Genomic DNA, 53,242 nt, shown 5'->3' with positions numbered 1-53,242 from the left:
CGGTGATGTCGGGGTTGCCCGCCTTGCCGATGGCACAGATGCGGCCGTCCCGCAGGCCGATATCGGCCTTGACGATGCCCCACCAGTCGAGGATCAGGGCATTGGTGATCACCGTGTCCACGGCCCCCTCAGCCCGGGAGGTCTGGGCCTGGCCCATGCCGTCCCGGATCACCTTGCCGCCGCCGAACTTCACCTCATCGCCGTAGGTGGTGCAGTCGCTCTCCACCTCCAGGATCAGGTCCGTGTCCGCCAGCCGCAGTCGGTCACCGGTGGTGGGGCCGTAGGTCTCGGCGTAGGCGCGGCGGTCGATGCGGTACGGCATGGCCGGAGGTGAGGGGAGGGGGCGAAGGAGGGGGCGGGGGCGGGCCTAGTCGAGGGGGCCGTTCACCAGACCGTTGAAACCGAAGACGCGACGGTCGCCGACGTAGGGCACCAGATCCACCTGGCGGGTGTCGCCGGGCTCGAAGCGGATGGCGGTGCCCGCCGGGATATCCAACCGCAGTCCCCGGGCGGCCTCGCGGTCGAAGTGGAGGGCGTCGTTGGCCTCGTGGAAATGGAAGTGGGAGCCCACCTGCACGGGGCGGTCGCCGCTGTTGGACACCGAGAGGGTGGTGACGGGGCGGCCGGCGTTGAGCACGAGGGTTCCCGGTTCAGGGATCAGCTCGCCGGGGATCAGGGGGGCCATGGCTGTGGTGGGGTGGGGGTCAGCGGATCGGTTCGTGAAGGGTGACGAGCTTGGTGCCGTCAGGGAACATCGCCTCGATCTGCACGTCGGGGATCAGCTCGGGCACCCCCTCCATCACCTGGTCCCGGCGCAGCCAGGTGCTGCCCTCCCGCATCAGCTCCGCCACGCTGCGGCCATCGCGGGCCCCTTCGATCACCTGGAAACTCAGCCAGGCCACGGCTTCAGGGTGGTTGAGCTTGAGGCCCCGGCCGAGCCGCCGTTCCGCCAGGAGAGCGGCGGTGACGATCAACAGCTTGTCTTTCTCCTGGGGGGTGAGGTTCATGCAGGCGGCGCTGGCCGGAGCCACTCTCGCAGCGGTCCGGCACCGGGTCAGGTTCACAAGGAACGTTCGGTGCCTGGATCAACGCCGCTGGAGCACCCCCTGGCCGTTGAGGTTGAGGTTGTCGATCCGCACCGCCGTGGCCCGGCCGTCAGGGCCGACCGTGAAGCTGACGGCGCTGGGGCCGTAGGCGTTCTCGCCGGGGGGCTGGTAGCGGAAGGTGTCGCCGCTCACCGGGAGGAGGGGGAAGGAGGTGAGGCGGGGCCCCAGCTGCAGCTCGAGCCCGTCCCCGCGACGCACCACCGCAATTGGGCCCACGTAGGCATTGGCGTAGCTGCCGATGTAGGCGTCGGCGGGGCGGGCCGGCAGGGGCCGGGCCGGGGTGACCACCATGGGGTAGTCCTGCTGCTCCATGCCCTGGAACAGGGGGCGAATGGCGGTGAGGTAGTCGCGCTTCACCGCTCCGGTGGTGGCCAGGTCGAGGAAGCTGAGGCTCAGGGCCTCCGGCACCCCCAGCGGCTGGCTGTTGGAGAGCACGACGATGCCGAGGGATTCCGCCGGCAGCAGGTAGACGGCCGTGGCGGCGCCGAGGTCGAAGGCGCCCGAATGGCCCAGCAGCACCGTGCCCCGGTCGGTGTAACTCACGTTCCAGCCCAGCCCGTAGAAGCCGGCCCGGTCGGCGGAAGGATCGCGGGGCTGCTGGCTGACGATCTGGGGCCGGTGGGTCTCCGCCAGGGCAGCGGTGTCCACCACCGCACGGCCATCCAGGCGGCCGCCGGCCAGCTGCAGACGCAGCCACTGGCCCAGATCCCGGACGCTGGAGCTCACCCCGCCGGCGGGGGCCTGGGCATCGGCATCCCGCTGGTATCGGGCCACCCAGCGGCCCCCCTCCGGCACGTGCAGGGACGCGTGGTTGGTGGCGGCCACGACATCAGCGTGGCGGGAGCTGGTGCGGGTCATGCCCAGGGGCTTGTAGAGCCGTTCGCTGGATAGTTGCTCCCAGGGCAGGCCGACGGCGTTGGCGGCGGCCACGGCGCCGGCGGTGAAGCCGAAGTTGGTGTAGGCGTAGTCGGCGCGGAAGCGGTTGCCGGTGGGCAGCAACCGCAGCCGCTCCAGGATCGTGGCCCGATCGAAGCCCAGGTCCTCGAGGTGATCGCCGGCGTGGTCGGGCAGGCCGCTGCGGTGGGCCAGCAGATCGCGGATGGTCACAGCGGCGGCGATGGCCGGCGGACCGATCCGGGCCTGGGGAAGGGTGCGCAGCACCGGGTCGTCCCAGCCCACGCGCCCGTCGCCCACCAGTCCGGCCACCAGCGTGGAGGCGATCGGTTTCGAGAGCGACGCCAGCTGGAAGAGGGTGTCGGCATCCACCGCGCCGGGCTCACCCACCCGCCGCACCCCGTAGCCCTTGAGGAACACCAACCGGTCGGCGTGCACCACCACGATGGCCAGACCCGGGACACCGGTGCGGCCGAGCATCTCCGTGGCCAGGGCATCGAGTCGGGGCAGGGCCGCGGCCAGGCCCTCCGCCGTGACCTGGCGCGGCGGTGGCGGGGGCCCCGACGGTGCCTCGGCGCTGCGTGCGGCACCCGGGGGCCGGAGCGCCAGGGCCAGGCCCAGAACCAGGGCGGCCGCCCCAGGGCGGCGCTGGACGCTTGGGGCCACGGCAACGCCGGCAACTCGGAGAAAGCTAGGCCTGGTGCTGCAGCGCCTGTTCGGGGTCACCAGCTTCGCGCTGGGGTCGCCAGCGGCGGTTCCTGGTCGAGGGGCTGTTCCTGGAACGGCCACACCCGTGGCAACACTGGAGCCGCCAGCCCCCGTTCGGCCCGGATCCGGGCCCAGATCCGCGTGAACCAGAAGCGGGCGGCCTGGGTGGAGCGACCCCGGTAGCGGGCCACGAGCCCCCGCTCCAGCCGGCCGCAGGCCATCTCCCCCTCCAACCCGTGCCGCTCGGCCCGGCAGGCCTCCAGCAGGGGCTCGCCCACCGGCCCGGGGGCGGCCCACACCAGGCTGGCGAACACCGGCTGCCCCCCCAGGCCGTGGGGGCTCTCCAGGCTCTCACCGCCCAGCTCAAGCCGGTCCACCAGCTCCCACTGCCCCTCCCGCCGGATCTCCAGCAACGAGCGCCAGCGGCCGGAGCCGAGCGTCTCGCCATCGGCGCTACGCCCCAGCCGCACCACCTCCGCCCCCAGCCAGCTGGCCCCTTCGGCCAGCTCCACCCGGCAGATCTGCTGGAACAGGCCGTCCCTGAAGACCACCAGTTCCTGGGGAAGCCATTCCAGATCGGCCGCCGCGGCGAGACGGAAGTCGAGCGTCTGATGGGTCCAGCTGCCGGCGGGGACCCGCCGGGAGCGGCCCACGGTCCCGTAGACCTTCTGGGCCGCCACGCTGGTGATCAGGGCCCGGCTGCCGACGCCGAGGTCGGCGTCGATGGCCAGTTCATCCCCCCCCACCAGGCCCCCGCCGGTGTGCAGCAGGGGCAGTTCGCAGCGGCCATCGGCGGCGGCGAAGGACCGCTGGATCTTCAGCGGCGCTGTTGCTCCGCCCTGATGCCGGGTGGAACCGTCCGCGCCGTCGCTGGTCTGGAAACGAAGCCGGGCCTGGGCTCTCCAGGGAGCAGGAGCAGTGAGCTGCATGGCGGTGATGCTGGGGCCCTGAGGGCCTGGATTCGGTAGCGGTCAACACAGGGCCGCCCGCCAGCGGCTGGCCAGGGTGGACGGCCCACCGTCGCCCGCTGGCCTGGTCCATGCCCGCCCCCACTGTTTCCGATGCCACGGTTTCCGATGCCACCGTGCCCCTGGTGCTGGTGCGGCACCTGCGCCACGGGGAGGTCTCGGGGCCGGTCCCGCCGTTGCGGTTACCGCTCCGGGCCGACGAGCGCACCAGCCTGCGGGGCCATCGCCGCAGCGCCTGTGGACGGGACCTGCTGTTGCAGTTACCCCGGGGAGCGGGCCTCGAGCCCGGCGACCTGCTGGCACCGGAGAGCGGTGGGCCCCTGGTGGTGGTGGAGGCCGCCAGCGAGCCGCTGATGGTGGTGCGGGCCGCCAATCCCCTGGCCCTGCTGCAGGCGGCTTATCACCTGGGCAACCGCCACGTGGCCATGGAACTGCACAGCGACGAACTGCGCCTGGGCATCGACAACGTGCTCGAGGATCTGCTGCGGCAACGGGGTCTGGCCGTGGAGCGAATCATGGGGCCTTTTCTGCCGGAACCTGGGGCCTACGAACCGTCTGTCCACGCCCATGGCCACCGCCATGGCCAGCCATGAGCATCTCCCGGCTGCGCCTCTTCCAACTGGTCAGCCCCGCCCTGCCGGTGGGGGCCTTCAGCTATTCCGAGGGCCTGGAGGTGCTCGTGCAGGCGGGCCAACTGCAGGACGCCGCCAACGTGCGCCGCTGGCTGGAGGCGGAGCTGGACCGCGGGGCCCTGACGATCGAGGCCGCCAGCCTGGGCCGGCTGATGGACGCCCTGGCCACCTGGCGTGAGACACCGGACGGGCCTGCCTGGCAGGTGGTGCTGGAGCTGGACGGCTGGCTGCTGGCCCAGCGGGAGGCGGCCGAGATGAGGGCCCAGCAACGCCAGATGGGCCGCTCCCTGCTGCAGCTGCTGGCGGATCTGGGCCTGCCCCTGCCGGGGGGGCGCACGCCGCGGCTGGCGTGGCCAGCGGCCTGGGCCTGGGCAGGTCTGGCCCTCGAGATCCCCCCCCAGGAGGTGGTGGAGGCCTACCTCTATGGCTGGATTGCCACCCAGCTCAGCGCCGCCGTGCGGCTGGTGCCCCTGGGCCCCACCGAAGCCCAGCGGCTGCAGCTGGCCCTCGCGCCCACCATCGCCTCGCGGGCTGCGGTGCTGGTGGAAGCCGATCCCGAAGCCCTCTGGAACGGGGGGGTGGGGGCCGGCCTGGCCCAGCTGGGTCATGCTGAGCTCTACTCGCGGTTGTTCCGCAGCTGATGGTCATCGCGGGCAGGATCAGCCGGCGTGACTTCGCTGGAGCGTTTCGCCGGGCCGGCATGGCCACCAACCTGCCGCGCCATGAAGCTGAGGCAGACCGCCTTCCGCCTCCATCGGCGCTGGCGTCAGGATGGCATCCATCCTGGAATCGGGCGATGGGCAGCAAACTGAGGGTCGGGGTCGCAGGGCCGGTGGGCTCGGGGAAGACGGCCCTGGTGGATGCCCTCTGCCGCCGGCTGCGGGAACGGCTGCAGCTGGCGGTCGTCACCAACGACATCTACACCCAGGAGGATGCCCAGTTCCTGACCAGAGCGGGGTCCCTGGCGCCCGAGCGGATCCGCGGGGTCGAGACCGGAGGCTGCCCCCACACCGCCATCCGAGAGGACTGCTCGATCAACCGGGCCGCGGTGCAGGAGCTGGAGGAGGCCTTCCCGGACCTGGACCTGGTGCTGGTGGAAAGCGGCGGCGACAACCTGGCGGCCAGCTTCAGTCCGGAACTGGTGGATCTCTGCATCTACGTGATCGACGTGGCCGCCGGCGACAAGATCCCCCGCAAAGGAGGACCCGGCATCACCCGCTCCGATCTGCTGGTGATCAACAAGATCGACCTGGCACCCATGGTGGGTGCCAGCCTCACGGTGATGCAGGAAGACACCGAACGCATGCGCGGCGGTCGGCCCTGGTGCTTCACGAATCTGCGCAGCGGTGAGGGGCTGGATCGGGTCGAGAGCTTCCTGCTGCGGCAGCTGCCCGAGGGCGCCGTCGCCTGAAGACTGAAGCCATCGGATATTCCCCTCTCACCCGTTCATCACCAAAACCGTAGGTAATGCAACATATCGACAGGAAGGCGACGTGCAAATCCTCACCCCAGCAAGCCCTGGGTCGCTTTCTGTCTCATCGGATACCAGGAGTAACCACGTCCTTCCTTACCTTTCCTTTTGCCGTCGGTTACGGCGACTACAATTCATCTTGAACAGGCTTCAATGTCTCTGCATCTTTCAAGGCGACTGACAGCTGCTCTCGCCGTAACTGCTGTGAGCGTCACCCTCGTCTCCTGTGGGGGCGAGTCAGGATCAGGCGGCAATTTCGATGGTGAAGTGAAGGTTGGCATCCTTCATTCCCTCAGTGGCACGATGGCCATTTCCGAAACGACTTTGAAAGAAGTCGAGGAAATGGCGATCAAGGAAATCAATGATGCCGGCGGCGTCAAAGTTTCCGGCAAGTCTTACAAGATCGTCGCTGTTGCCGAAGACGGCGCCTCCGACTGGCCCACCTTCGCCGAGAAAGCCCAGAAGCTGATCGACTCCGACAAGGTGGCCGTGGTCTTTGGCGGCTGGACCTCCGCAAGCCGCAAGGCGATGCTGCCGGTCTTCGAGTCGAAGAACCATATGCTCTTCTACCCGATTCAATACGAGGGTCAGGAGTGCTCCAGGAACATCTTCTACACCGGGGCCGTTCCGAACCAGCAGGCTGAGCCTGCTGTCCAGTGGCTGATGGACAAGTTCTCCGGCAAACTCGGCAAGAAGGTCTACCTGGTTGGCTCGGACTACGTGTACCCACGTACCGCCAACACGATCATCAAAGAGCAGATGAAGGCTCTGGGTGGTGAAACGGTCGGCGAAGACTACATCCCCCTCGGCAACACCGAGGTGGCCCCGATCATCGCCAAGATCAAGAAGGCCTTCCCCGATGGCGGGATCATCATCAACACCCTGAACGGTGACTCCAACGTCGCCCTCTTCAAGCAGTTCAAGGCTTCGGGCATCGACCCCGCCAAGTACCCGATCATGTCCTTCTCCATCGCGGAAGAGGAGATTCGCCAGATCGGTCCTGAGTACACCACCGGCACCTATGCCGCCTGGAACTTCTTCATGAGCCTGGACACCCCGGCCTCCAAGAAGTTCACTGCCGACTTCCAGGCCATGTACGGCGCCGATCGGGTCACGGGTGACCCGGCCGAATCCGCCTACAACATGGTCTACCTCTGGAAGAACGCCGTCGAGAAGGCAGGAACCTTCGAAGATCTCGACAAGGTCCGCACCGACATGATCGGGATCACCTTCGCCGCTCCCCAGGGCGAAATCAAGATGTTCCCCAACCACCACACCTCCGAGCGGGTGCTCATCGGCGAGGCGGAGGCCAACGGCCAGTTCAAGATCCTGTCCGACAGCGTCAAGGCCATCCCTCCGATTCCCTGGAACCAGTTCGTTCCTGAGACCAAGGGCTTCACCTGCGACTGGACCCAGGATCGTCCGGACGCCGGCAAGTTCAAGATGTGATCACGGCACCAACCGTGAATCGATGAGCGGCGGGTGGTTCCTTCCGGAACCACCTCTTTCCCATTCGTCACACCACCACGTTCGACCCGATCCAGCGCTGGAAATCCAACGCTGGATCTAACGTTCAACACTCATTCCGTTGGAACTATTCTTTTCTCAGATCCTTGATGGTCTCAGCATCGGGTCAGTGCTGCTGCTGGCAGCCACGGGCCTGGCCATCGTCTTCGGATTGATGGGTGTCATCAATCTCGCCCACGGCGAGTTCATGATGCTTGGTGCCTATGTCACCTACGTGGTGCAATCGGCCTTCAAGCCGATGGGTGGTGTGATCTTTGAATTATACTTTCCGGTCTCGCTGGTTCTCGCCTTCATCGTGACAGGGCTCATCGGAGTGCTGCTGGAGAGAACCTTGATCCGGAAGCTCTACGGGCGGCCACTTGAAACGCTGCTGGCCACCTGGGGGGTCAGCCTGATTCTTATCCAGCTGATTCGCAGTGTTTCTACCGCGATGATGCTCGGCATCATTGTGGGTGTCGTGGTTGGATTTCTTCTATCCAAACTACTCGGTGCCAAGTTTTCCGAGAAGCCTTTCTTCACCTATCTCAATGGACTCGGGTGGGCGGTCGCTATCGGCATTGGCCTAGTGGCCGTCAACCTGTTCGATCAGGCCCGCCCGCTGTCGAAGGCCTGGTTCGGTCCCCGAAATATTGACGTGACGGCGCCCAAGTGGCTCCAGGGAAGTTGGGGGATGATCGGCACGATCGAGTTGCCGGGCCTGCGCATTTTCATCATCTTGCTGTCGGCGCTGCTATTGCTCGCCACCTTCTGGTTCCTCAATAAGAGTGTCTGGGGTCTGCGCATCCGTGCCGTGACCCAGAACCGCCAGATGAGTAACTGCCTCGGCATTCCCACCGATCGCGTTGACAGCATCACCTTCGGCATCGGATCCGGCCTGGCTGGTGTGGCCGGTTGTGCCATCACCCTGCTGGGGTCTGTGGGTCCGAACCTCGGTGCCGCCTATATCGTCTCCTGCTTCATGGTGATTGTCCTTGGCGGTGTGGGCAATCTGTTGGGCACCGTGCTGGCCTCGTTGCTGCTGGGCATCATCCAGTCGGTGATCGGTTCGGGCACCTTGCTGACCATTTTCCCGGACATGCCATTGGCAGCCAAAGGGGTGATCGAGTTCTTCGCCACCACCAGCATGTCCCTGGTGTTGGTGTTCATCTTCATCATCGTCTTCCTCCAGTTCCGCCCCAACGGCATGTTCCCCCAGAAGGGTCGCTCGGTCGATGCCTGACCCGATCATCTCAACCTTCTGCAGATTCCCGTTCCATCTCCCCACCAGGAGGCCCTACCTGTGAAAATTTTCCAACGACTCGTCCCCTGGATTCTGCTGGCGATCGCCCTGTTCATTCTCCCTGCGGCGCTCGACGACTTCCGCCTCAACCTGTTCGGCCGCTATTTCGCGCTGTCGATCACGGCTTTGGCGATTGACCTGATCTGGGGATTCACCGGTCTGTTGAGCCTGGGGCAGGGAATCTTCTTTGCATTGGGGGGCTATGCGGTAGCCATGAACCTGATGCTCAACACCAAGAGCCTGGCGGGTGGCAATGGAATTCCCAAGTTCTTCGAGAACTACGGAGTCGACCAGCTCCCCTTTTTCTGGCAACCCTTCTGGTCACCGGTGTTCACGCTGATTGCCATTTGGGTCATTCCTGCGGCGGTGGCTGGTCTGGTGGGTTGGCTGATCTTCAGAAACCGCATCAAGGGGGTGTATTTCTCGATCATCACCCAGGCCGCTCTGATGGTCTTTTTCCACTTCTTCAACGGCCAGCAGAAGCTGTTCGACGGCACGAACGGCCTCAAGACCAGCACCACCGAACTGTTCGGCCAATTGGTGGGTTCCCCCGACATGCAGGTGTGGTTTTACCGCCTGACTGTTCTGCTGCTGCCCCTGGCCTTTCTCGTCTGTCGGTACTTCACCAGCGGTCGCTTCGGTGATGCCCTGATCGCCATCCGCGACGACGAAAGCCGCCTGCGATTCGCCGGTTTCAACCCCGTTCCCTTCAAGACCATCGTCTTTCTGGTGGCTGGAGCCCTCTGCGGCATCTCCGGTGCCCTTTACACGATCCAGTCCGGGATCGTGTCGCCCCAATACATGTCGATCTCCTTTTCAATCGAAATGGTGATCTGGGTGGCCGTGGGCGGTCGGGGCACCTTGGTCGGTCCGATCATCGGAGCCACCGTGGTGAACTACCTACGCAGCCTGGTGAGCGAAGCGCTGCCTGAGGCCTGGCTGTTCGTGCAGGGGGCCCTGTTCATCTTCGTTGTGGTCCTGATGCCCGACGGCATCTACGGCTGGATCACCAAAGGTGGATTTCGCACCTTTCTGGCCGCCTTCGGCATCGCCAAGAAGGCCAAGACCTACCCGCAGCTGGACAAGGAGGCCATTCCGGTGGATTAGTCCTCCAAGGGACCCATCCTGGCTTATCTGCTGTGACTGCTTTTTCGATTTCGCACCCTTCCGATGTCCATGTCAGAACCTCTACTCGAGCTCAATGACGTCAGCGTGAGTTTCGATGGCTTTTATGCCCTCACGGACCTCAGCCTGAAGCTCTACAAGGGTGAGCTGAAGTCCATCATCGGACCCAACGGTGCTGGCAAAACCACCTTTCTGGATGTGATCACAGGCAAGGTGCGGCCCACGAAGGGGACGGTGACCTTCAAGGGCAAGTCCCTGCTTGGCGTCTCAGAGCAGCAGATCTCGCGCGATGGCATCGGCCGCAAGTTTCAGACACCACGGGTGTTCGAGAATCTCACGGTGCTGAGGAACCTGGAGCTCTCCGCCTCGCCCGAGAAGAACGCCTTCAGCCTGCTGGGCTCGGGCCTGCCCCAATCCTCGAAGGATGAGGTGCATCGGATCATGAACTATGTCGGCCTGACGCCGTTTGCGACCGTCAAAGCCGGCTCCCTCTCCCACGGTCAGAAGCAGTGGCTGGCGATTGCGTCCCTGGTGGCCCAGGCCCCCGAAGTTCTGCTGCTGGATGAGCCCGTCGCTGGCCTCACCGATGAGGAAACCCTGCGCACGGCCGAATTGATCAAGTCCCTTGCCGGCGACCACACCGTTGTGGTGATCGAGCACGACATGGAGTTCATCCGCGACCTCGGTTTTGACGTCACTGTTCTGCACCAGGGACAGGTGCTCACCGAGGGACCGCTGGACAAGGTCAAGTCCGACCCGCGGGTGATCGAGGTCTACCTGGGGCCGCCCGAACAGTAATTGCATCCCGACCATCACCCAAAGACCCCATGTCCCCCACCAGCGCCCAACCCCTGCTCCAGGTCTCCGACCTCAATGTGTATTACGGAGAAAGCCACATTCTCCGCAACGTTGACCTGACCATCCACGAAGGCAAGATGGTCTGCCTGATCGGCCGCAATGGCGTCGGCAAGACCACCTTCCTCAAGACCATCATCGGCCTGCTGCAGCAGCGATCCGGGACGATCAACTATCAGGACGGCCAGCTCACCACTCAACCGCCCTACAAGCGGGCCCGCTCGGGCATCGGCTACGTCTCCCAAGGCAGGGACATCATTCCACAGGTGTCGGTCAAGGAGAATCTGCTGCTCGGCATGGAAGCCCTGCCCGGGGGTCTCGAAAAGAACCGCCACATCGATCCACTGATCTTCGATCTGTTCCCGATCCTCGAGAAGTTCCTCAAGCGCAAAGGGGGCGACCTCAGCGGCGGCCAGCAACAACAGCTCGCCATCGCCCGCGCCCTGCTGGGTAAGCCCAAGCTGCTGCTCCTGGATGAACCTACGGAAGGAATTCAACCCTCCATCATCCTCGACATCGAGCATGCCGTGCAGCGGATCATGAAGGAAACCGGCATCAGCGTGTTGCTGGTGGAGCAGCACCTGCACTTCGTCCGCCAGTCGGACTTCTATTACGCCATGCAGCGTGGCGGCATTGTTTCCAGTGGCCAGACCGACCAGCTCTCCGATGACGTGATCAAGGAATTCCTCACGGTCTGAAGCCCTTTGATCTCCCAGTCCGCATCCTCTTCGGGCCGTGCGGACTGGGTTTTTTGTGTCTGCCGTCCTCGCTTGCGGAGAGGAGAATCTCAGCAGCCGCGGTTAAGCATCCAGGGACGGGTGCCACTCTCCTTGAGCCGCTGTTTTCCGACCACTTCCTTGGTTTCCTTGCGCACCAGGCGCGGTTCGGACTGCTCCTGCTTCAGCCTGAGGGGACCGCTGAGCGACATGACAGGGGTGAAGACGCGAAGGCCTTCCGCTGTACAGGTCGGGCAGTTGGTCTGCTTCTGGCGCTCATCGATGCTGCGCCAGACTTCATAGTTTTCGCAGCCATTGGTGCAGCTGTATTCGTAGACGGGCATCGCAATAAAGTGGGGAGAAGCGAGGGAGAATGCATGGCGAAAAGAAAAGGGGCCTGATGCTCAGGCCCCCCATTTCCCTTGGCTGATCAGCAGGGGAGGATGTCCTGATCGAAGATCGAGGTGGGAATGGCCAGGGTGCAGCAGGCGTTGGGGATGTCAACGATGCCGCTGATCCTGCCTTCCACCGGCGCACAACTCAGCAACAGGTAAGCCTGCTCGCCGGTGTAGCCAAACTTCTTCAGGTACTCAATGGCATTGAGGCAGGCACGCCGGTAGGCGATGTGCACGTCCATGTAGTACTGCTTACCCTCGAATTCATCAACGGAGATGCCTTCAAAGACCAGATAGTCGCTGTAATGGGGTTCCACCGGGCTGGTCTTGAACATGGGATTAACCATCCCATACTTCGCCATGCCGCCCTTGATAATCTCCACGTGGAGATCGAGATAACCGGACATCTCGATGGCCCCACAGAAGGAGATCTCTCCATCTCCCTGGGAAAAGTGGATATCACCCATCGAGAGCTTGGCGCCTTCGACGTAGACGGGGAAGTAGATCCGCGTGCCCTTGGTGAGGTTCTTGATATCGCAGTTGCCGCCGTGTTCCCGGGGCGGCACGGTGCGGGCGGCTTCGTTGGCCACACGCTCGAACTCACTCGAAGGCAGGGTGCCGAGGATGGCGCTGTTGGGATTGGGCAGAGCCGCCAGCACCGGCTCGCTGCCGGAAAGGCCAGCGCCATAGGTGCGGCGATCAGGGGCGGTGTTCACCAGTTCCGTCTCGCGACGGTTCCACTCATTCAGCAGTTCCTGGGAAGGGGCACAACCGATCAGGCCCGGGTGGGTGATGCCAGCGAAGCGCACGCCGGGAATGTGGCGGGAGGAGGTGTAGATGCCTTCCAGATCCCAGATGGCCTTGGCGGCCTTGGGGTAGTGATCGGTGAGGAAGCCACCACCGTTTTCCTTGGCGAAGATGCCGGTGAAACCCCACTCATCCCCCTGCAGGGCGCCGACATCAAGAATGTCGACCACCAGGATGTCACCGGGCTGGGCCCCGTTGACCCAGATCGGCCCACTCAGGACGTGAACGACCTCCAGATTGACGTCTTCGATGTCCTTGGGGTCGTCGTTGTTTTTGATCTGGCCATCGGTCCAGTCCTTGCATTCGATCCGGAACACATCACCAGGATTCACCGAGGCCACGGCCGGAATTTCGGGATGCCATCGGTTGTGACCGGGCATGTCCTGCTGATCCATCGGCTTGGTGAGATCGACGGAAAAGAGTGTTTTGGGCATCGAGGCACCGAGGCGCAATTTCCCAACCATCCAAAAGGATGACCTGCGGCTCGAAAGTGTCTGTTGCTACAGGATGCTGGCGGCCTGGCGCCAGCCCCATCAGACCGGAACAGGAATCATTATCAAGACAACGTCAAACCACCCTGCGCTTGGGCTAACAGGGGAATCAGGTGTCGTCGAAATCGCCCTTCCGGCACAGATTGTCCTTCAGTCGTGAGACCCAGGCACTGGACTCAAGGCTTCCGGTCTTTTCTGTCCGGCCGTCATAATGGAACAAGAACTGCCAGCGGCCCTTGACTGGGAATGTTCTCTTGGCATTGAGATCGCTGATCGGATCTCCATAGATATTGTCATAGGCTTGCCAGCCCGGCTCTCCCTTGACGCTGCAGATCGCCGTGACTTCATACATCTGCTTCTTGGCATCTTGGGCATCTGAGGTGATCTTCACGACACCCTTGTGCAGCCCATTGGCGATACCTGGAGTGAAAGCTCTGACGAGTTCCACCCGGCTGCCGTCGGCCTCCACCAGCAGGTCGCCCGGCTTGGCGTTCTGGACGGCCACCTCCTTGGAGGTGGCACCGCAACCGCCCAAGGCGACGCCCAGACAGGCCAGCAGTCCTGCCAAGTGCTTCCTGGACACCAGGCCCCCCACAGCGTCGGACAAGGTGATCGATCGGCTCTGGGTCAACCTATGACGACGCCAGCAGCCGCTCCCACAGGCCCTCGGCTCCGCTAGGCAGGGGCAGATCACGGCCCTCGCAGCGGCGGATCGGCCGGTGGCCCAGGCTGTTGATCAGCAGGGCCCCCTCGCTGGCGAGCAGGTCGGCGACGCCGAGGCCGCCCTCCCGCACCAGCCCCAGGGCCAGCCCACGGCCCCGCATCACCCCCGGCAGGCAACCGCTGGCCAGGGGGGGTGTGAGCCACTCGCCCTTGAGCCGCACGAGCAGGTTGGCGCTGGTGCCACAGCAGAGGTCGCTGCCGCCTCCCAGCAGCAGGGCGTCATCGGCTCCGGCGGCCCGGGCCTCCCGCAGGGCCTGGATGGCGCCGGCGTAGGCGAAGGTCTTGCAGCGGCTGACCAGGCTGTCGGGGTTGCGGCGCTCCAGGCCGCTGACGATCACCGCCACCGGCGTGCAGGGGCGCGTCCAGGGGCTCAGTTGCAACCAGAAGCGCGGTCGCCCCTGGGGTTCGCCCGGCCCCGGCAGGCCAAGGCCCCGCCCGCTGCCACTGCCCCGGCTCCAGTTGAGCCGCAGGGCGCCATCGCCGCTGAGGCCGCTGAGCGCCACGGCGTCCGTTAGCAGCGGCAGCACCCGATCGGCGCCGGGGGGTGGGGCCATGCCGAGGCTGGCGGCCGAGGCCTGCCAGCGCGCCAGGTGCTCCTCCAGCAGCCGGGGGCGCCCCGCCTGAACCAGCACCGTCTCGAACAAGCCATCGGCCAGCAGCAGGCCCCGGTCGTTCAGGGGCAGGCTGAGCTGGTCCGGGTCGCCCCAGGTTCCTTGCGGCGCTGGCGTGTCGATCCAGGCGATCGCTTTGGGCCCCGGGGCGGTAGCGCCGCCGCCGCTCATGCCAGGGCCTCCAACAGGGGTTCGATTTTCCAGCCCATCTCCCGGGCCTCCCCCACCGGGTCGGAGTCAGCGACGATGCCGCCACCGGCGTGCAGCCGCAGGCGGCGGCCCTTCTGCAGCAGGGTGCGAATGAGGATGCTGCTGTCGAAACCGCCGTCGGCCCCGAGGTGGAACAGGGAGCCGCAGTAGGGCCCCCGCGGCACCGGCTCCAGCTGGTTGAGGCGCCGGCAGGCGCGCACCTTGGGCGCACCCGTGATCGAGCCCCCCGGCCAGCAGGCCCGCAGCAGGTCCACCAGGCCGCAGCCGTCGGCGAGCTGGCCCATCACCACCGACGTGAGGTGGTGCACATGGGCGTAGCTCTCCAGCCCCAGCAGCTGCGGGACATGCACCGAGCCCGGCACGCAGACCCGGCCCAGGTCGTTGCGCAGCAGGTCGACGATCATCACGTTCTCGGCCCGGTCCTTGGGATCGCAGATCAGGGCGGCGGCGCTGGCGGCATCGGCATCGGGGTCGCCGTGACGCGGCCGGGTGCCCTTGATCGGCCGCGTCTCCACCCGCCCATCGGGGTGCAGGCGCAGGAAGCGCTCGGGGGAGGCCGAGATCACCGCCTCCTCACCGGCGATCGCCAGGCCCGCGAACGGGGCCGGCCCGTGCTGAACCAGGCGGCGATAGAGCGTCAGCGGATCGGGCCGCTGCGGCCGCACGCTCTCGCAGCAGGCGGTGAGGTTGGCCTGAAACAGATCACCGGCGGCGATCCACTCGCGCAGGATCCGCACCTGCCCGGCGTAGTCCTCCGGGGAGGTGTGCCAGTGCCAGTCGCCCCGCGCGATGCCAGCCCCATCGGCCGGGCGCTCCCCAGTCGCGGCCACCTCAGCGGCCACGTCCGTCACCGTGGCTGGATCCTGCAGCAGCTGGACCATGGCCGCCAACCGGCCGAGGTCGTCGCCCTCGAGCCAGAGCCGTTGCTCGCCCCGATCGAAGTGGATCAGGGGGTCGTGGCGGACCGCCCACAGGCTGGCCAAGTCGGAGACCTGCCAGTGATCGGCGGGCTCCACCCAGGCCCCGGCCTCATAACCGAGCCAGCCCAGCCACGGCCCCCCCTGGCGCACCAGGTCCGCCAGGACAGCGAAGGGATCGCCGGCGCCTGGGGTCCCCGGCAGACCCCGGCAGTCCACCGTGGCCACCGGATCCACCCCGAGGACGCCACGGCGGCCGAGGGTGCTGCCGTCGCCGTCGAGCAGCACCAGCCCGTCCTGGCCGAAACGCGCCGCCAGGACCCGGGCCAGGGCCCTGGGCTCCAGCCAGGGGAGCGGCTCGCTCTTCAACGGTCGGCTCCGGCGCTGATGGCGGCACCGGCGCGGATGGCGGCGCTGGCCAGGTCGGCCCGGCCGGCAGCGACCAGGGCGGCATCACGGATGCGGCAGCTGTCGCAGCGGCCGCAGGGGAGATCCTCGCCGCTGTAGCAGCTCCAGGTGGCCGCGATCGGCACCCCCAGCCGCAGGGCTTCACGCACGATGGTGGTCTTGTCCCAGGCCACCAGCGGCGCCCAGAGGCGGGCCCCCTGGCCCTGGCGCCCCGCCTTGCTGGCCAGGTCGGCCAGGCTCTGGAAGGCGGCCAGGTAGTCGGGTCGGCAATCGGGATAGCCGGAATAATCCACCGCGTTGACCCCGAGCACCAGGCTGCCGGCGCCGCGGGCTTCGGCCAGGCTCAGCCCAAGGGCGATGAACACCGTGTTGCGTCCGGGCACGTAAGTGGTGGGGATCACCCCCTCGCGCACCCCGGAATCAGGCACGGGGATGGCCGGATCGGTGAGGGCCGAGCCGCCCCAGGCCGCCAGGTTCACGGCGATCACATGGTGCTCCTCCAGTGCCAGGGCGGCGGCCACCGTGGCGGCGGCGGCCAGCTCACGCCGGTGGCGCTGGCCGTAATCGAAGGAGAGACCGATCACCCGGTGGCCCGCCTCGATCGCCAGGGCGGCGGCGGTGGCCGAATCCAGCCCGCCGGAGAGCAGGGCGATGGCGAGTGGCGTGGCAGGGGGGGGCGTGATGGGGCCGGCAGCAGCAAGGTGCCCCCATTGTGGAAGCGGCCGCAGAAGCCCGAGGATGCCATCGTGATCGGATGAGGATCCCCATGGCCCACGCCCTGCGCCGCGCCAGCCTGACGGCGGCCACCGCCAGCGTCATCGTCACCCTGCCGTCCCTGTTCGCAGGATTGGGGGCTCCGGCCCTGGCCATTCCCCAGCTGGATCTCAAGCCCTACCCCGCCGCCGCCGCCGGCCAGACCCGCTGGGTCATCCAGCTGCCCGGTGTGCTGCCCCCCGGCACCGATCCGCGCCTCTCCCCCCACCCGAGCGACTGGCGGGTGCAGCTGATCCCCGGCCGCCAGGTGGAGGCCGACTGCAACCAGCAGGCCTTCCGCGGCCGCTTCCGTGCCAGCAAGCTGAAGGGCCTGGGTGTCAGCGTCTACACCGTGAGCGATGTGGGGCCGACGGTATCGACCCGCATGGCCTGCCCCCCCGGCCAGGCCAAACGCAAGGTGTTCGTGCCCATGGGCAGCAAGCCCTTCGTGGTGCCCTACGACGCCAGCCGGCCGATCGTTGTGTACACCCCCAAGGATCTGCAGCTGCGCTGGCGGCTCTGGAAGGCGGAGAAGGTGCAGCAGCCGGCCCAGGCCCTCTGAGCCTGGGGTACGCAGCAAGAGGGCGCATGGGCAGGGCCGGGGGCGCGGCAAGCGCTCCAGTCATGACGAGGGGGCCGCTGGAGCGTTGACTGCCGTGACCCGGTTGCGCCCTCCGGCCTTGGAGGCATAGAGCGCGGAGTCGGCCAGCGCGAGCAGCCCGTCGAGGTCCAAGCCGGGTTCTGCCATGGCGCAACCGATGCTCAAGGTGATCTGGAAGTCCGGCATGCCCACACGGCCCTCGATGTCAGGGCCTTCTGAATGGTGGACAACGTCTGCGACTTCCTGCCTGAGCCGCTCAGCGATCGCCAGTGCGTCCTCCAATCGGGTATGGCTGAGCAGGATCGCGAATTCCTCTCCGCCCAGACGCGCCACCACATCCGTTGCCCGCAGGCTGTTCTGCAGCTGATGGCCAAGCCGTTGCAGCACGACATCGCCGATGTGGTGTCCCCAAAGGTCATTAACCTGCTTGAAGTTATCCAGGTCCAACATCAGCAGCGCCAGTGGCAGGTGATAGCGCCGGCTCCGTGCCAGCTCCGGGATCGCTCGCTCCTGGAAACCACGTCGGTTGAACAGGTTGGTGAGGGGATCGTGGACGACCAGTTCCTTGAGTTGTTCCTGCGAACGATGCAGCAGGGCGTTGCTGGCAATCAGTTCCTTGCGGGCCAATTGCAGCTTGTTCACGTTGCGCTGCAGGACGAACAGAAAGACAAAAATGATCATGCCCATCAGGGTGACCAGCCAGGGCAGGAGGTCATCCTGGGCAGACTTTTGCACAGCGATAAATTGCTTGGAGGCATCCAGGCGGATGATCCAGGTTGTTCCGTAGATGAGTGTGCGTTTCTCTGCGCTCAGCCCAGTGGCGGGACCAGCGGGAACCGCAAGTCTGGATTCGGGCATCCCTTCCTGGGAGATGGTCAGATTGAGGCCCTGCTCCCTGAGATCCTTGAGTTCGTTTTGCAGCAGGATCTTGAGGTCGTAGACCAGTGCCACGAAGCCTTCGATCTGTTCATTTCGTTGACTAAATGTTCCAGGAATGATTCCACCACGGTACACGGGAACGGTAACGGCGAAGCCCATGGGCTGAACCGAATCACCCGGATAGCGGATGACCCGGAACAGGCCCGAGGCCACGGGATCTCCTGCATCTCTGGCACGCCATTTCGACTCCATCCGTTCAGGGGAGAAGGCCAGATCCAGCCCCAGCGTCGTGCTGGCCTTGTTCATGACGTCGTAGACATAGAGCACCGGGACATGAAAGTCGCGCTCCCGAGCGGGTATGGAGCCGTCCTTGCCATTGACGGGTTCCCACAGCTGGAAATCGCTGAACAGGCCACCCTGTCTGCGCACCGAACGCTCGAAGGCCTCTCGATTCTGTTTCGTCACCAGAGGCTGCCACTCCACAAAAATCAATCCCGTCAGTGGGTCGACGCTCTGGTGGGCGAGCTCCCGGAAAGTCTCGTAGGAGATCGAGGGATCGACACTGAGCCGTGCCGTGAGCCCATGCATGGAGCGAACAGACTTGCTGACCGACTGACTGATGTCCAGTGTCAAGGCCGTGGTGCTCGAACGGAGGTTGGCGCGTGCCTTCTCCTGCAGACGATTGCTGATGACGACATGCGTCCCTATCCCCAGGGCGATGAACCCCAGGGCCGTGACAATGTTGAAGGCCAGAAAGCGAAGGGAGCGTGCCATCAACGCACCCCCAGTTCCTTGTGCAGCTGCATGCTGAGCCGCCAGCCTGGATGGGAGCGCACGTAGTCCAGGGCCAGGGCCTGGCCCCCGGTGCTCTGCCAGCCAGGCTGAAGCAGCAGGACCGGCGCCTCAGAACCTGTGCCCTCCCGCAGCAGGCGGGCCTCCCCGGCCATGGCCTCCGCGAAGACCAGGTCAGCCAGCTCGTGCACGATGATCTTGAGTTCGTTGCAATGGCGCAGCAGGCCCTCCTCAGGGGGGCGATGACGTTTCGGGGAGAGGGTGATCCAGTCGAAACTGCCGCTCAGGCGGTCCACGCCGCTGGTTTCCAGGTGCAACGGCAACAGCGTGTGCTGGCGCAGCGCCTCCGTGAGCTCGCTTAGATCGTGGTGCAGGGGTTCCCCTCCGGTGATCACCACGAAGCCGGCCCCTGCCACCGCCGCCTGCTGCGCCTCCAGCGCCAGGGTCGCCGGGGGGAGGAGTGGATGGGCGGCCTCAGGCCACGACTGCTTCGTGTCGCACCAGGAGCAGCCCACACGGCAGCCGGCCAGGCGGATGAAGAAGGCGCTGCGGCCCCAGTGGAGTCCCTCGCCCTGGAGCGAATGGAAGGTTTCCACCACGGGCAGGGCCGCTTCAGTGACGGCCATCGGCAAAGGTGCAGCGGAAACTCCCAGGCCAGGACCTGGCTGAAGCTCCAGGGCAACAGGGCGGGCGGCCTGGGGCCCGCATCGCCCTGCGGTTCGCCCTCAGGGGCCTCATGGGGCGACGAGCCTGGCCGCAGCAGCGGCGGCCAGCGGCAGCCGCTGCTGGGCCGCCTCGATCAGCCCCCGGAACAGGGGATGGGGCTTGCCGGGGCGGGAGAGGAATTCCGGGTGGTACTGGCAGGCGGTGAAGAAGGGGTGGCCCGTCAATTCGATCAGTTCCACCAGGCGGCCGTCGGGGGAGGTGCCGCTGATCTCGTAGCCCGATTCCAGGAACAGGGAGCGGTAGGCGTTGTTGAACTCGTAGCGGTGGCGATGGCGCTCGTAGACCACCTCCTCGCCGTAGAGACGCTGGGCCATGGTGCCCGCCGTCAGCCGGCAGGGGTAGACACCCAGCCGCATGGTGCCGCCCAGATCCACCACATCCTGCTGTTCGGGCAGCAGGTGGATCACGGGGTGGGGGGTGGCGCGGTCGAGCTCGGCACTGGTGGCCCCCTCCAGGCCGGCCTGGTGGCGGGCCCACTCGATCACGGCGCACTGCATGCCGAGGCAGAGCCCCAGGAACGGCACCCGCTGCTCGCGGGCCCAGCGGATCGCCGCCACCTTGCCGTCGACACCGCGATGGCCGAAGCCGCCGGGCACCACCACCGCATCCATGCCCCGCAGCAGGGCATCGGCGCCCTGGCTCTCAATCTGCTCAGCGCAGACCCAGTGGAGATCGAGGGAGGCGTCCCGCTCCAGGCAGGCATGGCGCAGCGCCTCCACCACCGAGAGGTAGGCGTCGTTGAGCTGCACGTACTTGCCCACCAGGGCCACCTTCACCGCCGGGCCGGGGTGGCGCAGCTTCTCGACCAGGTCGGCCCAGCGCGCCATGTCGCTCTCGTGGTCGACCAGGGAGAGGACGTCGAGCACCTGGCGGCAGAGGCCTTCGCTCTCCATCGCCAGGGGCACCGCGTAGATGCTGTCGGCGTCGAGAGCCTGGATCACGGCACCGGCCGGCACGCCGCAGAAGCCGCCGATCTTGGCCTTGAGGTCGGTGCTGATCGGCCGGTCACTGCGGCAGACGAGCACGTCGGGCTGGATACCGATCGAGCGCAGCTCCTTCACCGAGTGCTGGGTGGGCTTGGTCTTGAGTTCACCGGAGGTGCCGATGAACGGCAGCAGGGTGACGTGGACATAGGCCAGGTCGTGGCGGCCCACCTCGCCCCGGAATTCGCGGATGGCCTCCAGGAATGGCAGCGATTCGATGTCGCCCACCGTGCCTCCGATCTCGGTGATCACCACGTCGGCGCCGCTGTTGGCCGCCACCCGGTGGATGCGCTCGCGGATCTCACCGGTGATGTGGGGAATCACCTGCACGGTGCCGCCGTTGTAGTCGCCGCGGCGCTCCTTGTTGATCACCGCCTGGTAGATCGAGCCGGTGGTCACGCTGTTGAGGCGCGACATGGCCGTGTCGGTGAAGCGCTCGTAGTGGCCCAGATCCAGGTCGGTCTCGGCGCCGTCCTCGGTGACGAACACCTCACCGTGCTGGTAGGGGCTCATCGTGCCCGGATCAACGTTCAGGTAGGGATCCAGCTTCAGGATCGAGACGCTGTAGCCGCGCGATTTCAGCAGCCTCCCGAGGCTGGCGGCCACGATGCCCTTGCCGATGCTCGAAACCACCCCGCCGGTGACGAAAACAAACTTCGCGGCATGGCCCCGCGGGGCGGATGGTGCGGACATCGGGTAAGGCGCTGATTCCCCAATCTACCGACCCCTTCCAGTCCGCCAGCGAGCGTGGGCCGGCGCAGAGCTCACCCCTCCAGGACGCTCCGCAGCATCCAGGCGTTCTTCTCGTGCAGCTGGAGTCTCTGGGTGAGCAGGTCGGCGGTGGGCTGGTCGTTGGCCTCATCGGCCAGGGTGAACACCGAGCGGATGGTGCGGGCCACGGCCTCATGGCCCTCCACCAGCTCGCGCACCATGGAAAGAGCGTCGGGAAACCCTTTGGCCTCCGGGATCGAAGAGAGACCGGCATAGATCGAGGCGCCGTAAGGGGCCGGCAACCCAAGGGCCCGGATCCGCTCGGCGATCAGATCGAGGGCGGTCCAGAGCTCGGTGTACTGCTCCATGAACATCAGGTGCAGCGCGTTGAACATCGGCCCGGTGACGTTCCAGTGGAAGCCGTGGGTCTTGGCATAGAGCACGGTGCTGTCGGCCAGCACGCGCCCGAGGCCCGCGGCGATCTCCTCGCGATGCTTCAGCGAAAGGCCGATGTTGATGGCAGGGGCGGTGACGGCCATGGCGGGGTTGCGGGATGGAGGAGGTGTTACAGCGAAGCTACTGAGGTTTCATGCGTTCGTTTCGCCTTGCCGTGATCGCCTTGGCCCAGGCCGGCGGCGCCTAGGCCTCCTCGTCCACCCAGGTGCTGGCCACGTGCAGTTCCTCCAACTGCTTCGGCGCCACGTCGGCCGGGGCCTGGGTCATCAGGCAGCGGGCCTGCTGGGTCTTGGGGAAGGCGATCGTGTCGCGGATCGACTCCTCGCCGGCGAGCAGCATCACCAGCCGGTCCATGCCGAAGGCGATGCCGCCGTGGGGCGGGGCGCCCATGTCGAGGGCCTCCATCAGGAAGCCGAACTGGCGCTCGGCCTCCGCCAGGGGCAGGCCGATGGTCTGCAGCACCTGGCGCTGCAGGGCGGAATCGTGGATGCGCAGGGAACCGCCGCCCAGCTCCAGGCCGTTGAGCACCAGGTCGTAGGCCTGGGCGCGGGCCGTGGGGAGTGTCTCGGGCCAGGCAGCGGGGTCGTCGCCCAGATCCCCGGCGTTGGGGGCACAGAAGGGGTGGTGCAGGGCTTCGAGCCGGTTCTCGCCGGCGTTGAACTCGAACATCGGGAAATCCACCACCCAGAGGAAGTTCCACTGGTCGTTGTCCCGCTCGGCCGGCACCAGGCCGAGTTCGCGGGCCAGGTACTGGCGCACCCGGTCGAGGGCCTTGTTCACCGTGGCGGTGTCACCGGCGCCGAACAGCAGCAGCGTGCCTTCCCCGGCGCCGGTGCGTTCCAGCAGTTCCGCCTTCTTATCGGCGTCGAGGTTGTCCTTGATGGCACCGATGCTGTCGATCTCTCCGTCGGCCCGCACCCGGATGAAGGCCAGACCACCGGCTCCAGCCTTCTGGGCCTCGCTGAACACATCGCCACCCGGCTTGATGCGCACGTTGCTGACGGCCTCATTGCCACCGGCCACGGCGATGCATTTCACCGATCCACCGGCGGCCACCGCCCCGGAGAACACCTTGAAGCCCATGGTGGCCACCAGGTCGCTCAAATCGGTGAGCTCCATGCCGTAACGGGTGTCGGGCCGGTCGGTGCCGTAACGGGCCATCGCCTCGTGCCAGGTGAGGCGGGGGAAGGGGCGGGGCAGCTCAATCCCCTTGACGGCCTTCCAGATGGCGGCGATCAGGCCCTCGTTGAGCGCCAGGATCTGCTCCTGGTCCATGAAGCTCATCTCCATGTCCAGCTGGGTGAACTCCGGCTGGCGGTCGGCCCGCAGGTCCTCGTCGCGGAAGCAGCGGGCCAGCTGGTAGTAGCGCTCCAGGCCCCCCACCATCAGCAGCTGCTTGAACAGCTGGGGCGATTGGGGCAGGGCGAACCATTCCCCACCGCAGACCCGGCTGGGCACCAGGTAGTCGCGGGCGCCCTCGGGGGTGGAGCGGGTGAGCACCGGGGTTTCCACCTCGATGAAGCCTTCCCCCTCCAGGAAGCCGCGGGCGGCCTTCACCGTGGCGTGGCGCAGCCGCAGGTTGCGGGCCATGCGCTCGCGGCGCAGGTCCAGGTAGCGGTGGCGCAGGCGCAGCTCCTCGCGGGTGTTCTCTTCGTCGTGCACCGACACCGGGAAGGGCAGGTTGCCGCGCACCTCGTTGAGCACCGTGAGGCCGCTCGCCAGCACCTCGATCGCTCCGGTGGCCAGGCGTTCGTTGAGGGACGCGGCCGGCCGGGCCCGCACCTTGCCCTCCACCCGCAGCACGGTCTCGTTGCGCAGCCGCTCTGCCACGGCGAAGGCGGCGGGAGCCAGGTCGGGATCCACCGTGATCTGAACGGTGCCCGTGCGGTCACGCAGGTCGATGAAGATCACCCCGCCGTGGTCACGACACCGGTCGACCCAGCCGCACAGCTGGACCTGCTGGCCGATGGCGTCGTTGCGCAGGTCGCCGCACCCGTGGCTGCGCATGGAAAAGAACACATCAATCCGCGAGTTTCCCACAGGGCGCCCGCCGCCCCGGCTTCCTCAGGACCCAGTGCTCAGTCCTCAGCCGCGCCGGTAGAAGGGCCGCCGCACCACCAGCGCCGGCTCGGCCCGGCCGCGGATCTCCACCGCCAATTCGGTGCCGGGCTTGGCCGCCGCCGCCGGCACGTAGGCCAGGGCCACCGCCTCCCCCAGGGTGGGGGACCAGGTGCCGCTGGTGACTTCACCCACCGGCAGGCCGTCCTGCAGCACCGGATAGCCATGGCGGGCGATCGCACGGCCCTGCAGCTTCAGCCCCACCAGCTTCCGGCCCACCCCCTCGGCCGTCTGGCGCTCCAGGGCGGCGCGGCCGATGAAGTCGGCGGGCATCTCCAGGTGCACCAGCCAGCCCAGACCCGCCTCCAGGGGGGTGGTGGCCGCGTCCATCTCGCTGCCGTAGAGGTGCATCGCCGCCTCCAGCCGCAGGGTGTCGCGGGCGCCGAGGCCGCAGGGGGTGACGCCGTCGGCCAGCAGGCGCTGCCAGAGCGCCAGGCCGGCCGCGCGGCCCAGCAGCAGCTCGAAGCCGTCCTCGCCGGTGTAGCCCGTGCGGCCCACGAACAGCGGCGCCCCGTCGATGGCCAGCTCCCGGTGGCCGAAGCGGGGCAGCCCCGCCAGGCTGGTGCCCGTGAGGGCCTCGAGGCGGGCGGGCGCGTCCGGGCCTTGCAGGGCCAGCAGCACACCATCGCCCTTGCGGTCGCTGATGAGGACACCCTCGGGTTCCAGCTGGCTGGCGATCCAGGCGGTGTCGGCCTCGGCGCAGGCGGCGTTGATCACCAGCACCAGTTCATCCCGCTCCCCCTCGGGGCCGGCCACCCGGCCCCGGTCGTAGACGATCAGGTCGTCGCGGATGCCGCCGGCTTCGTTGAGCAGCACGGTGTAGCAGGCCTCACCGGGGCCGATGCGGAACAGGTCGGTGGGCACCAGCCGCTGCAGGGCATCCTTGGTGCCTTGCCCCCGCAGGGTGAGCACCCCCATATGGGAGATGTCAAAGACGCCGCAGTGCTGCCGCACGGCGTTGTGCTCCTGCACCAGACCGGCGAACTGGATCGCCATCTGCCAGCCGGCAAAGGGCACCATGCGGGCTCCCGCGGCGACGGCCGCGGCATCCAGGGGGGTTCGGCGCAGGGGGATGGGATCCATGGAACACAGCCGGCCGGCCAAGGGGAAGCCGGTGCCCGGTGGCGCGATCCTATGGAGGAGGCAGGCAGGGGCCCGGGACGGCGCTGTCGCCTCCAATACCGAAGAAAGCCTGTGATTCGGCTTCCACCCCTATCACACCAGCGTGGAACTGCGTACGTTGAAACCCCCACATGGTCAAGAGGATGGGCAACCGTCCCAACTGTCGTAGCTGCCGCCACTGCACCCCTCCAGCCGGGGCGGAGATGGGATGGTGCCAACTGCGCCAGCTGGCCATCCATCCCGAGCTGGTGGCCGACCTCTGGTGCCATCACTGGACGGCACGGCCGCCCCGGCTGCCGGTGGTGTCCCCCGACGGCCTGCCGAAGCCGGCGCGCCTTCCGGTGGGCAGCCAGCAGCTCAGCCTGGCCACCGGGCTCACCTGACGCTGCCGGAACGGTCAAATGTGTGACGGTTGATGCCGTTATGGCTTTCTTCCGCCGTTTCACCGCTCCTGCTCCTAGCGAAACGCCCCCTTTGGCCCTAGGACTACTGGACCCTGTCCACCCACACCACGGAGGTCCCCTGAATTGAGCAGAACCACCACATCCCCATCACCCATCGATCTGATGGCTGTTCATGTGGATTGTGAAACTTTCACCCTCCCCACGGGTGCCCACGTCTTCTCCCGCGGCGCCAGCGCCAACGCCATCTACGCCGTCCGTCGCGGCATCGTTGAACTGGTGGGCGAGCAGGGCGAGAAAACCTGCTTCCGCCCCGGTGAACTGTTCAGCTACCAGGACATCACCTGGCGCGAACTGAACCACCGCAGCGACGCCTTCGCCCGAACGCCGGTGGAAGTGCTGCGGCTAGATCGGCTTCGCTTCCTCAACCTGCTGCACAACCACCCCACCCTGGCCGTGCAGCTGATCGGGCAGCAGCACACCCGCCTTCGGGAGCAGCGCGCCAGCGGCACCTGCTGCTACTGAGTGCCGAGCAGCAGCAGCAGGCTCCGGGTCACCTTGGCGGCCAGCACCGCGCTGACACCGCTGGGGTCGAGCTGGGGAGCCAGCTCCACCACGTCGGCGGCCACCAGCCGGTGGTGGCGCAGCTCCTCAACCAGCTCGGCGAACTGGGGCCAGTGGAAGCCGCCGGGCTCCGGGGTGCCCGTGCCCGGCAGCACGGCGGGGTCGAACCAGTCGAGGTCGACGGTGAGATAGAGGGGCCGGCCCCGCAGGGGCGCCAGCGCCGCGGCCATCGCAGCGATCGGCACCAACCGACCACTGGTGCGCAGCTCCTGGAACTCCTCGCGGGTGCCGCTGCGGATGGCGATCTGGCGCAGCTCGCCGCTGGGCAGCACCTCCAGGCAGCGGCGCATGGCGCAGGCATGGCTGTGCCGGGCCCCGAGCCAGCTCTGGCGCAGGTCGGCATGGGCATCGAGCTGCACCAGCACCAACTCCGGGTGGTGCTGCGCCACCGCCGCCACCGCCCCACTGCTGATCGAGTGCTCACCGCCCAGCATCAGGGGCGCCAGGCCCAGATCCAGCACCGCCGCGGTGGCCCGGCGCACCGCTGCCACCACAGGCTCGGGGGCGCCGAAGGGGATGGCCACGGCCCCCAGGTCGGCGAAGGCCAGGTCTTCGAGATCCAGGTCGAGCTGGGGGTCGTAGCTCTCCAGGCCGCTGCTCACCTCCCGGATCGCCGCCGGGCCGAAGCGGGCGCCGGGGCGAAAGGAGGTGGTGCCGTCGTAGGGAACGCCGAACAGCCCGACGGTGCAACCCTGGGGCTCGCGGCGGGCACCCATGTAGATCGCCCCTTCGGTGTCGAACAACTCCGGGCTCATGGCTGGACCGCGGCGTCGGCCAGCTGGCGCTCCACGAAGGCGGGCACCGCCTCGAAGGCGCCCCGCTGCCAGCGGGGTGACCAGATGGCGCAACCCGGCGCCACCACCGCGGCGCGTTCCGCCAGCGGCTCCCGGTAGCGGGGGCCATCGGGGCAGGCGAAGGTCCAGCTCCACCAGCCGCTGGGGTACATCGGCACCCAGCCGTAGAGCGGGTCGGCATGGCCGAACACCTCGCGCAGCAGTCGCACGGTGTCGATGTGGACCTGACGGAAGGCTTCGGGGGACTCGCTCTGGGTGGCGAACACACCACCGGGGCGCAGCAGGCGGCGGCAGTGCTGGAAGAAGCTGCGGTTGAACAGGCCCTCGGCTGGTCCGGCCGGATCAGAGCCATCCACCAGCACCACGTCGTAGCTGGCGTCAGGGGCGGCGGCCGCCCAGGCGATGCCGTCGCCGACGGTGAGGTGGAAGCGGGGGTCGCGCCAGGCGTCGCCACCGAGGCTGGGCAGGTGCTTCTGGGACAGCTCCACCACCAGCCCGTCAATCTCCACCATGTCGAGGTGGGCGACGCCGGGGTGGCGCAGGCACTCGCGGGCGGTGCCGCCATCACCGCCACCGATCACCAGAACCCGCTCGATCGAGGCGGCGGAGCAGAGGGCCGGATGCACCAGCGGTTCGTGGTAGTGCCGCTCCTGCCGCTCCGCCGTCATCCAGCAGCCGTCGAGCAGCAGGCCCTTGCCATAGGTCTGGCTGTCAATGATCGTGATGCGCTGGTAGGGGCTGGTGTGCTCCTCGACCACGGTGGCGGCCAGGCCGTAGCGCACCCCGCCCAGCTCCTCGTCCACCCAGGCGCCCGGTGGCTGTTGCGGTCCCATGTGGTTGGCTCGTGGCTTTTCCAGCTAAACCTTCGGCAGGACCTCTTGTCACGGCGCCATGGCACATTCCAGACGCCACCTGTTGCAGCTCCTGGGCCTGGCAGGCGCCGGGCTGGCCCTGGACACCCTGCGGCCGGCGGCCGCGGCGGCCGCGGACGGCACCCTGAAGGAACGGCTGTCGGTGTGCCGTCCCGAGGGCGACCCGCTGCAGGAACTGCTGCGCCGCAACCGCGACTTCTCCCGCACCTGGCAGGCCGCCGAGCGCAGCGACGATCCCCGGGAGCGGGCCACCCTGCTGCATGAAACCTGGCCGCTGCGCTGCCAGGTGCGGCCCGATGCCCTGGCCGCCGGCCAGCGGCCCTGGGCCTCGGTGCTCTGCTGCGCCGATTCGCGGGTGGCACCGGAGTGGATCTTCGCCTGCGGCGCCGGGGAACTGTTCGAGGTGCGCAGCGCCGGCAACACGGCCTTCGACGAGGGTGTCGCCTCGCTGGAGTACGCTGTGGCGGAGCTGGCGATGCCCCTGATCCTGGTGATGGGCCACAGCGGCTGCGGTGCGGTGACCGCCGCCATGGCCAGCAACCCGCTCACGCCCTTGCTGGAGGACCTGGTGGCGCCGATCCGGGCCAGCCTGAAGCCGGGGGCGGACCTGGCCCAGTCGGTGCGCGCCAACGCGGCGGCCGCCGCCAGCGCGCTGCCGAAACGCAGTGCCCTGCTGCGCGAGGCCGTGGCGGACGGGCGCCTGCGCATCCAGGCCGCCTACTTCGACATCGGCAGCGGCGAAGTGAGCCTGGTGTGAGCGGCGATCTGCCCCTGGGGAATGGCCTGGTGATCCCTGCGGCCGAGCTGGGCTGGCGCTTCTCGCGCGCCTCCGGCCCCGGGGGCCAGGGGGTGAACACCACCGACTCCCGGGTGGAGCTGGTGTACGACCTGGCCGCCAGCGGCGCCCTGCCGCCGCCCCTGCGGGAGCGGGCCCTGCGGCGGCTGGCCGCCCGGCTCACCCCGGTGGGTCTGGTGATTGTGGCGGCGGAGCAGCGCTCCCAATGGCAGAACCGCCAGGCGGCGCAGAAGCGCCTGGTGGAGCTGCTGCAGGCGGCGATCGCGCCACCGCCACCGCCCCGCCGCCCGACCAAGCCCAGCCGCGGCTCGGTGGAGCGCCGGCTGAAGGCCAAGCGTCAGCGGGGATCGATCAAGAACCACCGGCGGCAGGGTCCACCGGAGGACGGGTAGGGCCGCCCCCCCCCTCAGCGCGGATCTGGGCCTTGGCCGCCTGCCAATGGCCCTCCAGTTCCGCAAGACCGCGGCCGCCGAGGTCGCCGCCCAGGGCGGCCTCCACCCGGGAAAAGCGATCGAGGAAGCGGCGGTTGGTGCCGGCCAGGCCCTCTTCCGGGTCGAGACCGCACCAGCGGGCCACGTTCACCAGGGTGAACAGCACGTCGCCCAGTTCCTCCTGGGCGTGGGCCTGGTCGCCGTTGGCCACGGCCTCCCGCAGTTCGTCCATCTCCTCCTGCACCTTGGCCCACACGCCCTCGATGGCATCCCACTCGAAGCCGGCGGCGGCGGCCTTGCGCGAGATGGTCATGGCGCCGGCCAGGGCCGGCTGTCCGCGGACCTTCTGGGCCAGCCGGTCACTGAGGGGGCTGGCCGTAGCTGGCTCCTGGCGTTCGGCGGCCTTGATCGCCTCCCAGCTACGGCGCACGGCCTCGGGGTCGTCGGCCCGCGCCGCCGCTGGATCGAACACATGGGGGTGACGGCGCACCAGCTTGTTCGTGATGGCAGCGGCGACGGCGGCCAGATCGAAGCGTCCCGCTTCGCTGGCGATCCGGGCGTGCAGGACCACCTGCAGCAGCAGGTCGCCCAGTTCCTCCGCCAGATGGGCGTCATCCCCCTGGCGGATCGCATCAGCCACCTCATGGGCCTCCTCCAGCACGTAGGGGATCAGGGTGCTGTGGGTCTGGGTCAGGTCCCAGGGGCAGCCTGCCTGCGGATCCCGCAGCCGCGCCACGATCGCCACCAGCTCAGCCAGGCCCTCAAGACTGGCCCCATCGGCTGCCGAGGCGGGGATCGGCCGGGAAGTGGGCATCGCAAGCAAGTGGAACCACGGAGACCATCCTTGGTGATGGGGTTCAGGCTGGCTCGAAACCTCAATCGCCTCCACAGACCGGATGGATCCAGCCCATTCGTGATTTCTGCCTCCTATCTGGCAACAGCGCAGCGCCCCTTGCTTCTAAAACTGCTGCTCCCCCTACCCCGCCTGATGGATCTGCTGCCCACGCTGCTGATGGACGTCGGAAGCCACCAGCTTGAAGTGACGGAAACCCTGATCGGGGTTGGTCGTTTTCTCGTGATTTTCGTGGCGGCCCGCGTCATGGCGGAGCTGATGGTGCGCCTGCAGCTGCCCACCATCCTGGGCGAGCTGGTTGCCGGGGTGGTGATCGGTGCCTCCGGTCTGCATCTGGTCGTCCCCCCCGAAACGCAGGCCCATCTCAGCGGCGCGCTCCTCGGGCTGCTGAGCTCGCTGGGCGGGGTCACCCCTGAAAGCGTCGCTTCGATCTACGGAGAGACGTTTTCGAGCCTGCAGGCGGTCGCCGAGATTGGCCTGTTCTCGTTGCTGTTCCTGACGGGTCTGGAAAGCGAGCTCGATGAACTCATGGCCGTGGGGGTTCAGGCCGGCACCGTGGCCTTCACCGGTGTGGTGCTCCCCTTCGCCGCCGGTACGGCCGGCCTCTACTACCTCTTCCACGTGCCGTTCATCCCGGCCGTCTTCGCCGGCGCCGCCATGACGGCCACCTCGATCGGCATCACGGCGAGCGTGTTCGGTGAGCTGCAGTGGTTGAAGCGCAAGGAGGGCCAGATCGTCATCGGTGCCGCCGTGCTCGACGACATCCTGGGCATCGTGATCCTGGCGGTGGTGGTCTCCCTGGCCGGTGGCGGTTCCTTCACCCTCGGACCGGTCCTGAAGCTGTGCGCCGCGGCGGTGATCTTCGTGGCCGTCGCCCTTGTGCTCAGCCGCTTCGCCGCCCCCGCCTTCGACTGGGTGGTGGACCGTCTCAAGGCTCCCGGGGATGTGGCGGTGGCCAGCTTCGTGGTGCTCACCCTCTGCTGCTTCTCCGCCCAGGCGATCGGCCTCGAGGCCGCCCTGGGGGCCTTCGCCGCCGGCCTGATCCTGAGCGCCTCCAAGCACACCCACGCCATCGAAACCACGGTCAAACCCCTGGTGGCCCTGTTCGCCACGGTGTTCTTCGTGCTGATCGGCACCGGCATGGACCTCTCGGTGCTCAACCCCTTCGATCCCGCCAACCGGGAGGGCCTGGTGGTGGCCCTGTTCCTGCTGGTGGTCGCCGTGGTGGGCAAGCTGGCGGCGGGCTGGACTTACACCACCAAGGACCCCACCAACCGGCTGGTGGTGGGTCTTGGGATGATGCCCCGCGGCGAAGTGGGTCTGATCTTCCTGGGTCTGGGCACCCAGGCCGGCATCCTCACCCCGGCCCTCGAAGCCGCCATCCTGTTGATGGTGATCGGCACCACCTTCCTGGCCCCGGTTCTGCTGCGGCTCGTGATCGGTGGTCAGACGGAAGCCGTGGCTCAGACCACCTGAGCGGTACGCCTTCCCTGCCCATCCGTTTCGCCGCCCTGCCGGTACCCCCGGTGTGAATCCTCTCCATCCATGGGCGTCGCCGATCTGAACGGCTCCACCACCATCAACCTGGCGCCCCCGTTCCCGGCCCTGCGCCGCGGTCGGCTCGAGACCCTGCAGGTGAACCTGGGCTACCGCTGCAACCAGAGCTGCAGCCACTGCCATGTCAACGCCGGCCCCAGCCGCACCGAGATGATGGCGGCCGACACCATCGACCTGGTGCTGGCGGTGCTGAAAGCCCGGGCCATTGCCTGCCTCGATCTCACAGGCGGCGCCCCGGAGCTGCATCCCGGCTTCCGCGACCTGGTGCGCCAGGCGCGAAGGCTGGGGGTGGCGGTGATCGACCGCTGCAACCTCACCATCCTCAGTGAGCCCGGCCAGGAGGACCTGGCCGCATTCCTGGCCCATCAGGGGGTGAAGGTGGTGGCCTCCCTGCCCTGCTACATCGCAGAAAACGTCGACCGGCAGCGCGGCGACGGTGTGTTCGAGCGCAGCCTCTCGGGCCTGCGGGAACTCAACGCCCTCGGCTACGGCGACGAACACTCCGGCCTTGAGCTGGATCTGGTGTACAACCCCCAGGGGGCCCACTTGCCGCCGCCCCAGGCCGCCCTTGAAGCCGACTACCGGCGCGAGCTGGCCGATCGCTTCGGCCTCCGCTTCAACCGCCTGTTCACGATCACCAACATGCCCATCCAGCGCTTTGCGGCGGTGCTGCGCCAGCAGGGGCAGCTGGAGGGCTACATGACGCTGCTGCGCCAGCACCACAACCCGGCCAACCTGGCCCAGGTGATGTGCCGCTCCACGCTCAGCGTCGACTGGCAGGGCTTCCTCTACGACTGCGACTTCAACCAGATGCTTGCCCTGCCCATCGGCCAGGCCAGCCCCCGGGCCCACCTGCGGCAGCTGCTGGAGCAGGACCCCGCCGGTGAGCCGATTGCCGTGGCGGATCACTGCTTTGGATGCAGCGCCGGCGCCGGCTCCAGCTGTGGGGGGGCATTGAGCTGAAGCCCACTGGACCGCTCAGGCACTCCCCCTCGATCGGGCTATCGGACTGGAACAGCCACTTCTGATCATGAACAACCAGACAACGACCAACAACGCCACCGGGGCCGCCAGACGGCGGGTGCTGGTGGTCTGCACAGGCAACTCCGCGCGCAGCATCATGGCTGAAGCGCTCTTCCAGACCCTGGGCCAGGGGGCGATTGATGTCGTCAGCGCGGGCAGTGCCCCGACGGGGCGGGTTCATCCGCTGGCCCTGGAGCAGATCAGCCGCCTTCCCGTGGACCCGGCCCAGTACGGCAGCAAGAGCCTGACGGCGGTCCTGGAAGCGGCGGCGGCACCGTTCGATCTGGTCGTCACGGTGTGTGACCACGCCGCCTCGACCTGCGGCACGCTCCCGGGCGACCCCGCCAGGTTGCATTGGGGCCTGCCCGATCCAGCCGCTCACCTGGAAACCCAGGAGGCCCGGAGTGCCTTCTCCGCCTGCTTCGATGAGCTGGCCGAGCGCATCAGTGGCCTGCTGAACGAGCCGATGGCCTGACCAACCGCAGGACCGTGACCATGGCGACGCCTCAGGGGCTCTGGCGATTCAGGTCCCAGTTGTAGGGGAGATAGGAGAAGCGGTAGTCGCCGCCCAGGATCAGCGCACGCTCTTCGGCGGGGCGGTGGCGGGCGATGAAGCGCAGCACGGCACTCTGCTTTTGGTGGCCCGGCACGGCGGCGGCGGTGGGATCGGCGCGCTGCCAGTCCTCAGCAAACCACTGAAAGATCGAGGAAATCCGCACCGTTCCTGCGGCCCGGTCGATCGTCAGGCCCACGGGGCTGGCCAGCCAGCGGGTCGTCTGATCCTCCAGCTGCCGGTCGAGGGCCGGGCCCGTGAAGGCCTCGCGCCGCAGCGGCGGGCAGCTGATGGCGGCACACACCAGGGCCGCGTGGATGCGGGGTTCGTTGTAGTCCTTGCGCAGGATCTCGTGCTCGATCGCGTCGAGGGTGAGGCTGCGGCCCATCAGCTGGTGGCGCCGGAATTTCCATACGCCGGGGATCGCCTTGATGCTGGGCCGGATCGGGTCGTGGTCGATGATCGAGCGCAGGGTGAAGGCGTTGTAGGCATTGATCAACAGGGCGATCTGCTCGACTTCCGACCAGGAGGCAAAGCGCTCAGGGGCCAGAGCGCCCAGCGCCTTGATGTAGCGATCAAGCTGGGCCGGATCCCGTTGCAGGGCGGCGTAATCCACCAGGCCCCGCCCATCCACCACGTTCTGCAGCACCGCGTTGAAAGGGGCTGGATCGAGGGAAGCCTGGGGGGCCACGGCCGCCAGCGAAGGGCGGCTGCCTTCGCGACCCATCAGCGCGGCCGACCCGCCGCCGCAGCCCGTGGCGGCGATCAGCACCAGGCCGCAGACCAGGAGTAACGGGGTGCGGGAACGGACGGGAACCATGGCAGGGCGGGGGTGCACCAGAGCTTTACCCGCGAAGGGGCGATTCGGTTCGGCCCCGAGCGCTGAGCAGCAGCCCCAGCAGCAGGGGCAGCCACAGCAGCAGCCGCTCGGGGGTGGTGAGTTGCCAGTCCGGCAACCGCGAGGGCAGCACGAAATACACAAACGCGGAGAGGCTCACCAGCCGTGCCCCCCAGTTCTGACTGGGCACGGCGAAGGGCATCAGCCAGATGAAGTACCAGGCGTGCACCACCGGGGAAAGCAGCAGCACCAGCACCAGGTAGCGCCAGGCGAAGACCCCCAGCCTGGCACTGGTGGCGAGCAGCAGCACCAGCGCCAGGAGCAGCAGCAGCCCGTGCACGGCATTGGTCTGCAGGGTCCAGGGCCAGAGCTGGGCGATCCAATGCGGCAGCCACTCGGCGCTGCGGCCGTGGCGGATGAAGGTGGAGCCGGTGGGCAGCAGCGGGCAACTGCGCAGGCCGCAGAACAGGGAGGCCCCCAGCAGCAGCGGTGCCAACCCCAGCAGCAACGTGCTGAGCACCGGTGCGGGGCGCCGGAACTGGCGCCAGCGGCTCCAGGCCCGCTGCAGCAGCAGCGGCAAGGTGATCCATTTCAGGGCCACGCTCAGCCCCAGCAACAGGTCGACCCAGGCCTGGGGGCGTTGACCCTGGGGCGGGGGATCCCGCTCGGCCAGCAGCCAGGCGGCCACCAGCGGCAACAGGAACCAGCTGTCGTAATGCCCGCCGCCGCTGATGCCGTAGATCACCAGCGGATTCCAGGCGTAGAGCGCCGCGGGTGCCGCGCCGAACCGGGCCGCCAACAGCGCGCAGATCGCCAGGTCGGCGGCCGTGAACGAGAGCTTGAACAGCAGCACCTGCTGGGCCACGGCGGCATGCAGCTGGAACAGGAGCTGCGTCAGGGGCGGGTAGATGGCGGTGGTGTCGGGGTGGTTGATCAGCGACCACCAGGGCGTGCGCAACCCCTCCAGCACCGCAGCATCCGGTGGCAGCCGGTAGGGATTGAACCCGTGCAGCTGGATCCCTCCCTCCCAGAGGTACCGCCAGATGTCATCGCCGGGCTCCATGGCCAGCAGAGCCAGCCGCGTCAGCACCGCCACGGCCCAGAACAGGGCACGGGGGATGGTGGGCAGCGACCAGGACAGGGCGAAACCCAGCCCCATTACGGCGGCCGCCAGCCAGAACGGCAGCAGCTGGGCGGCGTCGAATAGGTCGCCATGGGGCCACAGCAGCAGCGCCCCGGCGATCAGCAGCAGGGCACTGAGCAGCAGTTGCAGGCGCTGCAGCGGGGACGTCAGCTCCATCGCCGCAGCCACAGCCGGCCCAGGGTGGTGAGGATCACACTCCCGGCCCGGAGGCTGGCTCCCCAGCGCCCGGAAATCTTCGAATCGCCAGCCAGGCGCGGGCGGTGGGCGATGGGAACCTCGCGGATGCGCAGGCCCAGTTCGACGGCCCGCACCTGCATCTCCAGGGTCCAGCCGTAGCCGCGGTCGGCCATGGCCATGGCATCGAAGGCCTCGCGCCGCACCAGCCGCAGCGGCCCCATGTCGCGGTAGCGGAAGCCCCAGCCCAGGGCGATCAGCGTCGTGGCCAGCCGGTTGCCGCCACGCTGCAGGGGCGTGAGTGAAGCGCGCCCCACGGCGGTGGCGGTCCGGTCGCCGAGCAGCAGGTCGTGGTCGTCCAGAAGCTCCAGGAAGCGGGGCAGCTCCTCGATCGGATCGCCGCCGTCGCCATCGCAGAACATCAGCCACCGCACGGCGGGGTCGAGGTGCAGGCAGCCGGCCCAGCAGGCCCGGCCGTAGCCGGGACGGGGTTCGCTGAGCACCTCCGCTCCCAGCTGCCGGGCAATGGCCGCACTGCGATCACTGCTGCCGTTGTCGACAACCCGGATGCGACGCAGCCCCTGGGCCTGCAGCTGGCCGATCACATGGGCCAGGGTGCTCTCCTCATCGCGCACCGGGATCACCACCTGAATGGCCTCCAGCCGTCTGCAGACGTACGGGGGTAGGGGTGAATCCAGGGCCATGGCCGATCCCGGGTTGCGCATGGATGTCCCTTGGTGATGAAAGTACCGGCCAACCGGTCGGCTGGATGGCCTCCCGGCCGGGGCGGGGCAATCCGCAATTCCGGCTCGCCGGTACGACGGGGGAACGGCCCCCCCATGTCCCCACCTCCCTCGCCTTCCCGCTGGCGCCAGCTGCTGCTGATCGCCGCCATCGCCCTGGTGGTGGTCCTGTTCTTCGGACTGGGCCTGCACCGCCAGCTCACCCTGGAGGGGCTGCAGCGGGCCCATGGCGTCCTGCTGGAGCGGCGGGCGCAGGCGCCCCTGCTGGTGGGGGGCGCCTACCTGCTGATCTACGTGCTGGTGGCGGCCCTCTCGCTGCCGGGGGCCGCGGTGCTCACCCTGGCCGGCGGGGCCATCTTCGGCGTCGGGCTCGGCACCCTGCTGGTGTCGTTCGCCTCCAGCATCGGCGCCCTGCTGGCCTTCCTGGTGGCCCGCACCCTGCTGCGGGATCCGGTGCGGCGCCGCTTCGCCCGCCAGCTGGCGCCGATCGAGGCGGGGGTGGCCCGCGATGGGGTGCTCTACCTGCTCAGCCTGCGGCTGGCGCCGGTGTTCCCCTTCTTCCTGGTGAACCTGCTAATGGCGCTGACGCCGATCCGGGCGGCCAGCTTCTACCTCACCAGCCAGATCGGCATGCTGCCGGGCACCTTCGTGTACGTGAACGCCGGCACCCAGCTGGCCCAGCTGCGCGGGATCGGCGGCATCCTCAGCCCGCCGCTGCTGGGGTCCCTGCTGCTGCTGGCCCTGTTCCCCTGGCTGGCCAAGGCGGCCATCGGCCGCTGGCAGACCTGGCGGCTCTACAGCCCCTGGCAGCGGCCACGCCGCTTCGATCGCAACCTGATCGTGATCGGCGCCGGCGCGGCGGGGCTGGTGACCTCCTACATCGCCGCCACGGTGAAGGCGCGGGTGACGCTGGTGGAACGCGGCGCCATGGGCGGCGACTGTCTCAACACCGGCTGCGTGCCCAGCAAGGCGCTGATCAGCTCAGCCCGGCTGGCGGCACGCCTGCGACGGGCCGACCGCTATGGACTCGAGCCGATGGAACCGCGGCTGAGCGTGCGTCAGGTGCTGGAGCGGGTGGCCGCCAAGGTGGCGGCCGTGGCCCCCCACGACAGCGTCGAGCGCTACGAGGGCCTGGGGGTGGAGGTGCTGCACGGCCAGGCCCGTCTGCTTGATCCCTGGACCGTGGCGATCCGGGATCACGGTGGCGCCGAGCAGCGGCTGACGGCCCGGGCGATCGTCCTGGCCACCGGTGCCGAGCCGGTGCGGCCCGACTGGCCGGGGAGCGAGGCGGTGCCCCTGCTGACCAGTGAAACCGTGTGGGGCTGGCTGGCCCGCTGCCCGCTGGAGCGGCCACGGCTGGCGGTGCTGGGGGGCGGGCCGATCGCCTGCGAACTGGCCCAGGCCCTGGCCCAGCTGGGCCTGCCGATCACCCAGATCCAGCGCAGCGACCGCTTGCTGCGCAAGGAGGACGCCGATGTGGCGGCGGAGGTGCGGCGGGCCCTGGAGGAGGACGGCGTGACCCTGCACCTGAACACCGAGGTGCTCGGCTTCGAGCGGGATTCCGTCCCCGGCGGGGCGGTGACGGTGCTGGTGCGGCAGGGGGAGCGGCAGGCGCGGATCGCCTGCGACGCCGTGCTCTGCGCCCTGGGCCGGCGCGCCCGGCTGCAGGGCTACGGCCTCGAGGAGCTGGGGATTCCCACCAGCGCCACGATCACCACCAACGCCTTCCTGCAGACGATCTACCCGAACATCTATGCCGCCGGCGATGTGGCCGGGCCGTTCCAGTTCACCCACACCGCCGCCCACCAGGCCTGGTACGCCGCGGTGAACGCCCTGTTCGGCCAGCTGCGCTCCTTCAAGGTGGACTACCGGGTGATCCCGCGCACCACCTTCACCGACCCGGAGGTGGCCACGGTGGGGCTGACCGAAGCCGACGCGGCGGCACAGGGGGTGGCGGTGGAGGTGACGCGCTTCCCCCTGCACGAACTCGATCGCGCCATCGTCGAGAGCGCCGAGCAGGGGTTCGTGAAAGTGCTCACATCACCCGGCAGCGACCGGATCCTCGGCGCCACGATCGTGGGCGAGCACGCCGGCGACTTGCTGGCCGAGATCGTGCTGGCCATGAAATGGGGCCTGGGACTGGGCAAGATCTTCGGGACGATCCACGCCTATCCCACCCTGACCGAGGCCAACAAGTACGCCGCCGGTGTCTGGAAGAAGCAGCGGGTGCCCGAGCACCTGTTGCCCTGGCTGCGCCGTTACCACGCCTGGCGGCGCCAAGGCTGAGCCCTACCCCACAGCCCACCGCACGCAACCCGCACACCGCCCCCGCCCTTAGACCCCTCCCCATGACCAGCGCCACCGACCTCCACCGCAACGTTCAGGAGTACTACGGCTCCACCCTGAGCAGCAGCGCCGACCTGCGCACCAGTGCCTGCTGCGATGCCAGCAGCGTGCCCGCGCCCCTGCGCCGCCTGCTGGCCCGCCTCCACCCGGAGGTGCTCAGCCGCTACTACGGCTGCGGCCTGGTGGTGCCGCCGCTGCTGGAGGGTCTGCGGGTGCTTGATCTGGGCTGCGGCAGCGGCCGGGATGTGTGCCTGCTCGCCCAGCTGGTGGGGGCCGGCGGCGAGGTGGTGGGCGTCGACATGACACCGGAGCAGCTGGCGGTGGCCAGGCGCCACACGGACCACCACGCCGAAGCGTTCGGGTACGCCAATGTGCGTTTCCTGGAGGGCCGCATCGAGCAGCTGGAGGCGCTGCCGCTGGAGCCCGGCAGCTTCGATCTGGTGATCTCCAACTGCGTGGTCAACCTCTCGGCCGACAAGCTGGCGGTGCTGAACGGGGTGCGGCGGTTGCTCAAACCCGGCGGCGAGTTCTTCTTCGCCGACGTCTACGCCGACCGGCGCGTGCCCGAAGCCCTGCGCCACGACCCGGTGCTGCACGGAGAATGCCTCAGCGGCGCCCTCTACTGGAACGACTTCCTGCGGCTGGCGCGCCGTGCCGGCTTCGCCGATGCCCGCCTGGTGGACGACCGCCCCCTGGAGATCACCGACCCGGAGCTGGCCGGGCGCACCGGGGCGATCCGCTTCTTCTCCGCCACCTACCGGCTGTTTCACATCGAGGCGCTGGAGGACGCCTGCGAGGACCACGGCCAGGCGGTGATCTACCGCGGCAGCATCGCCGGCCACCCCTACGCCCTGCCTTTCGACAAGCACCACCACATCGAAGCGGGCCGGGTGTTTCCGGTGTGCGGCAACACCTTCCGCATGCTGGCCGAAAGCCGCCTGGCGCCCCACTTCAGCTTCATTGGTGATTTCAGCCGCCACTACGGCCTGTTCGAGGGCTGCGGCAACACCATTCCCTTCGACGCCACGCCTATCGCCGCTGCCCCCGCACCTAGCGCCGCTGTCCCCGCCAGCGGCGGCTCCTGCTGCTGAGCCGACGCCCCAGGGCCCGTAGGGGGCGTGGCAGCCGCGGAATCGGATCGCCGTCCTGGAGCAGATGCAGCCAGCTGCTGGCCTCCAGGCCCACGAAGGCCGCCAGCAGCAGGGGCCGCTGGCTGCCCCAGAGCGCCTGGCCCCGCCGCAGCAGCTCCGCCGGCGCCGGGGTGCCCAGGGGCCCAAGGGCGGCGCAGGCGACGAGCACCAGCAACGCCAGCCAGAGCAGCCGCAGGCTGGTGCCGAGCAGGGGGCTGTGGGAGAGCAGGGAGCGGTGGCTGAGCAGCCGCCGGTAGGGCCACCACAGCAGCCGCAGGGGGCCCCAGCGGCGGGTGGCGTTGGAGCGGGTGTCGAGGTCGGGGGAGAGCCAGAGGCCGCCGAGCAGGAAGGCGCCGGTGGCGACAGCCACCCCCGCCGGCCCCAGGGCCGGCCACCAGAGCAGCCCGAAGGGCAGGGCCAGCCGTCGGGTGGCGCGATCGTGGTGGCGGCCGCTGGCCATGGCCGGGGTCCGGACGCTGCCGGCAAGGTACCGGCCGCAGGTCACCGGCGCCCCTTCCGCCAGAATGGCCACACCGCCCGATTAGCTCAGCGGTAGAGCGCCTGCCTTACAAGCAGGATGTCGCTGGTTCGAAACCGGCATCGGGCATCGGGAGAGGAGGCCATGCCCCACCATCGGGCCTAGGGTTGGTCATCGAGATGACCAACAGCATGAGACACGTCACGGTGGCGGAGGCCAAAGCCCAGCTCTCGAGCCTCCTCGACACGGTGGAGAGCGGCCAGCCGGTGGTGATCACCCGACGCGGCAAGGCCATCGCACAGCTGGTGCCCAGGCCTGCCGTGCGCGATCTCCTGCCCCAGCTCCAGGCTCTGCGGGATTCCCTGCCCCATCAAGCCACCAGCGGCGTGGAGACCCTGCGCGCGCTGCGGGATGAAGACGACTCCTGATGCTTTATGTCGACACCTGCGTGCTGCTGGCGGCTCTCACACCGGAAGCCCACTCCGACACCGCCGCGGCCTTTCTCGAGCAGGCCACAGCGCCACTGGCGATCAGCCCCTGGAGTGCCACCGAGCTCCATTCCGCTCTCGGGCTCAAGGTGCGCAGCAAGGCCCTGAACCCGTCGCAGGCCGAGGCGGTGCTGCAGGGCTTTGAACGCAGTCTGGCCCCAGGTTTTCTGATGCTGGAGGTGGAACCCCAGGACTTCCGCAATGCCCAGGCCTGTCTGCGCGGCTGGACCACGGCCCTGCGGGCGGCCGATGCGCTGCACCTGGCGATAGCCGCCGGACGGGGCGCCACCCTCTGCAGCCTGGATGCGCCGTTTGTGATGGCAGCCCAGCAACTGGGGCTCGACGCCCAGTTGATCGGGGTTGACTGACGCGCGTCTGGCGGATGGCCAGGACCAGGGGGATCGGCAGGCTTGTTAATCGAGGGGACCCAAGCGTCTCTGTCGGATCTGCTGATGTTCGAGCTGGAGGAGGCTCCCGGGGTTCCCTTTGATGTTGTCGAGGAGGTGTCCAGCACCGTGGCGGCCCTGAAGCTCTGCACATCCGGTCTGCGAGGGATCCGGCCGCGACCGTCCTTCAGGCCGGTGGGAGCCGAACGACAGATCGCGACGGAGGGAGCACGCCTTGCTGGGGCGCTCCTTCCGCATCAGGACATTGGAAGAGGACAACCCGCTTCTCTGCTGCTTTCGCTTCGTACATTGCTACATCGGCATGCCTGAGAAGGGTCTCGGCGGTAGATCCATGGGCAGGAAAGATGGCAATGCCAATACTGACACGCACCCTGAGAACTTCCCCATCAAGGACGCAGGGTTCGGCAATACGAGCCACCATATGCTCCGCGAGATGCAGGATATCGACATGATTTTTCACTTCCGGCAACAGGCACACGAATTCATCTCCACCCCAGCGACTGACCATGTCGGTCTCACGCAAGAAGGACGTTAGACGCGTTGCCACCATCTGCAATACCTGGTCACCCCAGTCATGGCCATAGGCGTCATTGATGCTCTTGAATTGATCAACATCAATGAAGAAGACGGCAAGCCCCCACTGATGCCGCGCGGCCTGGGACAGGCCGTACTCAAGACGCTGGTCAAAGGCCAATCGATTGGGCAAGCCAGTGAGGGCGTCCTTGAGGGCAATCTGCCTGGCTTCTTCTGTCTCAAGACGAGCGTCCGCTAAATCGTCGCGCAGGTCATCCCGTTCGGCCTTCGTCTCAGCAAGGTCAGATTCAAGAGTTGTCCGCTGTAGGACTTCATCAGAAAGGCCTTCATTGACCAGCGTGATCTCGACAGCGGCAGTCGCAACGTTATGCTCCGTGGCTTCATTCTGAGAGTGAGCATTCCGAATGTCCTCAATAGGAACTTCGTCTTGCCTGAGAACTTCGCTGACCGCTGTGAACTCAGCACCAGCTTCTGCGACATCTCCGTTGAACTTCTGATTCTTATTCAGCAGGTTGCCAAGCAAAGATTCCTTGGTCGATGGCTGCCTGAGGGGCTTTTCGGAAGTCATCCTCTTAGCTTCAACCGCTTTCTTAAACGTCTACAGGGGAAGAGCGCATGGGATGTGCCGTACCGCGTGGCTGGTGCAGCGCCGCAGCGCCGACGCCTCAGTGCAGGTCCTGATGGATGGAGAGGGTCATCTTGACGGCGCCATGGTGCCGATGCCGATCGCCCAAGGCCCCGATCTGATTGGATCCACCACCACACCATCGATCAGCCGCGCCTGGCGCCCGTCAGTCCGCCACCATCACCCGGTTCCGCCCAGCGGCCTTGGCGGCGTAGAGGGCAGCGTCGGCGCTTCGCAGGCCGCTCTCCAGCGCGGCCAGGCCCAGCCCTTGCACCGGCGCAAGACCGCCCGAGAGGGTGACGCGCCACTCGGGCGCTCCGGGGTGGGGCACCATCGCCGCCGCCGCCCGCAGCCGCTCGATCAGGGGCCTGGCGCCCTCCGCGTCCACGCCGAGCAGCAGCAGCGCGAACTCCTCACCACCGACGCGCGCCAGCACGTCGCCCGGGCGCAGCACGCCGCGCATGGCCGTGGCCACCTCACGCAGCACCGCATCGCCTGCCGCGTGGCCCCAGCCGTCGTTGATGGCCTTGAAATGGTCGATGTCGAGCATGGCCCCAGCCACCGGCCGGCCGTCGCGGGTGACAGCGGCAAGCGCCGCGGTGGCGGCCTCGGTGAAGCCCGTGCGGTTGGGCAGGCCAGTCAGCGGATCGTGCCGCGCCGCGGCGACCAGCTCGGCCTCCAGCTTGTCGCGCTGGCGCAGGGTGGCCAGCGCGGCAAGCACCTGGGCGGGGATGGAGAGATCAAGCAGCACCCACACCCAGCTGCGCCAGCGCAGCGGCTCCCCCGGCCGACCCAGGGCCTCGCCCACCCCGTCCTCGAGGGCAAACACCCCGAGAGCCAGCATCACCCCCGCTGCCAGCCGCGCCCGCCAGCGCCGCTGCCGTGGCTGTCCGCTCAGGCCGGCACGTTGCAGCGCGCCCCGCGCGGCAAGAGCACAGAGCAGCGCCGTCGCGCCGCGCAGCACCAGGAAGGCCTGATCGGCGGCGGTCACAGGGTCAGGATCTCAGTCACCGGGGGCGCCGACGCTCCAGGGGTGTTGCCCATGAAGTTAGGGGCGGATGGACGAGGCGCCATGGGCGGCGATCTCCCAGCCTGCATGGACCCCCATGCCTGGCCAGAATCTCCCCAACGACCGCCCCACTCGCCCCCATGGCGCCCCTCCACCCATGAGCTTCGCGGTGGCCCTGGCCATGCTGGAGCGGGAGGGCCGCTGGCTGCTGCAGCTGCGGGACGACATCGAGGGCATCGTCCATCCGGGCTGCTGGGGCCTGTTCGGCGGCCACCTCGATCCGGGGGAGCGGCCGGACCAGGCGATCCTGCGGGAGCTGCAGGAGGAGATCGACTGGGGGGCGCCACCACTGCCGCTCTGGTTCGAGCACCACGATGCCCAGCTCAGCGCCTTCTACTTCCGTGGCCCACTCTCAGTGCCCCTGGCGGCGCTGCAGCTGAACGAGGGACAGGACATGGTGCTGGCCAGCCTCGATGAGCTGCGGAGCGGCCAGGTCTGGAGTCCCAGACGGCGGGAGTGGCGCAGCCTGGCCCCTTCCCTGGAGCGGGCCGTGCAGCGCCTCGGGCCAAAGAACTAAGAAAGAGTGAGTGATGCCTTAAGATCCGAGGTATCAGACCATTTCCCTGCGTCTCATGGTTGATGAGGATGCGCTTCCCGGCAAGATTCGCGACAATTGCCGCAGGCTTCCGGTCAGAGGCTGTATCTGCAGCCACCCCCACCATTGCGCCCGCAGGCCTGCCGTCCCGACCCGATTGTCTGACATGAGCCGCGCTTTGAAGGGCCCCCCCGGGGTGAAGCGATGACCAACGTCTGGTGCGTGCGGGCGGGCGGCGGGATCTATGCGGAGAATTTCCTCAGTGGCGGCTTCGTAGGCATCGGCTGGCGTGAAATCAGTGAAGATCTCGGCCTTGTCAAGACACGAGAACAGCTTTATTCGGTGGTCCGGCACTATTTCCCCGATCTTCAGAGCGCGATCCTGCTCTCCAATTACGTCAATGAGATTCATCGCTTTCTGCTTGAGATCCAGCCCAACGACCATGTGATCATCCCTTCGCCGGATGCCGACCTGCTCAGCTATGGCGTCGTGGATGAAGGCACGCCCTACTACGACCCCAGCGGAGACGACGGTTGCCCCCTGAGGCACAGGCGCCCCGTCACCTGGGCGACCGAACCGATCAAGCTGAACGACTTCACCGCTCCTTTCCGGGATTCCATCCGCACCCTCCTGGACGTACCGGCCCACACCCGGATGCGGTCACTGCTGACGGTGTTCATGGTGGAGCACAAGGCCGAATTCATCCGGGCCATCGGCCGCCCCGAGGTGATGGCCTCTGCCCAGCCGGCCACCAGACAGGAGGGTCACCGCATCGTGCTCGAACAGATGATGCAACTGACGCCGCCCGAGTTTGAGCGGCTTGTGGTTCATCTGCTGGATGCCCTGGGCTTCGAAGACTGGGAGCGGGCCGAGCACCACGGGGCCATGCGCGACTTCTTTGATGCCTGCGGTGACATCAGCCTGTCGCTGCCGGCCCGCATCCGCATCCATGCCCGTTTTCACCGCGGCAACCTCGGAGCGCGGATCGGCGCCGACGCGGTGCGGGAACTGCGGCAGTTCATTCCCTTCGGCGGCCACGGCGTCTACATCACCACCGCTGATTTCCAGCCGGCGGCGATGGCGGCGGCCCGGGAGGAAGGCTTCGCCAGGATCAGCCTGGTCAATGGCCAGCAGTTGGCCGACCTGATCGCCCGCCACTGGACCCACCTTCCCGGTGAGCTCCGGGATCGTCTGTCGCTCGAGCAGGCGCTGGTGAGGAACTGAGGCCATGCCGTCGCGATCGCGCCGCAAGACGCCAGGCCCCCCCAAGACCATGCCGGCCAACGCTGCCGAGGAGTCAGGCGGCCTGCGCCCTCGCCTGCAGATCCTGGCGGGGTTCCTGTTGCCGCTGGTGGTGCTGAGCCTCTGGCTGAATTCCCGGGGCTTCTTCGGGAGCCCCTGAGCTCAGGGAAACGTGGGGCCGCTGCCCAGCAGCTCCAGCTCCGGATCGTCCCGGACGATGGCCAGCAGCTCCCCGTGCAGGGCCTCCGCCCAGGGGGCCGTATCGATCCAGCCGAACGTCCGCCAGTTCCAGATCCGCTCGGCGCCGGCCCCGTCGGTGCAGCAGAACTCGGCCACCTCCCCGTCGCTGGGAAGGCTGTAGATGCAGACCCCGAAGCGGAAGGGGGGTCCGGCCAGCTCCACCCACCAGCCCCAGTCTTCGCAGCAGACGAAGGGCACCTCCCGGCCCAGGCGCTGGAGCTTCTCCTGGAGGTAGAGGGCCAGGGCTTTGCCCACCAGGCCCTCATTCACCATCTCCTCGGCCTCGCCGGGCAGCTGGGGGAATTGGGCCGACCTCAGGTGGATGAATTCCTTCATGGTCCCGGCCGTTGGATCCAGGCGAACCCTGGGCGGACGGTAGGTCCTGTTACCGGAGCTGTCCCGCCCAGGCCCGCAGAGTAGGCCGGCAACAACGGGTCAAGGGTGTGCGGGAGCTGGTGGGGACGGTGCAGACGCTCTGGCGTTACCCGGTGAAATCGATGCTCGGGGACTCACCCCAGAGGCTGGATGTGGAGCCCCGCGGCATCCGGGGCGATCGGGCCTACGCCCTGTGGGACCACGCCAGCGGCCGGGTGGCCAGCGCCAAGAACCCACGCCTCTGGCAGGACCTGCTCGGCTACCGCGCCCGCTTCCGGGAGGAGCCGGCGCCGTCCGCGCCCCTGCCACCGGTGCTGATCGGCCCGCGCCAGGGGGGTGGGGCCGCCGAGCTCTGCAGCAGTGACAACGATGTCGGCGCCTTCTTCAGCGAGTTGTTCGGGCGCCGGGTGAGCCTGCTGGACACCCCTCCCGACGGCGCCAGCCTTGACCAGTACTGGCCGCCGGTGGAGGGCCGCGCCTTCCAGGACGAAACCAACGCCCTGGAATTGCCTGCGGGCACCTTCTTCGATGCCTGCCCCATCCACGCCATCACCACCGCCACCCTGGAGCGGCTGCGGCAGCTCGAGCCCCAGCTCGATTTCGCCGTGGAACGGTTCCGCCCCAACCTGCTGATCCGCACGCCGGAGGGGGCCGAAGGCTTCGTGGAGGGAGCCTGGGACGGCGCCTGTCTGCAGATCGGCGAGCAGTTGGTGCTCCGGGTCGACGGCGGCTGCCCCCGCTGCGTGGTCACCACCCTGGCCCAGGGCCCCCTCGGCGAAGACCTGGAGATCCTGCGGGCCACCGCCCGCCACAACGGCGTGGTGGCGGGCCTCCGGCTCAGCGTGGTGACCCCCGGCCCGGTGGCCGTGGGCGATCCGGTGCGGTTGCTCCGGCCAGACCAGGCCTGAGGCCCCCGTGGCCCAGAGTCACCCCAGTGATCGTTGCGCCGCCGTCCCTTGGTCGCCCCCACTCCAGACCTCGCCGCCGTGGTGCGCGTTCGCCTGTTCGCTGCCCTGCGGGAGCGGGCCGGCTGGGGTGAGCGCCTGATCCCCCTCGGGGCCAGCCTCACCAACGCCGCCGATCTCTGGCGCCAGTTAGCCCTCGACGACAGCCCTGCGGCAGGCGTCGGGGAGCTGCCGCCCAGCATCCGCGTGGCCATCAACCAGGCTTTCGCCGCCCCCGACACCCCCCTGCGCCCCGGCGACGAGGTGGCCTTCCTGCCCCCGATCAGCGGAGGCTGACCCATGCCGACCCCCAACCCAGGACAGCCGATCGTGGTGCAGCTGCTGGAGGCACCCTTCCAGCCGCTGGAGCTGCTGGCCGCCTGGCAGGGGAACCTGGGCCCAGCCGCCCCGGCCGCCGAGAGCCACTTCATTGGCCGCGTGCGCCCCACCACCGCCTCAGGAGAGCCTCTGGAGGCCCTTGAACTTGAGCACTACCCAGGCATGAGCGAGGCCCAGCTGCGGGCCATCGCCGAGGCCTGCGCAGCGCGCCACGGCGTTGGGGCGGTGCTGGTGGCGCACCGGGTGGGGCGGATCGGGCCGGGGGAGGCGATCGTGCTGGTGGCCGTCCAGGCGGACCGCCGCGGCCCGGCACAGCGCTGCGTCCAGGAGCTGCTGGAGGATCTCAAGCACCACGCTCCCTTCTGGAAACAGGAGTGGAGCGGCGGCAGCGGCACCTGGGTGACCGGCAACACCCCCCTCTGAATCCATCACCCCCCTCCCATGGGCCAGTCCTGCGGCGCCCTCAGCGCCGACCACATCGCCTTCATCGCCGCCCAGAAGCTGTTCTTCGTCGGCACCGCCACGGCGGACAGCACGGTGAACGTGTCCCCCAAGGGACGGGATGCCCTGCGGGTGCTCGACGAGCGCCGCGTGATCTGGCTCAACCTCACCGGCAGTGGCAACGAAACCGCCGCCCACGTGCAGCTGTGCCCGCGCATGACCCTGATGTTCTGCGCCTTTGAGGGCCCACCCCAGATCCTGCGGCTCTACGGCACCGCCCGCACCATCCAGTACGGCGAAGAGTGCGGCGAGGAGGGCTGGGACGAGCTTTACGGCCTGTTCGAGCCCCTGGCCGGCGCCCGCCAGATCTTCGATCTGACCATCGACAAGGTCCAGACCTCCTGCGGCATGGCGGTGCCCACGTACGCCTACGGGGGGGATCGCACCGCGCTCGACAGCTGGGCCCGCCGCAAGGGGAGCGAGGGCCTGGAGCGCTACTGGCAGCGCAAGAACCGCCGCAGCATCGACGGTCTCCCAGCCCCGATCCCCGCCCCCAGGCCGGCGGACGCCACCAACGACTGACTCAGAGCAGGGGCAGCCGCAGCAGCTGGGCCCACAGGTCCTCGCCGGCCTCCAGGGCGCCCGTCTCGGCAGGGATCTCCAGCAGCAGGTCGGCCCCCTGGAGCGAGCCGATGCGGGAGGAGGCCTGGCTGCCCTCCACCAGGGCCAGCAGGGTGCCGTCGCCATCCACCTGCAACCGGGCCCGGGCCAGTTCGGGCCGCCCAGCGCCCCGTTTCAGCGCCGATGCCAGGCGCACCTTCAGCCGCGGCAGCAGCACCACCTCGCCCCCCTCCAGCCGTTGCAGGGCGGGCCAGAGCAGCTGCAGGGCCGTGATCGCCGCGGCCACTGGATTGCCAGGCAGGCCGAAGAAGGGCCGCGTCCCCAGCCGGCCGAAGGCGAAGGGCCGGCCGGGCTTGAGGAACAGCTTCCAGAAGCCCACCGTCCCCAGTTCGGCCAGCAGGGGCCGGATCCAGTCGCTGTCCCCGGCCGAGACGCCGCCGGTGCTCACCACCACGTCGCAGCCGGCGGCCAGCTCCTGCAACGCTCGGCGCAGGGCGGCCGGATCGTCGGCCACCACCCGCTGCTCGCTCACCCCGTAGCCCAGCCGCTCCAGCAGGGCCCGCAGCAGGGTGCCGTTGCTCTCCCAGATCTGACCCGGCCCCCGCGCCGCGCCGGCGGCCACCAGCTCGTCACCGCTGATCAGCAACCCCACCCGTGGGCGGGCGCTCACCAGCAGCGTCGCCACACCGCAGCTGGCCAGCCGACCCAGGGCGGCTGGCCCCAGGCGCACGCCGCCCGGCAGCAATTCGTCGCCTGTGGCGGCCTCCTCCTCGGGGGCGCGGATCCAGGGGTTGGGCCCCGCCTTCCCGGTGAGCACCAGGCCGTCGGCGGCGGCGGCCTCCCGAACGGACTCCGGGCTCACCAGCTCCTGGGGCAGCACCCGCTGCGCCCCCTCGGGCAGGGGCGCGCCGGTGAGGATCCGGATCGCTTCCCCCTCCACCAGCACCGTTCCGTAGGGGGCCCCGGGGGCGGAACGGCCCACCAATCGCCAGCGGCGGCCGGGGCTGGGAGCGTCGGCTTCGGCGATGGCATAGCCATCCATGATCGAGGCCCGGAAGCCCGGCACAGCTTCAAGGGCCAGCACCGGCTCGGCACTCACCCGGCCCAGGCACTGCCCCAGCGGCAGCCGCTCGGAGCCCTCCAGCGGGGTGATCGCCGCCAGCACCCGGCGGCGCGCCTCCTCCAGGGGCAGGCCTTCGCGGGGGAACGGTTCAGCCATCGGACTCCCCAGCCAGGGCCTGGACAGCGGGATGCACCCAGGGGCCGCGGCGGCCCCCTTCCTTGCGCAGCAGCCGCACCGGGCCGATGGTCATGGCCGGATCGGCCGACTTGACCATGTCGTAGAGGGTGAGCAGGCCCACCTGCACCGCCGTCAGCGCCTCCATCTCCACCCCGGTGGCGCCGTTGGTGCGGGCGCTGGCCTGCAGCCGCAGGCCGCTGCCGTCGGCGCTGGGCTCGATCAGCACCTCCAGGCCCGTCAGGGCGATCGGGTGGCACAGGGGGATCAGCTCCCAGGTGCGCTTGGCGCCCTGGATCGCCGCCACCCGGGCCACCGCCAGCACGTCACCCTTGGCCGCCCGACCCTCCAGCACCAGGGCCAGCACCTCGGGCGCCATCGTGATATGGCCCTCGGCCACGGCGCGGCGGTCGCTGGCGGGCCGGTCGCCCACCTCCACCATGTGCACCTGGCCGGCGGCGTTGAGGTGGGAAAGGCCGGGCTGGCTCATGCCGGAGCTGACGGGATCGGGCTGGGGCCCAGCATGGCGCCCCTGCCGGCGGGCGGGGCTCAGAAGGGGATCGGCATCGCCACATCGGCGGGCGACGGCGCACAGGACGGCACCCGCTCCTCCACCACGGCGCCCACCACCACGATCGACGGCGAGGCGAACGCCTCTGCCTCCACCCGGTCGGCCAGCACCTCCAGGGTGGCCACCAGCTGCCGCTGGCCCCGCACGGTGCCCTGCTGGATCACGGCGGCGGGCGTGCTGGGGGCCAGGCCCCCCTCGATCAGCTCCGCGACGATGTGGCGCAGGTTGTGCAGGCCCATGTAGATCACCAGGCCATCGCTGCTGCGGGCCAGGCCGCGCCAGTCGACGCCGGGGCGACGCTTGTCGATCTCTTCGTGGCCGGTCACGAAGGTGACGCTCGAACCCGCCCGCCGGTGGGTGACGGGAATGCCGGCGTAGGCGGGGGCGGCGATGCCGGCGGTGACCCCGGGCACCACCTGCACCGGAATACCGTGGGCGGCCAGGTGCGCCGCCTCCTCCCCGCCGCGGCCGAACAGGAACGGATCGCCGCCCTTGAGGCGCACGATCAGGCGCCGGCGGCCGGCCAGCTCACGCAACACGGCATTGGTGCTGGGCTGGGGCACCGAATGGTGGCCGCGGCGCTTGCCCACGAAGTGCCGCTCGCAATCCTGGGGCACCAGGTCCAGCAGGGCCGTGGGCACCAGGGAGTCGTAGACGAGGGCGTCGCACTGCTGCAGCAAGCGGTGGGCCCGCAGGGTGAGCAGGTCGGGATCCCCGGGGCCGGCCCCCACCAGATACACCGTCCCGGGGCCGTCGTTGGCGGAGAGGGGCAGGGTGCCGTCCGTCATGGCAACGCCATCAGCGCCTCCAGCAGCACGGCCCGGAACCGGGGCCGCTGCAGCAGGGGTACCCCCAGCGGCGACGGCAGGGCGTCGGTGAGCCGGTTGGCCGCCAGGGCCAGGGGCAGGGCGGGGCCAGGCAGGGGCAGCGGAGCGTCCTCGGCATTGGGGGCACTGTATGGAGTGGCGCGGCAACGGCCACCGGTGACGGCCTCCAGGTGGGCCAGGAATGCCGCCCCCAGGGGCCCCTCCAGGGGGTGATGCAGCAGCCACGGCCCACCCCCCTGGGCCTTCAGGGACGCCAGCTCGTCGGCCAAGGCGCCCTGCCAGGAGGGCCAGGAGCCCAGGAAGGGCAGGCGCCGCAGCGGCCCGCGACGACGGCATCGCGCGGCGATCTGCGGCACGTCCCGGCGCACATGGCTGCCGGGCAGAAGAAACAGGGGCACCAGCAGCAGGGGGGCCAAGGCGCTGCCGGCCGGCAAGGCCGGGGGTTCCGCTGCGGTGAGGGCCTCCAGCCGCACGGGCGCCCCGCGTTCCACCTCCAGCTCGTGCGCCAGGTCCAGCAGTTCGGCGGGGATCACGCCACCGGCACGGCCATGCACCACCAGCAGAAGGGGGCTTGCGAGGATCCGAGCCATGACGCTCACCCTACGGAGGCTGCCGCGTATGTCGAAGCCGCTGCCTTTCTGATCGCCCATCGCCTGCGGCGCCCGGAGCCCCGGGAGCTGGCCGGCCTGGCCCTCACAGCAGGGGATACCCCCCCAGCAGGGCAGCGACCCGATCCAGCAGGTTGTTGATGAGCCGGCGCCCCTGGCGCTCCCCCTCCTCCCCCCAGCGGGCCTGGCCGGCCCGCACCTGGTCGACCCCGTCCGGCCCGAGGGCCATCCGCACGTAGTCACCGTCTTCGTCGAGCCATGACTGCAGGGCCGCGTCCGTCACCTCCACGTGGAACTGGAGTCCGTGGGCGTGGTGGCCGATCCGGAACAGCTGCTCGGCGCAGAGAGATGTGGACCCCAGCAGGGTGGCCGCGGCCGGCAGCTGGATCCGGTCCCCATGCCAGTGCAGCACAGGCATGGCGGCGCCGAGCCCGGCGAGCACCGGTTCCTGCTCCTCCGGCCGGGTCCAGGCCACCGGACCCCAGCCCACCTCGTAGGCCCGCACGGGCGGCTCCCCCGCCATCAGCGGCACCACCTGGCCCCCGGCGGCATGGGCCAGCAACTGGGCCCCCAGGCACAGCCCGATCACGGGCCGCTCGCACTCCAGGCACTCCCGCAGCAGGGCCACCTCCCCCTTCAGCCAGGGGAAGGCCTGCGAGCCGATGTCAGCGACGCCCATGGGTCCGCCGAGCACCAGCAGGGCCTGGTCGGGGCCGAGCCGGGGCAGGGGCTCCCCCCGGTCGGGCCGGCACACCGTCACCACCCAGCCCCGGCGTCGGGCCTCCTCGGCGAAGCGGGCCGGGCCTTCCCGCTCCAGGTGTTGCAGCACCACCAGGTGGGTCATGGGTGGGCAGGACAGCAATGGGAGCCCCAGCATGGAGTCGTCCGCCGTTCCAGGCCAGGATCCATGCGCAGCGATCCCAGCATCGTCCAACTCATGGCGCTGTTGATCGGATCGGTCGGACTGGGCTACATGCTCTATGGCAAGAAGCAGTCCCATGCGGTGAGCCTGGGCTGTGGGGTGCTGCTGATGGTGATCCCCTTCGGAGTCAGCAACCTTTCCGCCCTGGTCGCCATGGCTCTTGTGCTGATGGCGCTTCCCTTTGTTCTTACCCGTTATCTGCGCTGATCCATGTCGATCCCGGAGGAGGTGCTGCGTTTCTGGTTCGAGGAGATTCCGCCCTCCGCCTGGTTCAGACCCGGTGCCGCGGGCGACCGGGCCGTACAGGACCGCTTCGGAGAGCTCACCGAACTGGCCATGGCCGGCGGCCTGGCCCCCTGGGGCGAGACCGAACCGGACGCCCTTGCCCTGCTGCTGGTGCTCGACCAGTTCCCCCGTCAGATCTGGCGCGACCAGGCCCACGCCTTTGCCGGCGATGGCCAGGCCCAGGCCCTCACCCTGCGGGCCCTTGAGGCCGGCTGGGTCGCGGCGGAGCCGGTCCCGGAACGGCGGCCGTTCTGGCTGATGCCCCTGATGCACAGCGAGGATCAGGCCCTGCAGGAGCTGGGCCTGCCCCTGTTCGAGCGCCTCACCGACCCGCGCACGGCCGACTTCGCCAGGCGCCACCATGCGGTCATCGCCCGCTTCGGCCGCTTCCCCCATCGCAACCGGGTCCTCGGGCGGGCCAGCAGCGACGAGGAACTGGTCTTCCTGCTGCAGCCCGGCTCCCGCTTCTGACCCCCGCCCGATGCACTCCCCCTCCGACCCCTCAGGCGCCGCCGCGACACTCCAGGCCGCCGAAGCCACGGCCCATCGGCTGGCGGGAGAACTGTTCTCCTGGGACTTCACCCGGGCCCTGGAACTGGCCCTGCTCAAGACCTTCTGCGTGCCCTCCATCTCCGGGCTGCTGGCCCGCACCGGAGAATTCGAGCGCCGGCCCCGCAAGCGCTACGACGACACAGGCCTGATGGTGGCCGAACTGCTGCGCCATGGCCCAGACAGCCCGGCTGGGGCTGCGGTGATTGATCGCATGAACCGCATCCACGGCCACTACGCGATCAGCAACGACGATTTCCTTTACGTCCTCTCCACCTTCGTCGCCGAGCCGATCCGCTGGCTGGCCCGCTACGGCTGGCGGCCGCTGAAGCCCCTGGAGCAGGAGCACCTGTTCCGCTTCTGGTGCGGGGTGGGCGAACGGATGGGGATCGCAGACCTGCCGGCCAGCCTCGAAGCGCTGCTGACCCTGAACGAACGGGTGGAGCGGGAGGCGTTCGCCCCGGCGGCCACCAACCGGCGCATCGCCGAGGCGACCCTGGCCATGCTCCTGGCCGACTGGCCCGCCCCCCTGCGCCCTGCCCTGCGGCAGGGGCTGCTGGGCCTGCTGGATCGCCAGACCTGCGCCGCCCTGGGCTGGAGCACCCCGCCCGACTGGCTGCAGGGCCTGGTGCTGCAGGCCCT

Annotated in this window: 63 protein-coding genes and 1 tRNA gene (1 of these 64 cut by a window edge); 32 read left to right on the top strand and 32 right to left on the bottom strand. The window is 68.6% G+C overall.

Annotation, left to right across the window (positions count from 1 at the left end):
* The 5 genes from ureC to KQ305_RS06065 all read right to left on the bottom strand — a co-directional run.
* Positions 1-322, bottom strand: the beginning of a protein-coding gene (ureC, locus tag KQ305_RS06085) for an urease subunit alpha (RefSeq protein ID WP_259724528.1). The gene continues 1,403 nt to the left of window position 1, outside the view; only the first 322 of its 1,725 coding nucleotides appear in the window; the start codon lies at positions 320-322; its stop codon lies off the left edge, out of view.
* A gap of 45 nt (positions 323-367) precedes the next feature.
* Entirely contained in the window at positions 368-685 is a 318-nt protein-coding gene (locus tag KQ305_RS06080; protein WP_259724527.1) for an urease subunit beta, read from the bottom strand.
* A 19-nt stretch (positions 686-704) separates the two neighbouring features.
* Positions 705-1,007: an urease subunit gamma gene (locus KQ305_RS06075; protein WP_259724556.1), complete on the bottom strand. Its 303-nt coding sequence runs from the start codon at positions 1,005-1,007 to the stop codon at positions 705-707.
* A 78-nt stretch (positions 1,008-1,085) separates the two neighbouring features.
* Positions 1,086-2,666: a serine hydrolase gene (locus tag KQ305_RS06070; RefSeq protein WP_259724526.1), complete on the bottom strand. Its 1,581-nt coding sequence runs from the start codon at positions 2,664-2,666 to the stop codon at positions 1,086-1,088.
* A gap of 56 nt (positions 2,667-2,722) precedes the next feature.
* Entirely contained in the window at positions 2,723-3,637 is a 915-nt protein-coding gene (locus KQ305_RS06065) for an urease accessory protein UreD (protein ID WP_259724525.1), read from the bottom strand.
* 110 nt (positions 3,638-3,747) lie between these two features.
* On the opposite strand from KQ305_RS06065, the gene ureE reads away from it, so the two are divergent.
* From ureE to urtE, 8 genes are all read left to right on the top strand, one after another.
* The gene (gene ureE, locus KQ305_RS06060) at positions 3,748-4,269 is read left to right on the top strand and encodes an urease accessory protein UreE (protein ID WP_259724524.1); all 522 of its coding nucleotides are present in this window, start codon (positions 3,748-3,750) and stop codon (positions 4,267-4,269) included.
* Complete coding sequence (locus KQ305_RS06055; protein ID WP_259724523.1) at positions 4,266-4,949, top strand: urease accessory protein UreF; 684 nt, start codon at positions 4,266-4,268, stop codon at positions 4,947-4,949. Before ureE ends, KQ305_RS06055 begins: the two co-directional genes overlap by 4 nt.
* 155 nt (positions 4,950-5,104) lie before the next feature.
* Positions 5,105-5,719 (top strand): urease accessory protein UreG, encoded by a 615-nt coding sequence (gene ureG / locus KQ305_RS06050; protein ID WP_259724522.1) that lies wholly within the window; start codon positions 5,105-5,107, stop codon positions 5,717-5,719.
* A 213-nt stretch (positions 5,720-5,932) separates the two neighbouring features.
* Complete coding sequence (gene urtA, locus KQ305_RS06045) at positions 5,933-7,228, top strand: urea ABC transporter substrate-binding protein (protein WP_259724521.1); 1,296 nt, start codon at positions 5,933-5,935, stop codon at positions 7,226-7,228.
* A 139-nt stretch (positions 7,229-7,367) separates the two neighbouring features.
* Positions 7,368-8,525 carry an urea ABC transporter permease subunit UrtB gene (locus tag KQ305_RS06040; RefSeq protein ID WP_259724520.1) on the top strand — a complete coding sequence of 386 codons (1,158 nt, stop codon included), beginning with the start codon at positions 7,368-7,370 and terminating at the stop codon, positions 8,523-8,525.
* A gap of 60 nt (positions 8,526-8,585) precedes the next feature.
* Entirely contained in the window at positions 8,586-9,692 is a 1,107-nt protein-coding gene (gene urtC / locus KQ305_RS06035) for an urea ABC transporter permease subunit UrtC (RefSeq protein ID WP_259724519.1), read from the top strand.
* A gap of 69 nt (positions 9,693-9,761) precedes the next feature.
* Positions 9,762-10,508, top strand: coding sequence for an urea ABC transporter ATP-binding protein UrtD (gene urtD, locus KQ305_RS06030; protein WP_259724518.1), 747 nt, complete (start codon positions 9,762-9,764; stop codon positions 10,506-10,508).
* A 29-nt stretch (positions 10,509-10,537) separates the two neighbouring features.
* Entirely contained in the window at positions 10,538-11,263 is a 726-nt protein-coding gene (urtE, locus tag KQ305_RS06025; RefSeq protein WP_259724517.1) for an urea ABC transporter ATP-binding subunit UrtE, read from the top strand.
* A gap of 89 nt (positions 11,264-11,352) precedes the next feature.
* On the opposite strand, the gene KQ305_RS06020 is transcribed toward urtE, so the two are convergent.
* From KQ305_RS06020 to queC, 6 genes are all read right to left on the bottom strand, one after another.
* Positions 11,353-11,625 (bottom strand): FmdB family zinc ribbon protein, encoded by a 273-nt coding sequence (locus KQ305_RS06020; RefSeq protein WP_259724516.1) that lies wholly within the window; start codon positions 11,623-11,625, stop codon positions 11,353-11,355.
* A gap of 86 nt (positions 11,626-11,711) precedes the next feature.
* Positions 11,712-12,917: a formamidase gene (fmdA, locus tag KQ305_RS06015; protein WP_259724515.1), complete on the bottom strand. Its 1,206-nt coding sequence runs from the start codon at positions 12,915-12,917 to the stop codon at positions 11,712-11,714.
* Between the two features lie 166 nt (positions 12,918-13,083).
* Complete coding sequence (locus KQ305_RS06010; RefSeq protein WP_259724514.1) at positions 13,084-13,542, bottom strand: hypothetical protein; 459 nt, start codon at positions 13,540-13,542, stop codon at positions 13,084-13,086.
* A 64-nt stretch (positions 13,543-13,606) separates the two neighbouring features.
* Positions 13,607-14,479: an aminotransferase class IV gene (locus KQ305_RS06005; protein ID WP_259724513.1), complete on the bottom strand. Its 873-nt coding sequence runs from the start codon at positions 14,477-14,479 to the stop codon at positions 13,607-13,609.
* Entirely contained in the window at positions 14,476-15,804 is a 1,329-nt protein-coding gene (locus KQ305_RS06000; protein WP_259724512.1) for an anthranilate synthase component I family protein, read from the bottom strand. Before KQ305_RS06000 ends, KQ305_RS06005 begins: the two co-directional genes overlap by 4 nt.
* Entirely contained in the window at positions 15,801-16,496 is a 696-nt protein-coding gene (gene queC / locus KQ305_RS05995) for a 7-cyano-7-deazaguanine synthase QueC (RefSeq protein WP_259724555.1), read from the bottom strand. The genes KQ305_RS06000 and queC overlap by 4 nt, the downstream gene beginning before the upstream one ends.
* Here queC and KQ305_RS05990 point away from each other — a divergent pair.
* Both KQ305_RS05990 and KQ305_RS05985 read left to right on the top strand, forming a co-directional pair.
* Complete coding sequence (locus KQ305_RS05990; protein ID WP_259724511.1) at positions 16,431-16,601, top strand: hypothetical protein; 171 nt, start codon at positions 16,431-16,433, stop codon at positions 16,599-16,601. The genes queC and KQ305_RS05990 overlap by 66 nt on opposite strands.
* A gap of 8 nt (positions 16,602-16,609) precedes the next feature.
* Entirely contained in the window at positions 16,610-17,158 is a 549-nt protein-coding gene (locus tag KQ305_RS05985; RefSeq protein ID WP_259724510.1) for an ecotin family protein, read from the top strand.
* 60 nt (positions 17,159-17,218) lie between these two features.
* On the opposite strand, the gene KQ305_RS05980 is transcribed toward KQ305_RS05985, so the two are convergent.
* The 6 genes from KQ305_RS05980 to gcvT form a co-directional block, all read right to left on the bottom strand.
* Positions 17,219-18,850: a diguanylate cyclase gene (locus KQ305_RS05980; protein WP_259724509.1), complete on the bottom strand. Its 1,632-nt coding sequence runs from the start codon at positions 18,848-18,850 to the stop codon at positions 17,219-17,221.
* Positions 18,850-19,494, bottom strand: a complete 645-nt coding sequence (locus tag KQ305_RS05975) for a 7-carboxy-7-deazaguanine synthase QueE (RefSeq protein ID WP_259724508.1) — start codon at positions 19,492-19,494, stop codon at positions 18,850-18,852. Before KQ305_RS05975 ends, KQ305_RS05980 begins: the two co-directional genes overlap by 1 nt.
* A gap of 108 nt (positions 19,495-19,602) precedes the next feature.
* A complete protein-coding gene (locus tag KQ305_RS05970; protein WP_259724507.1) occupies positions 19,603-21,270 on the bottom strand; it encodes a CTP synthase in 1,668 nt (555 codons plus the stop codon).
* Positions 21,271-21,341: 71 nt separating this feature from the next.
* Positions 21,342-21,827: a Dps family protein gene (locus KQ305_RS05965; RefSeq protein WP_259724506.1), complete on the bottom strand. Its 486-nt coding sequence runs from the start codon at positions 21,825-21,827 to the stop codon at positions 21,342-21,344.
* Between the two features lie 100 nt (positions 21,828-21,927).
* On the bottom strand, positions 21,928-23,751 hold the full coding sequence (gene aspS / locus KQ305_RS05960; RefSeq protein ID WP_259724505.1) for an aspartate--tRNA ligase: 1,824 nt from the start codon (positions 23,749-23,751) through the stop codon (positions 21,928-21,930).
* Between the two features lie 78 nt (positions 23,752-23,829).
* Positions 23,830-24,936: a glycine cleavage system aminomethyltransferase GcvT gene (gene gcvT, locus KQ305_RS05955; protein WP_399230781.1), complete on the bottom strand. Its 1,107-nt coding sequence runs from the start codon at positions 24,934-24,936 to the stop codon at positions 23,830-23,832.
* 251 nt (positions 24,937-25,187) lie between these two features.
* Between gcvT and KQ305_RS05950 the strand changes: the two genes are divergently transcribed.
* The gene (locus KQ305_RS05950) at positions 25,188-25,367 is read left to right on the top strand and encodes a hypothetical protein (RefSeq protein WP_259724503.1); all 180 of its coding nucleotides are present in this window, start codon (positions 25,188-25,190) and stop codon (positions 25,365-25,367) included.
* 183 nt (positions 25,368-25,550) lie between these two features.
* Positions 25,551-25,910, top strand: a complete 360-nt coding sequence (locus KQ305_RS05945; RefSeq protein ID WP_259724502.1) for a cyclic nucleotide-binding domain-containing protein — start codon at positions 25,551-25,553, stop codon at positions 25,908-25,910.
* Here the strand turns inward: KQ305_RS05945 and speB are convergent.
* Both speB and speE read right to left on the bottom strand, forming a co-directional pair.
* Positions 25,904-26,764, bottom strand: a complete 861-nt coding sequence (gene speB / locus KQ305_RS05940; protein ID WP_259724501.1) for an agmatinase — start codon at positions 26,762-26,764, stop codon at positions 25,904-25,906. The genes KQ305_RS05945 and speB overlap by 7 nt on opposite strands.
* On the bottom strand, positions 26,761-27,636 hold the full coding sequence (gene speE / locus KQ305_RS05935) for a polyamine aminopropyltransferase (RefSeq protein WP_259724500.1): 876 nt from the start codon (positions 27,634-27,636) through the stop codon (positions 26,761-26,763). The genes speB and speE overlap by 4 nt, the downstream gene beginning before the upstream one ends.
* Before the next feature lie 58 nt (positions 27,637-27,694).
* On the opposite strand from speE, the gene KQ305_RS05930 reads away from it, so the two are divergent.
* Both KQ305_RS05930 and arfB read left to right on the top strand, forming a co-directional pair.
* Entirely contained in the window at positions 27,695-28,432 is a 738-nt protein-coding gene (locus tag KQ305_RS05930; RefSeq protein WP_259724499.1) for a carbonic anhydrase, read from the top strand.
* The gene (gene arfB / locus KQ305_RS05925; RefSeq protein ID WP_259724498.1) at positions 28,429-28,863 is read left to right on the top strand and encodes an alternative ribosome rescue aminoacyl-tRNA hydrolase ArfB; all 435 of its coding nucleotides are present in this window, start codon (positions 28,429-28,431) and stop codon (positions 28,861-28,863) included. The genes KQ305_RS05930 and arfB overlap by 4 nt, the downstream gene beginning before the upstream one ends.
* Here the strand turns inward: arfB and mazG are convergent.
* Positions 28,823-29,716 carry a nucleoside triphosphate pyrophosphohydrolase gene (mazG, locus tag KQ305_RS05920; RefSeq protein WP_259724497.1) on the bottom strand — a complete coding sequence of 298 codons (894 nt, stop codon included), beginning with the start codon at positions 29,714-29,716 and terminating at the stop codon, positions 28,823-28,825. The two genes, arfB and mazG, sit on opposite strands and share 41 nt — an antisense overlap.
* Positions 29,717-29,890: 174 nt before the next feature.
* On the opposite strand from mazG, the gene KQ305_RS05915 reads away from it, so the two are divergent.
* From KQ305_RS05915 to KQ305_RS05905, 3 genes are all read left to right on the top strand, one after another.
* A complete protein-coding gene (locus KQ305_RS05915) occupies positions 29,891-31,231 on the top strand; it encodes a cation:proton antiporter (protein ID WP_259724496.1) in 1,341 nt (446 codons plus the stop codon).
* Positions 31,232-31,300: 69 nt separating this feature from the next.
* Positions 31,301-32,275, top strand: a complete 975-nt coding sequence (gene arsS / locus KQ305_RS05910) for an arsenosugar biosynthesis radical SAM (seleno)protein ArsS (protein ID WP_259724495.1) — start codon at positions 31,301-31,303, stop codon at positions 32,273-32,275.
* Between the two features lie 67 nt (positions 32,276-32,342).
* On the top strand, positions 32,343-32,810 hold the full coding sequence (locus KQ305_RS05905) for an arsenate reductase ArsC (protein ID WP_259724494.1): 468 nt from the start codon (positions 32,343-32,345) through the stop codon (positions 32,808-32,810).
* Positions 32,811-32,841: 31 nt separating this feature from the next.
* On the opposite strand, the gene KQ305_RS05900 is transcribed toward KQ305_RS05905, so the two are convergent.
* Genes KQ305_RS05900 through KQ305_RS05890 form a run of 3 tightly spaced genes read right to left on the bottom strand, consistent with a single transcriptional unit; the run spans position 32,842 to position 35,748 of the window.
* Positions 32,842-33,708, bottom strand: a complete 867-nt coding sequence (locus KQ305_RS05900; protein ID WP_259724493.1) for a DUF547 domain-containing protein — start codon at positions 33,706-33,708, stop codon at positions 32,842-32,844.
* Between the two features lie 25 nt (positions 33,709-33,733).
* On the bottom strand, positions 33,734-35,026 hold the full coding sequence (locus KQ305_RS05895; protein WP_259724492.1) for a hypothetical protein: 1,293 nt from the start codon (positions 35,024-35,026) through the stop codon (positions 33,734-33,736).
* Entirely contained in the window at positions 35,017-35,748 is a 732-nt protein-coding gene (locus KQ305_RS05890; RefSeq protein WP_259724491.1) for a glycosyltransferase family 2 protein, read from the bottom strand. Before KQ305_RS05890 ends, KQ305_RS05895 begins: the two co-directional genes overlap by 10 nt.
* 135 nt (positions 35,749-35,883) lie before the next feature.
* Here KQ305_RS05890 and KQ305_RS05885 point away from each other — a divergent pair, with 135 nt between their 5' ends.
* A complete protein-coding gene (locus tag KQ305_RS05885) occupies positions 35,884-38,073 on the top strand; it encodes an FAD-dependent oxidoreductase (RefSeq protein WP_259724490.1) in 2,190 nt (729 codons plus the stop codon).
* A 62-nt stretch (positions 38,074-38,135) separates the two neighbouring features.
* Entirely contained in the window at positions 38,136-39,224 is a 1,089-nt protein-coding gene (locus KQ305_RS05880) for a methyltransferase domain-containing protein (RefSeq protein WP_259724489.1), read from the top strand.
* Here the strand turns inward: KQ305_RS05880 and KQ305_RS05875 are convergent.
* Positions 39,184-39,723, bottom strand: coding sequence for a metal-binding protein (locus KQ305_RS05875; protein ID WP_259724554.1), 540 nt, complete (start codon positions 39,721-39,723; stop codon positions 39,184-39,186). The genes KQ305_RS05880 and KQ305_RS05875 overlap by 41 nt on opposite strands.
* 75 nt (positions 39,724-39,798) lie before the next feature.
* On the opposite strand from KQ305_RS05875, the gene KQ305_RS05870 reads away from it, so the two are divergent.
* The 3 genes from KQ305_RS05870 to KQ305_RS05860 all read left to right on the top strand — a co-directional run bounded on the left by KQ305_RS05870 (position 39,799) and on the right by KQ305_RS05860 (position 40,597).
* Positions 39,799-39,870 (top strand) — tRNA-Val (locus tag KQ305_RS05870).
* A gap of 62 nt (positions 39,871-39,932) precedes the next feature.
* The gene (locus tag KQ305_RS05865; RefSeq protein WP_259724488.1) at positions 39,933-40,169 is read left to right on the top strand and encodes a type II toxin-antitoxin system Phd/YefM family antitoxin; all 237 of its coding nucleotides are present in this window, start codon (positions 39,933-39,935) and stop codon (positions 40,167-40,169) included.
* The gene (locus tag KQ305_RS05860; RefSeq protein ID WP_259724487.1) at positions 40,169-40,597 is read left to right on the top strand and encodes a type II toxin-antitoxin system VapC family toxin; all 429 of its coding nucleotides are present in this window, start codon (positions 40,169-40,171) and stop codon (positions 40,595-40,597) included. Before KQ305_RS05865 ends, KQ305_RS05860 begins: the two co-directional genes overlap by 1 nt.
* 205 nt (positions 40,598-40,802) lie before the next feature.
* Here the strand turns inward: KQ305_RS05860 and KQ305_RS05855 are convergent, their stop codons facing one another.
* Positions 40,803-41,738: a GGDEF domain-containing protein gene (locus KQ305_RS05855; protein WP_259724486.1), complete on the bottom strand. Its 936-nt coding sequence runs from the start codon at positions 41,736-41,738 to the stop codon at positions 40,803-40,805.
* 223 nt (positions 41,739-41,961) lie between these two features.
* Entirely contained in the window at positions 41,962-42,786 is an 825-nt protein-coding gene (locus KQ305_RS05850; RefSeq protein ID WP_259724485.1) for a diguanylate cyclase, read from the bottom strand.
* A 175-nt stretch (positions 42,787-42,961) separates the two neighbouring features.
* On the opposite strand from KQ305_RS05850, the gene KQ305_RS05845 reads away from it, so the two are divergent.
* The 3 genes from KQ305_RS05845 (at position 42,962) to KQ305_RS05835 (ending at position 44,801) form a co-directional block, all read left to right on the top strand.
* Entirely contained in the window at positions 42,962-43,381 is a 420-nt protein-coding gene (locus KQ305_RS05845; protein ID WP_259724484.1) for an NUDIX domain-containing protein, read from the top strand.
* Between the two features lie 222 nt (positions 43,382-43,603).
* Positions 43,604-44,623 carry a restriction endonuclease gene (locus KQ305_RS05840; protein ID WP_259724483.1) on the top strand — a complete coding sequence of 340 codons (1,020 nt, stop codon included), beginning with the start codon at positions 43,604-43,606 and terminating at the stop codon, positions 44,621-44,623.
* A 4-nt stretch (positions 44,624-44,627) separates the two neighbouring features.
* Positions 44,628-44,801: a DUF3292 domain-containing protein gene (locus KQ305_RS05835; RefSeq protein ID WP_259724482.1), complete on the top strand. Its 174-nt coding sequence runs from the start codon at positions 44,628-44,630 to the stop codon at positions 44,799-44,801.
* A 2-nt stretch (positions 44,802-44,803) separates the two neighbouring features.
* Here KQ305_RS05835 and KQ305_RS05830 read toward each other — a convergent pair whose 3' ends face one another.
* Positions 44,804-45,217 carry a hypothetical protein gene (locus tag KQ305_RS05830; RefSeq protein WP_259724481.1) on the bottom strand — a complete coding sequence of 138 codons (414 nt, stop codon included), beginning with the start codon at positions 45,215-45,217 and terminating at the stop codon, positions 44,804-44,806.
* An 11-nt stretch (positions 45,218-45,228) separates the two neighbouring features.
* On the opposite strand from KQ305_RS05830, the gene KQ305_RS05825 reads away from it, so the two are divergent.
* From KQ305_RS05825 to KQ305_RS05810, 4 genes are read left to right on the top strand one after another with little or no spacing between them, the layout of a single operon-like run.
* Positions 45,229-46,164 carry an MOSC domain-containing protein gene (locus KQ305_RS05825; RefSeq protein ID WP_259724480.1) on the top strand — a complete coding sequence of 312 codons (936 nt, stop codon included), beginning with the start codon at positions 45,229-45,231 and terminating at the stop codon, positions 46,162-46,164.
* A 33-nt stretch (positions 46,165-46,197) separates the two neighbouring features.
* Positions 46,198-46,497 (top strand): MoaD/ThiS family protein, encoded by a 300-nt coding sequence (locus tag KQ305_RS05820; RefSeq protein WP_259724479.1) that lies wholly within the window; start codon positions 46,198-46,200, stop codon positions 46,495-46,497.
* A 3-nt stretch (positions 46,498-46,500) separates the two neighbouring features.
* Positions 46,501-46,962 (top strand): molybdenum cofactor biosynthesis protein MoaE, encoded by a 462-nt coding sequence (locus tag KQ305_RS05815; protein WP_259724478.1) that lies wholly within the window; start codon positions 46,501-46,503, stop codon positions 46,960-46,962.
* Positions 46,963-46,980: 18 nt separating this feature from the next.
* Positions 46,981-47,562 carry a pyridoxamine 5'-phosphate oxidase family protein gene (locus KQ305_RS05810; protein ID WP_259724477.1) on the top strand — a complete coding sequence of 194 codons (582 nt, stop codon included), beginning with the start codon at positions 46,981-46,983 and terminating at the stop codon, positions 47,560-47,562.
* Between the two features lies 1 nt (position 47,563).
* On the opposite strand, the gene KQ305_RS05805 is transcribed toward KQ305_RS05810, so the two are convergent.
* From KQ305_RS05805 to KQ305_RS05785, 5 genes are all read right to left on the bottom strand, one after another.
* Positions 47,564-48,820: a molybdopterin molybdotransferase MoeA gene (locus tag KQ305_RS05805; protein ID WP_259724476.1), complete on the bottom strand. Its 1,257-nt coding sequence runs from the start codon at positions 48,818-48,820 to the stop codon at positions 47,564-47,566.
* Entirely contained in the window at positions 48,813-49,328 is a 516-nt protein-coding gene (moaC, locus tag KQ305_RS05800; RefSeq protein WP_259724475.1) for a cyclic pyranopterin monophosphate synthase MoaC, read from the bottom strand. Before moaC ends, KQ305_RS05805 begins: the two co-directional genes overlap by 8 nt.
* Before the next feature lie 59 nt (positions 49,329-49,387).
* The gene (gene cobA / locus KQ305_RS05795) at positions 49,388-50,197 is read right to left on the bottom strand and encodes a uroporphyrinogen-III C-methyltransferase (protein ID WP_259724474.1); all 810 of its coding nucleotides are present in this window, start codon (positions 50,195-50,197) and stop codon (positions 49,388-49,390) included.
* Complete coding sequence (locus KQ305_RS05790; RefSeq protein ID WP_259724473.1) at positions 50,194-50,826, bottom strand: CbiX/SirB N-terminal domain-containing protein; 633 nt, start codon at positions 50,824-50,826, stop codon at positions 50,194-50,196. The genes cobA and KQ305_RS05790 overlap by 4 nt, the downstream gene beginning before the upstream one ends.
* A gap of 103 nt (positions 50,827-50,929) precedes the next feature.
* Positions 50,930-51,688 carry a type 1 glutamine amidotransferase gene (locus KQ305_RS05785; protein WP_259724472.1) on the bottom strand — a complete coding sequence of 253 codons (759 nt, stop codon included), beginning with the start codon at positions 51,686-51,688 and terminating at the stop codon, positions 50,930-50,932.
* A gap of 63 nt (positions 51,689-51,751) precedes the next feature.
* Between KQ305_RS05785 and KQ305_RS05780 the strand changes: the two genes are divergently transcribed.
* From KQ305_RS05780 to KQ305_RS05770, 3 genes are all read left to right on the top strand, one after another.
* The gene (locus KQ305_RS05780; RefSeq protein ID WP_259724471.1) at positions 51,752-51,973 is read left to right on the top strand and encodes a hypothetical protein; all 222 of its coding nucleotides are present in this window, start codon (positions 51,752-51,754) and stop codon (positions 51,971-51,973) included.
* 3 nt (positions 51,974-51,976) lie between these two features.
* A complete protein-coding gene (locus tag KQ305_RS05775; protein WP_259724470.1) occupies positions 51,977-52,522 on the top strand; it encodes a DUF924 family protein in 546 nt (181 codons plus the stop codon).
* Positions 52,523-52,532: 10 nt separating this feature from the next.
* On the top strand, positions 52,533-53,242 hold a 710-nt coding region (locus KQ305_RS05770), incomplete at its 3' end, for an oxygenase MpaB family protein (protein WP_259724469.1).

This window comes from Synechococcus sp. CS-1332 (assembly GCF_025127995.1).
In the GTDB taxonomy this organism is placed as follows: Bacteria; Cyanobacteriota; Cyanobacteriia; order PCC-6307; family Cyanobiaceae; genus Cyanobium.
Note: the sequence above shows the minus strand (reverse complement) of the source record. Positions and strands in the feature narration are given on the sequence as shown.

Excerpts from the sequence above, each read along its gene's own strand:
- KQ305_RS05975 (WP_259724508.1), bottom strand. The coding sequence starts at position 19,494 with ATGGCCGTCACTGAAGCGGCCCTGCCCGTGGTGGAAACCTTCCATTCG.
- KQ305_RS05805 (WP_259724476.1), bottom strand. The coding sequence starts at position 48,820 with ATGGCTGAACCGTTCCCCCGCGAAGGCCTGCCCCTGGAGGAGGCGCGC.
- speE (WP_259724500.1), bottom strand. The coding sequence starts at position 27,636 with ATGGGACCGCAACAGCCACCGGGCGCCTGGGTGGACGAGGAGCTGGGC.
- KQ305_RS06080 (WP_259724527.1), bottom strand. The coding sequence starts at position 685 with ATGGCCCCCCTGATCCCCGGCGAGCTGATCCCTGAACCGGGAACCCTC.
- KQ305_RS05840 (WP_259724483.1), top strand. The coding sequence starts at position 43,604 with ATGACCAACGTCTGGTGCGTGCGGGCGGGCGGCGGGATCTATGCGGAG.
- KQ305_RS05775 (WP_259724470.1), top strand. The coding sequence starts at position 51,977 with ATGTCGATCCCGGAGGAGGTGCTGCGTTTCTGGTTCGAGGAGATTCCG.
- KQ305_RS05815 (WP_259724478.1), top strand. The coding sequence starts at position 46,501 with ATGCCGACCCCCAACCCAGGACAGCCGATCGTGGTGCAGCTGCTGGAG.
- ureE (WP_259724524.1), top strand. The coding sequence starts at position 3,748 with ATGCCCGCCCCCACTGTTTCCGATGCCACGGTTTCCGATGCCACCGTG.
- KQ305_RS05780 (WP_259724471.1), top strand. The coding sequence starts at position 51,752 with ATGCGCAGCGATCCCAGCATCGTCCAACTCATGGCGCTGTTGATCGGA.
- moaC (WP_259724475.1), bottom strand. The coding sequence starts at position 49,328 with ATGAGCCAGCCCGGCCTTTCCCACCTCAACGCCGCCGGCCAGGTGCAC.
- KQ305_RS05905 (WP_259724494.1), top strand. The coding sequence starts at position 32,343 with ATGAACAACCAGACAACGACCAACAACGCCACCGGGGCCGCCAGACGG.
- KQ305_RS05895 (WP_259724492.1), bottom strand. The coding sequence starts at position 35,026 with ATGGAGCTGACGTCCCCGCTGCAGCGCCTGCAACTGCTGCTCAGTGCC.
- KQ305_RS05880 (WP_259724489.1), top strand. The coding sequence starts at position 38,136 with ATGACCAGCGCCACCGACCTCCACCGCAACGTTCAGGAGTACTACGGC.
- arsS (WP_259724495.1), top strand. The coding sequence starts at position 31,301 with ATGGGCGTCGCCGATCTGAACGGCTCCACCACCATCAACCTGGCGCCC.
- ureG (WP_259724522.1), top strand. The coding sequence starts at position 5,105 with ATGGGCAGCAAACTGAGGGTCGGGGTCGCAGGGCCGGTGGGCTCGGGG.
- KQ305_RS06075 (WP_259724556.1), bottom strand. The coding sequence starts at position 1,007 with ATGAACCTCACCCCCCAGGAGAAAGACAAGCTGTTGATCGTCACCGCC.
- KQ305_RS05875 (WP_259724554.1), bottom strand. The coding sequence starts at position 39,723 with ATGGCCAGCGGCCGCCACCACGATCGCGCCACCCGACGGCTGGCCCTG.
- KQ305_RS06055 (WP_259724523.1), top strand. The coding sequence starts at position 4,266 with ATGAGCATCTCCCGGCTGCGCCTCTTCCAACTGGTCAGCCCCGCCCTG.
- KQ305_RS05985 (WP_259724510.1), top strand. The coding sequence starts at position 16,610 with ATGGCCCACGCCCTGCGCCGCGCCAGCCTGACGGCGGCCACCGCCAGC.
- KQ305_RS05810 (WP_259724477.1), top strand. The coding sequence starts at position 46,981 with ATGGGCCAGTCCTGCGGCGCCCTCAGCGCCGACCACATCGCCTTCATC.
- KQ305_RS05860 (WP_259724487.1), top strand. The coding sequence starts at position 40,169 with ATGCTTTATGTCGACACCTGCGTGCTGCTGGCGGCTCTCACACCGGAA.
- KQ305_RS05950 (WP_259724503.1), top strand. The coding sequence starts at position 25,188 with ATGGGATGGTGCCAACTGCGCCAGCTGGCCATCCATCCCGAGCTGGTG.
- KQ305_RS05885 (WP_259724490.1), top strand. The coding sequence starts at position 35,884 with ATGTCCCCACCTCCCTCGCCTTCCCGCTGGCGCCAGCTGCTGCTGATC.
- KQ305_RS06005 (WP_259724513.1), bottom strand. The coding sequence starts at position 14,479 with ATGAGCGGCGGCGGCGCTACCGCCCCGGGGCCCAAAGCGATCGCCTGG.
- cobA (WP_259724474.1), bottom strand. The coding sequence starts at position 50,197 with ATGACGGACGGCACCCTGCCCCTCTCCGCCAACGACGGCCCCGGGACG.
- KQ305_RS05785 (WP_259724472.1), bottom strand. The coding sequence starts at position 51,688 with ATGACCCACCTGGTGGTGCTGCAACACCTGGAGCGGGAAGGCCCGGCC.
- mazG (WP_259724497.1), bottom strand. The coding sequence starts at position 29,716 with ATGCCCACTTCCCGGCCGATCCCCGCCTCGGCAGCCGATGGGGCCAGT.
- KQ305_RS05890 (WP_259724491.1), bottom strand. The coding sequence starts at position 35,748 with ATGGCCCTGGATTCACCCCTACCCCCGTACGTCTGCAGACGGCTGGAG.
- KQ305_RS05790 (WP_259724473.1), bottom strand. The coding sequence starts at position 50,826 with ATGGCTCGGATCCTCGCAAGCCCCCTTCTGCTGGTGGTGCATGGCCGT.
- KQ305_RS05915 (WP_259724496.1), top strand. The coding sequence starts at position 29,891 with ATGGATCTGCTGCCCACGCTGCTGATGGACGTCGGAAGCCACCAGCTT.
- KQ305_RS05980 (WP_259724509.1), bottom strand. The coding sequence starts at position 18,850 with ATGGCACGCTCCCTTCGCTTTCTGGCCTTCAACATTGTCACGGCCCTG.
- KQ305_RS05835 (WP_259724482.1), top strand. The coding sequence starts at position 44,628 with ATGCCGTCGCGATCGCGCCGCAAGACGCCAGGCCCCCCCAAGACCATG.
- urtA (WP_259724521.1), top strand. The coding sequence starts at position 5,933 with ATGTCTCTGCATCTTTCAAGGCGACTGACAGCTGCTCTCGCCGTAACT.
- KQ305_RS05970 (WP_259724507.1), bottom strand. The coding sequence starts at position 21,270 with ATGTCCGCACCATCCGCCCCGCGGGGCCATGCCGCGAAGTTTGTTTTC.
- urtE (WP_259724517.1), top strand. The coding sequence starts at position 10,538 with ATGTCCCCCACCAGCGCCCAACCCCTGCTCCAGGTCTCCGACCTCAAT.
- KQ305_RS05845 (WP_259724484.1), top strand. The coding sequence starts at position 42,962 with ATGAGCTTCGCGGTGGCCCTGGCCATGCTGGAGCGGGAGGGCCGCTGG.
- KQ305_RS06020 (WP_259724516.1), bottom strand. The coding sequence starts at position 11,625 with ATGCCCGTCTACGAATACAGCTGCACCAATGGCTGCGAAAACTATGAA.
- KQ305_RS05945 (WP_259724502.1), top strand. The coding sequence starts at position 25,551 with ATGGCTGTTCATGTGGATTGTGAAACTTTCACCCTCCCCACGGGTGCC.
- urtD (WP_259724518.1), top strand. The coding sequence starts at position 9,762 with ATGTCAGAACCTCTACTCGAGCTCAATGACGTCAGCGTGAGTTTCGAT.
- KQ305_RS05865 (WP_259724488.1), top strand. The coding sequence starts at position 39,933 with ATGAGACACGTCACGGTGGCGGAGGCCAAAGCCCAGCTCTCGAGCCTC.
- KQ305_RS05930 (WP_259724499.1), top strand. The coding sequence starts at position 27,695 with ATGGCACATTCCAGACGCCACCTGTTGCAGCTCCTGGGCCTGGCAGGC.
- fmdA (WP_259724515.1), bottom strand. The coding sequence starts at position 12,917 with ATGCCCAAAACACTCTTTTCCGTCGATCTCACCAAGCCGATGGATCAG.
- KQ305_RS05965 (WP_259724506.1), bottom strand. The coding sequence starts at position 21,827 with ATGGCCGTCACCGCCCCTGCCATCAACATCGGCCTTTCGCTGAAGCAT.
- KQ305_RS05830 (WP_259724481.1), bottom strand. The coding sequence starts at position 45,217 with ATGAAGGAATTCATCCACCTGAGGTCGGCCCAATTCCCCCAGCTGCCC.
- KQ305_RS06065 (WP_259724525.1), bottom strand. The coding sequence starts at position 3,637 with ATGCAGCTCACTGCTCCTGCTCCCTGGAGAGCCCAGGCCCGGCTTCGT.
- speB (WP_259724501.1), bottom strand. The coding sequence starts at position 26,764 with ATGAGCCCGGAGTTGTTCGACACCGAAGGGGCGATCTACATGGGTGCC.
- KQ305_RS05855 (WP_259724486.1), bottom strand. The coding sequence starts at position 41,738 with ATGACTTCCGAAAAGCCCCTCAGGCAGCCATCGACCAAGGAATCTTTG.
- aspS (WP_259724505.1), bottom strand. The coding sequence starts at position 23,751 with ATGCGCAGCCACGGGTGCGGCGACCTGCGCAACGACGCCATCGGCCAG.
- KQ305_RS05900 (WP_259724493.1), bottom strand. The coding sequence starts at position 33,708 with ATGGTTCCCGTCCGTTCCCGCACCCCGTTACTCCTGGTCTGCGGCCTG.